The following is a 53,136-nucleotide window of genomic DNA, read 5'->3' as shown; positions in this document are numbered from 1 at the left end:
ACCCACCACCCCGGCGACCGCCATACCCAGGTTTCTGGCAACACGACTCAAAGACTGCGCACGAGCACGCTGCGCAACCTGGCAATACTCCATGATCAACCGCTGATGAAGGGTGCGAATCGCACCATCGAGTACACCGCTGAACAGCAGCAACCCAGCCAGCAAAGGCACGTCAGTCACCAGCCCCAACAAGACCAATACCCATGCCGAGACAAAAAACAACGCGGCAGTGAGCCGCGCCGTGGAGAAATGATCACTGAGCAGTCCGCCGACCATTGACCCGATCAGCAAACCAGCCCCGTATCCGGATAACAACCAGCCAACGGTTTCAATCGCAAGCCCCAGTTCCTGGCGCAAGTACAACGCCATGAACAGCTTGACCATGGTGCTCAAGCGATTGATGAACAACAACGCCGCCAGCACCCAGGCCATTACGCAGAAATAGCCGTCCAGCCGCAGCAGGTGAGTGAGCCTACCGGTCATTCCATTGATCCCTTGTGCTCCTGCTCGTGGAAAGTGCTGCTTGTGAAGTGTGCCCTGTACGTTAGACGTCAGCGATTTGGTTGTCGCGGGTAAAAGTACCGAGAACAGAAAAACAGAGACAAGCTACGAAATCAGGAAAAAAGACCTACAGAAAAACCTTACTCGACAATCTGGCGCTGAATAAAATCCAGTTCCGATTGATTCGGTTCTCCAGATAGGACGCTAACGAATGGACGGAATGCTCCTTGGCGGGGAGATGGGTTGTGAACAATGCCTTTAACCAGATCAGCTAAGTGAAGCAGGCTCGCCGCGCGCGGAGGGAAGAACCCTTCGAGGCCCCGATAAAACGAGTCGCCTGATAAATCAGCGGTATGGCCAGCAACGCCAGAGCCGCGCTAGCGATCCAGACACTATGCCCGCCAAAATAACCATAGAGCTGGCCTCCAAGCGTCGGCGAAAGCAGCACGCTCGTGCTCCAGCACATGGCAAAAAGACCAAAGTACTGCCCGCTCTTTCCCGCCTGTGCACGCTGCATGACCAGGACATTGAGGGTCGGCATGAAAAGAATTTCGCCAAGCGTCCAAATCACCGTCGACAGGCAGACAAACAACACTCCGGTCCCCAGAGGCAGCATTCCAAGTCCGCAAGCCAACAAAAGACTGCCAGCCAGCAGTTGCCGTCGAGCCCCCCATCGCTCCCCCCAGTGAGAAAACGGAATTTGCAGCGTCACCACGAGCATCGCATTGAGTGCGAATTGCCACCCGATGAACTCAGTACCCAACCGATAGTAATCAAGTAGATAGTTACCCAGCATGCTGTAGACCGGTTCAAAGGCCAGGCCCAGTAGCACGGAAGCCGCCAACAACCAAAGGAAAGGCTTGTCCCGATACGGTGTGCATAATCCCGAAGCTGTATCCGTGTCCTCCTCCATCAAAAAAGCTTCGCGATGAAATGTCGACCGTACAAACCAGACCAAGGCCAGCACCGTCATCGCCGCACTGACAAAAAACACCCAGCGAAAATCAGTCTGCGCCAGGACACCACCCGCCACCCCGGCTACCGCCATCCCCAGGTTGCTCGCGACGCGGCTCAACGACTGCGCGCGAACGCGTTGCTTAACTTCGCAATGCTCCATAAGCAAACGCTGATGAAGCGTACGAATCGCACCGTCGAGAGCACCACTGAGCAGCAGCAACCCGCCCAGCAAAGTCACATCAGTGACCAGCCCCAACAAGACCAGTATCCATGCAGAAACAAAAAACAACGCGGCCGTAAGCCGCGCCGTGGAGAAATGATCACTGAGCAGTCCGCCGACCATTGACCCTATCAGCAAGCCGGCCCCGTAACCGGATAACAACCAGCCAACCGTCTCAATCGAAAACCCCAGTTCCTGACGCAGGTACAGCGCCATGAACAGTTTGACCATGGCACTCAAGCGATTGATAAAGATCAACGTGGCAAGGACCCAGGCCATTGAACAGAAGTATCCAACCAGCCGAGTCATGTGGGTGAACCGACTAATCATGCCATTGGTCCAGATTAAGACTCACATGGCTGTGAATGCCTTTTGAAACGAAAGAAATGTCCGAGCGAATCTTATGATTTGCATCGTAAAAATACTGCGCTTGGAGCCGACCCTCAGCATCCAGACCAATCAGGGGGTTGTTGATCAGGAATTGTCGGGTTGAAGCACAAAGCGTTGGCGTTCGAATCAATATCCGCCAGTGGCCAAACGCGTTATCCGGAACAAAGGCCTGAGCCCCAAAGCGTTTTTTGTATTGGAATGTTCCCTTACTCAAAAATGGCTCACAGCCCTGAAAGTCGACAGAATCAATGAAGGGTTGATTGGATGCCCATTCCAGAATCGCGTGATAAACAAAGTTCTGCGCTCCATTTTCCCGGCAAACCGCGGCACCACCCTTTACCCCGATCAACCGTGCATTCAAGGTACGAACCGATTTATCAATCTGGGAAACACTGCCCGCGACCCACTCATCATTCAAATGAACCCGAAACAATACTCCTCGTTTGAACAAATCCAGATAAGCCGCATCCTCCGGCACACTCCGAGCAAATGAACCGTAGCGAGCACTCATTGTCGGGACATGCATGGAGCGGTAGAAGGCGAAAAAATCTTCATCTTCAAGCGATACGTCAAAATCAAACCCTTGCCTGACAGCCTGAATACGACGTTTGCTTTCTCGATGGGAGATCTGACTCAGAACATGCTCCCAACCAGCAGAAACGTCGACTTTCTGGTGAATCCGGCTTACGCCCACAATATCGCCCTGCTGCTGGCATAGATGAACAACCTCTTCGGGAGCCATCAACACGCACATAGTGGTTCGGTTCCTCTTTATGAATATCTCAAGTTGATTCCACTCCAGAGTCCCTTCCCGCTCTACAGAGGAAAACTCGAAAAAACATTGATCCACGAAAGGAGCGATGTAGAGCAGCCCTTCTGCTACTCCGACATAAACAAGACTTGCAGGTCTTCCAGCTCTGGAATGTCCCCTGTAAACACGGAAGTGGCAGAGCGCTTCGCCAGGCATGGAAGGTCTCGCACTCATGACTTAGAGCACCTGCTGAGGATCTCCATCATCTCTTCAGCGCTGCTGATGAATGACAATCCCTCGGCTGGAATCGCTTCGTAGTCCTCCCGACAGTAGGAGCCCGAAGCATGAATGGTGCAACCTTCCATACCCTCTAGTAACTGTCGATCAATCGCATTCATGCAACCTGTCATCGCCATAACCAATGACCACTCTTTCAGGTCCCGTGGATCGGCTGGCAATCTGACTGGCGTATCGGCGAGCAACTGAACGCATTCGCTGTAACGCTGCATGCACTCATAAAGCGAAACGATTATTCCTGAGCCGCCATTGGCCCTGACGTGCCCAGTCATTTCTTCTGCAGTAGGCGGCAAGTGAGTATAAAAAGTGGGCTCTAGAACCTCATCGAGACTCCAGGTCGCAGCAGGAAAATGCGCAGACACTGTCTGCACCCACAACCCGTTTGGAGCTTGGGTATAGCTGGGTGCAGAAGCACCCTCGAAGTTGCCGTCAAGTAAGTGCAGCACCATATCGCTGGTAGCTAGATGTTGAACCAGTAAAAACGAAGGTATGGAAATTGGGGTCCTTTGACGTTTCAATACCTCCACACCTGAGCAATATCCCAAAAGACCGTATGCGCTAGACACCGCATGCACATGTACGGTCCTGCGATCGGTGTCCCAGGCGTCGCCATATTCAAAGTCAAAAAACGCCCGGACCTGGTCAGAAAACCGGTAATTCTCAAGCCGCAGGGAATGCCACAACTTCGAATCACCTAATGGACGGCGATTGAAAAGAGCCTTGAACTGCTGTCCGACAACCTTCACCGCTTCCGGCGACTCGGTATCAAGCACAAATACAGGGTTGAGTGCACGCAACCGAGGGTCGTCATAAAGTTCGGTTCTACGCAATTTCCCGGTCGTCTGGGCAGGCGTCAGCGTGACAATCCGCAATTGCTCGGGATGTGCCAACTTGGTCTTCAATGCACGCAGAACTGCATCACGCAGTGCAATCGCCTTGTTACCGGAGGATGGCGAAAACAACAGGATGCTTTCACCGGTTTCCTGAATATGCCGGATGGCACGTGCAACGATTAGTGTCGAGGCAAAGGTCTTTGTTGTTTGAGTATTTGGGTTCTGCCTCAGGTCGAACAAACGCAACGGCACATCCCGGTAGCGGCCCATTTCAAAAAACTGCGCGGTGGCGACCGACAGGAAGGCCTGCATACGAGGATCCAGTTCAGGCAACCTCATTGAGGGTTCGAAAGCATCGTCGCTGCTGCTGACTTCGAAGCCGGGAGCACTGGCGACGATCAGATCGTAGTAGCGCTCGATAACCGAAATGGGATCCTCAGGTCTCCGGGTTGCCAGTGCATCTGTACCGTTTTTCATCACATCCATTTGTCCAGCGCTCCTGTTCGTGGATATTCGCTACTTGCGAATGTCTTTCGAACGCTAGACGTCAAGAACTCCCTTGTCTCTGGTCAAAACCTTGATAGCTGAAAAGCAGACCCAAGCTACAAACCTCAGAAAAAACGCTTACAGAAACTTCCCACACGCATCACCTCGGGCCGGACCAGAGATAAAAACAGGCCCTCCGTGAGTTTCGGGTGACATCTCTTCGCTGAGTGATGTTTACGCACCGCAAGGAATTTCACGCCCAGCCAACATCCGTCATCAGTGCCAGATTAATCTGGGGTTCGAGCTCATATTGTGTGCTGCGTTAAGGTAATGCCGAATAACTCAGACAAAGGCCACTGCCATGGATCTGTCTCAAAAACTGCTGCATCTGGAACAACGCTTACTGTCACGGGCAACCCGGCGCGACGCAGAAGAAATCTCCTGCCTTATCGCCGACGACTTTGTCGAGTTCGGCGCCAGCGGTGGCGTCTGGAACAAGGTCGAGCTGGTCGAACAGTTGCCTTTTCAGCCTTTCTCTCTGCGCACCATCAGTGACTTCACAGCCAAACAGCTCTCAGAAAATGCGGCCCTGGTGACTTATCAATGTCACACCGTCGCCATCGACCAGCGCTCCCCCGCCAACAGCTTGCGCAGTTCGATCTGGCGCAAGCAGGGCGAGCAATGGCAGATGGTGTTCCACCAGGGCACATTTCTCCCACTGCGGTGAGGCCAGCACAATCCCTGTGGGAGCGGGCTTGCTCGCGAAGAGGCCATCAGCTTCAACATCCATGTTGATTGGCCTATCGCTTTCGCGAGCAAGCCCGCTCCCACAGGGATTCGCTTAACTGGATGAAATCGGGGGCAATAAAAAACCCCGCAGCTTTCGCAACGGGGTTTTGGATATCGCCATCAGCGCTTAGTGATGCTCACGCGTCGCACGGAATTTCACGTCCGGCCAGCGCTCTTCCATCAGCGCCAGGTTGACCCGCGTCGGGGCCAGGTAGGTCAGGTGACCGCCGCCGTCGATGGCGAGGTTTTCCACAGCCTTGACGCTGAACTCTTCGAGCTTTTTCTTATCGCTGCAATCGATCCAGCGCGCGGAATACACGGTAATCGGCTCGTAGGAGCACTCGACCTTGTATTCCTCTTTCAAACGGCTGGCGACCACATCGAACTGCAGCACACCGACGGCGCCGAGGATGATGTCGTTGCTGCGCGTCGGGAAGAACACCTGAGTGGCGCCCTCTTCCGCCAGTTGCTGCAGGCCCTGACGCAGTTGCTTGGATTTCAGCGGGTCACGCAGGCGCACGCGACGGAACAGTTCCGGGGCGAAGTGCGGGATACCGGTGAAGCCCAGGACTTCGCCTTCGGTGAAGGTGTCGCCGATCTGGATCGTGCCGTGGTTGTGCAAACCGATGATGTCGCCGGCGAAGGCTTCTTCCAGTTGCTCACGCTCGGAGGAGAAGAAGGTCAGCGCATCGCCGATCCGTACGTCTTTGCCGGTGCGCACGTGGCGCATCTTCATGCCTTTTTCGTACTTGCCGGAGCAGATACGCATAAAGGCGATACGGTCGCGGTGTTTGGGGTCCATGTTCGCCTGGATCTTGAACACGAAGCCGGCGAATTTCTCTTCAACCGGTTCCACGGTGCGCTCGTTGGCGACACGGGCCAGCGGTTTCGGCGCCCAGTTGACCACGGCGTCGAGCACGTGATCGACACCGAAGTTGCCCAATGCAGTCCCGAAAAACACCGGGGTCAGCTGGCCGTCGAGGAATTCCTGTTGATTGAATTCGTGACAGGCGCCCTGTACCAGTTCCAGCTGATCGACGAAGCGATCGTATTCGTCACCGAGGTGCGCGCGGGCTTCATCGGAGTCGAGCTTCTCGATGATTTTCACATCGGTGCGCTCGTGGCCGTGGCCCGCGGTGTAGACGATGATGTAGTCGTCGGCGAGGTGATAGACGCCCTTGAAGTCGCGGTAGCAGCCGATCGGCCAGGTGATCGGCGCCGCTTTGATCTTCAGGACCGCTTCGATTTCGTCGAGCAGTTCGATCGGGTCGCGGATGTCACGGTCGAGTTTGTTGATGAAGCTGACAATCGGCGTGTCACGCAGACGGCAGACGTCCATCAGCGCGATGGTCCGAGGCTCAACACCCTTACCGCCATCGAGGACCATCAAGGCCGAGTCCACTGCCGTCAGGGTGCGGTAGGTGTCTTCGGAGAAGTCTTCGTGGCCCGGGGTGTCGAGCAGGTTGATCATGTGGTCGCGATACGGGAACTGCATGACCGACGTGGTAATGGAAATACCCCGTTGTTTTTCCATTTCCATCCAGTCGGAGGTGGCATGGCGGTCAGATTTGCGAGATTTCACCGTGCCAGCAATCGCAATCGCCTTGCCCATCAGCAAGAGCTTCTCGGTGATGGTGGTTTTACCGGCATCGGGGTGGGAAATAATGGCGAAAGTGCGGCGTTTCGCGACTTCGGCGGCCTGTTTGGTCATGGGAAATCGCCTGGCAGGTGATTCAAAAAAGGGCGGCGAGTATAGCGCAAACCGACCTCTACGGACCACCGTTCGCCCTGTCGCCAATGGCGAAGGATGGGCCAGAAGGGAGATCATGGGTGGCTAATTGCTGCTAAATATGGAACCTTTTAAAAGGTGCAGACGTCCACTCCCCTGTTACGGCACTCGTACCAGGGGCTGAAAAATCAGCAAGTTGGCCTGACGAGGCTGCGCTTATGGCTCGATCTCATGCGGTTTTATCAGCATGAAGAGCTGCTTCTCGCGAACGTTGATCATCCCGGCAGCCAGGAATGGCCTTGCCACTCGGGACTGCGTTCGCCGACAAAGAAAAAAGGAGTCCGCCTGTGGCTATTCGCTATGGCAAGGGGCTGATAGGAGGTGCGGTTGTCGTCGCCCTCCTGGCCCTGCTGGTCCACTGGATTGGCATCAACACGATCGAACATTACCGCGACGATTTGTTGTTTTACCTGCAAGCCCATTTGATTCTTGTCCTCGCTTCCATGCTGGCCGCCCTTGTTGTGGGCATACCCGCCGGTATCTTTCTCAGCCGCCCGAACATGGTGGGCCGCGCTGAACGCTTCATGCAGATCTTCAACATCGGCAACACCGTGCCGCCTCTTGCCGTACTGGCCATCGCCCTGGGTATCCTCGGCATCGGCAGCGGCCCTGCGATTTTCGCCCTGTTCCTCGCCTCGCTGTTGCCGATCGTGCGCAACACCTATGAAGGCCTGAAAAACGTCCAGGGTTCGCTCAAGGAAGCGGCCGTCGGCATCGGCATGACACCGACTCAGGTGTTGTGGCGGGTCGAACTGCCGAACGCCGTGCCGATCATCATCGGTGGCGTGCGCGTGGCGCTGGCGATCAACGTCGGTACCGCACCGCTGGCGTTCCTGATTGGCGCCAACAGTCTGGGCAGCCTGATTTTCCCTGGCATCGCCCTGAACAATCAGCCGCAACTGCTGCTCGGCGCGGCCTGCACCGCCCTGCTGGCCTTGCTGCTCGACGGCCTGGTGACACTTGCCAGCCGCCTCTGGCTCGAACGCGGCTTGCGCCCGTCTTAAGCCTCGGCAAAGGAATCTTTATGAAGACATTTAGCTTTTTACTAGGCTGCGCCCTGCTGTTCGCAGGATTTGCCCAAGCCGCTGAAAAACCGGTGATCCGCATCGGCGCCCGGGTGTTCACTGAACAAACCCTGCTGGCGGAAATCACCTCCCAGTACCTGCGCACCAAGGGTTACGACACTCAAGTAACCGGCGGTCTGGGCAGTAACCTGGCCCGCAGCGCCCACGAAAGTGGTCAGCTGGACCTGATGTGGGAATACACCGGCGTGTCGCTGGTGGCTTACAACCACATCACCGACAAGCTCGACAGCGCTCAGTCCTACGCCAAGGTGAAAGAACTCGACGCGAAAAAAGGCCTGATCTGGCTTACCCCGTCGAAATTCAGCAACACCTACGCCCTGGCCCTGCCAGAAAACACCGCCAAGGCTTACCCGCAGATCAACACCATCAGCGAGCTGAACACGGTGATGCAGGCTGAGGCGAAGACCAATCACCTCGTCGCCCTGGACACCGAGTTCGCCAACCGCTCCGACGGTCTGGGCGGCATGGTCGACCTCTATGGCATGAACCTGACCCGCAAAAACATCCGGCAGATGGATGCTGGTTTGGTCTACACCGCCCTGCGCAATGGTCAGGTGTTCGCCGGTCTGGTCTACACCACTGACGGTCGTTTGAACGCCTTCAAGCTGAAACTGCTGGAAGACGACAAGCATTACTTCCCGGACTACACCGCTGCGCCGGTGGTGCGTCAGGTCTACCTCGACGCCCATCCGAAACTCGCGGAAGAGCTCAAGCCGCTGGCCGAACTGTTCGACGACGCCACCATGCGTCAGCTCAATGCGCGGGTCGATGTCGATCACGAAAGTCCTTCATCCGTTGCTGCAGATTTCCTGCGCCAACATCCGCTCAACTAAGGAGGAAAAGACATGGAATTTCTGAACGCCTTTTCCCATCTCGACTGGCCGTTGGTCCTGCAACTGACCGGACAGCACATCACCTTGGTCGGCATTGCCGTGACCCTGGCGATTCTGGTCGGCGTGCCGCTGGGCATCCTGATGACACGCTTCCCGACCCTCGCCGGCCCGTTGCAAGCCAGCGCTACGGTGCTGCTGACGGTTCCGTCGATTGCCCTGTTCGGCTTGCTGCTGCCGTTCTACTCCAAATTCGGCCAGGGCCTAGGCCCGATGCCGGCGATCACCGCAGTGTTTTTGTACTCGCTGCTGCCGATCATGCGTAACACCTACCTCGCCCTGACCGGCGTCGACCCCGGCATTCGCGAAGCCGCCCGCGGCATCGGCATGACCTTCGGCCAACGCCTGCGCATGGTCGAACTGCCGATCGCCGTGCCAGTAATCCTCGCCGGTGTGCGCACCGCCGTGGTCATGAACATTGGTGTGATGACCATCGCTGCCACCATCGGCGCCGGTGGCCTGGGTGTACTTATTCTCGCTTCAATCAGCCGCAGCGACATGTCGATGCTGATCGTCGGCGCCGTGCTGGTCAGTCTCCTGGCCATCTTCGCCGACCTGCTTCTGCAATGGCTGCAACGCACGCTGACTCCAAAAGGACTGCTCAAATGATCGAACTTCAAAACCTCAGCAAGACCTTCCAAAGCAACGGCAAAGATGTGAAAGCCGTGGACTCGGTAAGCCTGACCGTCAATGAAGGCGAGATCTGTGTGTTCCTCGGGCCATCGGGCTGCGGCAAAAGCACCACGCTGAAAATGATCAACCGCCTGATCAAGCCGACCTCCGGCAAGATCCTGATCAACGGCGAAGACACCACCGACCTCGACGCCGTGACCCTGCGCCGCAACATCGGTTATGTGATCCAGCAGATCGGTCTGTTCCCGAACATGACCATCGAGGAAAACATCACCATCGTTCCGCGCCTGCTGGGCTGGGACAAACAGAAATGCCACGACCGCGCCCGCGAGTTGATGAGCATGATCAAGCTCGAACCCAAGCAGTATCTGAATCGCTATCCACGTGAGTTGTCCGGTGGCCAGCAGCAGCGGATCGGCGTGATCCGTGCGCTGGCGGCGGATGCACCGCTGTTGTTGATGGATGAGCCGTTCGGCGCGGTCGACCCGATCAACCGCGAGATGATCCAGAACGAGTTCTTCGAGATGCAGCGTGCGCTGAACAAGACCGTGATCATGGTCAGCCACGACATTGATGAAGCGATCAAGCTGGGCGACAAGATAGCCATCTTCCGCGCCGGCAAACTGTTGCAGATCGATCACCCGGATACGCTGCTGGCGCACCCGGCGGACGACTTTGTCAGCAACTTCGTCGGCCAGGACAGTACGCTCAAGCGTCTGTTGCTGGTGAAAGCCGAAGATGCGGCGGATAACGCGCCGTCGGTGAGCCCGGAAACGCCGGTGGCTGAAGCCCTGGAGTTGATGGACGAACTGGACCGTCGTTATGTGGTGGTCACTTGCGCCGACAATAAAGCACTGGGCTACGTGCGCCGTCGCGACCTGCACCGTCAGACGGGTACTTGCGCGCAATATTTGCGCGAGTTCAACGCCACCGCCGCGTTCGACGAACATTTGCGCATTCTGCTGTCGCGCATGTACGAGTTCAACCGCTCGTGGTTGCCGGTGATGGATGCGGAGCGGGTGTTCCTGGGTGAAGTGACTCAGGAATCGATTGCCGAGTACCTGAGCTCCGGCAAGTCCCGTGGGGGCAAGACCAGCATTGTTTCGCCGGCTGAGACTGCGGTCGCCTGATCTGACGCCTTCGCGAGCAAGCCCGCTCCCACATTGGATCTGTGCAACAACACAAATCCTCTGTGGGAGCGGGCTTGCTCGCGAAGGGCAGCACTACAAACCCCTCTGATACACCTCAAATATCCCTATAAAGGGAACATCACACTGTCATGCAGGTCGGTTACATCAGTAGCTGTCCGGGACCGCACGACGGATGCGTGTAAAAACGCGACATTTTTTGTTGATCTCAAGCCCCTCACGCCCTAAAGTTCGCGCCGAACGTCCATGCTGGAAACGATCCATCCGGCTCAAGTACTGACGACGAGACAGCAAGGCCAAGGGAAAGCACCGCTTCCCATGGCCTTTTTGCTTTCGGCGACATGCCTTGGGAAGTAGGCGAACCAAAGTGGGGATACGGAGGACGTTCATTTGCACCCATTGATTAATCTAGTTTGCCAGTAGGAGTTCCCAGCATGTCGATCAACGTCGAAGACTATTTCGCGCGCGATACCTTCAACAAAATGAAGGCCTTCGCCGACAAACAAGAAACCCCGTTCGTGGTGATCGACACCGCGATGATCAGCCAGGCCTATGACGACCTGCGCGCCGGTTTCGAATTCGCCAAGGTCTACTACGCAGTCAAGGCCAACCCGGCCGTCGAAATCATTGACCTGCTCAAAGAGAAAGGCTCGAACTTCGACATCGCTTCGATCTACGAGCTCGACAAAGTGATGAACCAGGGCGTCGGCCCGGATCGCATCAGCTACGGCAACACCATCAAGAAATCCAAAGACATTCGCTACTTCTACGAGAAGGGCGTGCGTCTGTATGCCACCGACTCCGAAGCCGACCTGCGCAACATCGCCAAGGCGGCACCGGGTTCGAAAGTCTACGTGCGCATCCTCACCGAAGGCTCGACCACTGCTGACTGGCCTTTGTCGCGCAAATTCGGCTGCCAGACCGACATGGCCATGGACCTGCTGATCCTCGCTCGCGACCTGGGCCTGGTGCCGTACGGCATCTCGTTCCACGTCGGCTCGCAACAGCGCGACATCAGCGTCTGGGACGCGGCGATCGCCAAGGTCAAAGTGATCTTCGAACGCCTGAAAGAAGAAGACGGCATTCACCTGAAGTTGATCAACATGGGCGGCGGCTTCCCGGCCAACTACATCACCCGCACCAACAGCCTGGAAACCTACGCTGAAGAAATCATCCGTTTCCTCAAGGAAGACTTCGGCGACGACCTGCCGGAAATCATCCTGGAACCGGGCCGCTCGTTGATCGCCAACGCCGGCATCCTGGTCAGCGAAGTAGTGCTGGTCGCGCGTAAATCCCGTACCGCCGTTGAGCGATGGGTGTACACGGATGTGGGCAAGTTCTCCGGCCTGATCGAAACCATGGACGAAGCCATCAAGTTCCCGATCTGGACCGAGAAGAAAGGCGAAATGGAAGAAGTGGTCATCGCCGGCCCGACCTGCGACAGCGCCGACATCATGTACGAGAACTACAAGTACGGCTTGCCGCTGAACCTGGCGATCGGTGATCGTTTGTACTGGTTGTCGACCGGTGCTTACACCACCAGCTACAGCGCCGTTGAGTTCAATGGCTTCCCGCCGCTGAAGTCATATTACGTATAAAAGTTAGCAGCACCTGAAAACCCGTGCCTTGGCACGGGTTTTTTATTTAAACATGAAAAAATCAACACTGCCCAATAAAAAGTTACACACAAGACATATACCAAACACTTTAATCACGATTAGCCTGCGAACTCACAACACACTTTAAAAGGAATTAAAAAGTGCAAACGAGCTCAACCAAGCTGATTACAAAAAACGACATCCAGAAAATCAAGAACTACATAGCGACGGCAAAAGCTCTGCCCCGCACGATTGAAGCCGTCGAAAACCAACTACAAGCCAAAAGCACCAACATTGTCGGCCTTGAACCTTATGACATTGTCGAACTCAATCACACAATCATTAACAACGCCAACTCGTGGAATGATATCGAATCGTCCATGAAACGAGTTGGTGGCAGCCTGGCAACATTTTCGGAAGACCTGGAAAGTTTCGGCCAGGAGATTATCGACGCCATCGTGAGCATGCCCGGTTATGTAAATTATGTCGGCACGATCAGCACGCTTACTGAAGAAGAAATCAATAGCCTGCCCCCCCTGGAAATCGGGAAGACGGAGAAAATACGATTTGGCTCTATTCGAGAGTCACTGGTATTTATTGCCAACTCCATTGACGAGAAGAAACTGAACAATCAGGACATTGTATTGCGTTTGCAGTACTTCAAGACTGAACTCAACGATAAAGTGGCCATTGGCATCGGCAGCAAGATGAAACTGGCCAATACAAGTGAAATCAATCGGCAGATTACCGATCTGAACCTGGCTATCGACAAAGCGCAGGCACTTCTTGATGAGAAGCTTCGAGAAGCCGAACCTGGTTTCTTCACACATGTGTTTGCTGTAATGAGCCCTTATCCGCAAGGAATTTATCAATTTGCGAAACTCCATACACTTAAATACATAATCCCTCTAATCAATCAACGAGATTTACTGGTCGAGCAGGTTAAACAAAAAGACATTCTCGCCGGCACTCTCCTGCTGCTAAGCACCGACCTGGAGAGCCTATTGCTATACGTAGAAGGCGCAATCCAAAGCACATCGCAACTTGAAACATTGTGGATTTCGATCTCCGAATACATCAACGCGTCGCAAAACAAAATAATGGGCATGAATGACTTTCTGACCCTCAGGAGTTTCGTATCGAGTTTACGAGTGGTTCTGAAAAACTGGAAAACCATTCAAAACAATGCCAACGCGCTTATTAGCGCATTCGAATAACCTTCATAAAACTAACGAAAAAGGATTTCTTTATGACACTCGCTACTTACATACTTCCCGACCTGACGAATATTCGCAACAGCCGCGAGGCGATCCGTTATCAAGCCCTCGTGGGCTCTGCCAACTTGTACATCAAAGCGTTGGGTGATGAACTGATCGGTCTCAATAGTGCCCTCAGCAAAGCAGATCAACTGGTCGCCAACGCCATCACTTCAGCAATCACGGCGCTGGAAAGCGATGACTTGCGCGAGACCCTGCATGCCCTGAGCGCTTTGAAAGAGCGCCAACCAGACACGCAAACTCAAAGCACAATCGAGAGCTATTCGAAAATTACCAGTCAACTGATGGAGCTTTGCACTGATAAAATCTCGCAACTGCACGCAAGCCTGGAAGACGGCGTATTCAATGTGCAGAGCGCGAGCATCAGCAACAACCGCTTCAGGCTCGCTGAACTTGCCGATGCAAGAGTTCAACTGGAACAGCAACACAGTACCGAACAAGTACCGCTTGCCGAGCTGATTGCTGATCTGGCCGTGCTCAACGAAGCGATCAAGGAGTTCGAGAAGCTGACATTCATCGACCGACTCAAGCCACTGCTGGAGCAATTGAAGTCGTTGATCGGCAATAAACCGGCAACCCCTCAGAGCGCCGCGCTGGAAGGCGGCGTGATAGTTGCCACCAAGTTTCTGGACGAGGCCAACGAGCTGATCAAATACCAGAGTCTGACCAAGGCTCGGGGCATCATTCAGACCCGCATCTCGCAGCGTGAGGAACGGGTATCGTCTCTGGCAAGACAGTTGCGCGATAATGACGACAGGACCCGCCAGTTGAATGACACCCAGAAAGTCATTCCCCATCAACAGACTTATGTCAGTGAAACCAACAAGCTGATCGATTCGCTGTATGCCTTTCTCGACACCGTCCTGTATGCGCCCCGCGATGAAATCCTGGCTCGCGGCGAACTCATGCTCAAGAACAGTCAAGCACTGCACAGTTACATGAGTAAGCTCCAGGGACGCTGGCTGCGCGGTTGATCGCCGTCCGTTGCCCTTTACTACAAGATAGGGGGCACGGTCTAAGCACCCAGTAACGCCATTCGCTGCCGGCAGGCTTGGGCCATGGAGCGAATGGCCGGATGTGGGGAAGCAAGCAGCGACTCGCTGCTGACACGAAGAAACGGCAAGTTACCTGCGGTCAATGCGTCCCCCAGCCACTTGAGTGCCTCTTCAAAACGCCCCTCATCCGCCAATACCGCCGCAAAACTGAACTGCCCGCGAAAATCCCCTCCCTCGGCCGAACGTCGATACCAGTCACGCGCCGCTGCCGAGTCCGCCGGGCACACCAAGCCTTCTTCCAGATAACGCCCGAGTAGATTCATCGATTTGGCGTGACCCGCTTCAGCGGCACGCTGATACAACGCCAGCGCCTGAATCTGATCCACCGCCACACCGCGCCCGGTCGCCAGCAGATTGGCGAGGTTGTACATCGCCCAGTCCAGACCGGCCTCGGCGGCGATTCGATAATGCCTCGCTGCAACCGCAGCATCCGCCACACATCCCCAACCATGCTCATGACACCGACCGAGCATGTTGTGCGCCATCAGATGACCTCGCCCGGCAGCGATGCCAAACCAGCGCAACGCCAGCGGTTGATCCTGCGCGATACCCCGGCCATCCAGAAGAATCTGCCCGAGCAAGGCTTGAGCATCGAGTACACCTTCGCGGGCGGCGATCAGAATCGCCTGCGCAGCGCGCGCCGGGCTTTCCTCGAGCATGGCTTTTAGACGATCACCGTCGAGGACTTCCTGGCGGCGCAGTTGATAACTCATACCTCGACCCAGCGACGCAACAGGTTGTGATACGTGCCGGTGAGGCGAATCAGCGAAGGGTGGTCGGGCATGTCCTGGGTCAGTTGCTGGATCGCCCCGTCCATCTCGAACAGCAAGGCACGCTGGCTGTCTTCGCGGACCAGGCTTTGGGTCCAGAAGAACGAAGCGTAGCGAGTGCCGCGGGTCACGGCGTTGACCTTGTGCAGGCTGGTGCCGGGGTACAGAACCATGTCGCCGGCGGGCAACTTCACCCGTTGGGTGCCGTAGGTGTCCTGGATTTCCAGTTCGCCGCCGTCGTAGTCGTCCGGTTCGCTGAAGAACAGGGTGGCCGACAAATCGGTGCGCACCCGCTCGATGCTGCCCTTGGGCTGGCGCACGGCGTTGTCGATGTGAAAGTCGAAACTGCCACCGCCCGTGTAACAGTTCAGTAACGGAGGGAAGACTTTGTGCGGCAACGCAGCTGACATGAACAGCGGATTTTTCCACAGCCGTTCCAGCATCGCCGCGCCAACTTCCTTGGCCAGCGGGTGACCTTCAGGCAGTTGCAAATTGTGCTTGGCCTTGGCCGACTGGTAGCCGGCGGTGATCTTGCCGTCGGCCCAATCTGCCTGTTCCAGAGCCTCGCGGATGCGCTGCACTTCTTCTTTCGCGAACACGCCGGGAATGTGCAGCAGCATGGGATGACACCTGAAGGCAAAGGGGGCCAATGGTATTGATTCTTATTGACTCTGTAAAACCCCTACGACGAACGAGACACCCGAAACCGTAAGGGCAAATTGTAAAGAATGTAAATTTGTCGCGAATAGTAACGTTTCGCAATTGATACAAATACCTGTTTACCCTATATTCCGCGACCTCAAATCCTTGGGGAGGGGAATTCTCATGTCACGCCAACAACCACAATTACCGGTCAGTTCACCGCGCTTGCTCGCATCTGCAATTGGCGTGGCGATCACTGCCAGCTCTGCGGGCCACATGGCTTTCGCGGCTGAAAAGATCGACGAAAAAGCACCGAGCAACGTGATTTCCCTGGGCGCTACCGCTATCAACGGCGAAGCCCAGGATGAGACTTCCTACAAGACTGATACCTCGGCCAACAAGAAATACACCGCGCCGCTGCGCGAAACGCCGAAAAGCGTCACCGTGATTCCACAACAAGTGATTCGCGACACGGGCGCCACCAGCCTGGTCGACGCGCTGCGCACCACACCGGGCATCACTTTCGGTGCCGGTGAGGGCGGCAACCCGGCCGGCGATCGTCCGATCATTCGCGGCTTCAACGCCGAAAGCGACGTGTTTATCGACGGCATGCGCGACCCGGCCTCCCAGAGCCGCGAGATCTTCGACATAGAATCGATCGAAGTCAGCAAGGGCCCGGGGTCAGCCTTCACCGGCGCCGGTTCCACAGGTGGCAGCCTGAACCTGGTGAGCAAGACCGCCAAACTGGGCAATTCCTACAACGGCGGCTTCACCTGGGGCTCGGACCAGACCAAGCGCACCACCCTCGACTTGAACCAGCAGATGACCGACACCTCGGCCTTTCGTCTGAACCTGATGAAGCACGAAGCCAACGTCGCCGGCCGTGATGCCGTGGATGTCAGCCGTTGGGGCGTGGCACCTTCCTTCGCGTTCGGCCTGGGTACCGACACCCGCCTGACCGTCGGCTACTACCACGTCGAAACCGACGACATGCCCGACTACGGCCTCCCGTTGACCTTGAGCCCCAACCGCAGCAAGTACAACGTCGATAAACCTGTGCATGTCGATCGTGACAACTTCTACGGCCTCACCAGTCGCGACTATCGCCAGACCAGCAACGACAGCGGCACCATCAAGATCGAACACGATCTGAATGATGACCTGACCGTGTCGAACAGCTTCCGCATGTCCCGTTCGACGCTCGATTACATCGTCACCAACCCGGACGACAGCAAGGGCAACGCGGCGCTTGGCAGCGTGTATCGCGGCGCGAAAAGCCGTAACTCGACGTCCAGCGGCTGGATCAACCAGACCGACCTGAGCGCTAAATTCAACACCGGCGCCATCGAGCACAGCCTGGTTACCGGCCTTGAGTTTTCCTATCAGGACACCCACAACCGCCCGTACATCCTGACTTCGACCGCCAGCGGCACCCGCTGCAACCGCGCCCTGTTCAACTCGGGCGACTGCACCAGCCTGCAGAACCCGACGCCAGGGGATCACTGGAACGGCTCGATCACCGACAGCGCCGCGTTCACCGACACCGACACCAAAACCGCTGCGGCCTACGTATTCGACACACTGAAGTTCAACGAGCAATGGTCCCTGAACCTGGGCCTGCGTTACGACAACTACCAGGTCAAATCCAGCGGCCACGCCAACGCCAGCAGCACCGCGCCAGCGAACGACTTCTCCCGTGAGAACACCAGCGACCTGGTCAACTACCAGATCGGCGTGGTCTACAACCCGTTGCCTAACGGCAGCATCTACGCGGCCTACTCCACCTCCAGCAACCCGTCTGGTGAAACCAGCGGCAACGGTGGCCTGGAACTGGCAGCGAACAACAGTGATCTGGACCCGGAAAAAAACCGCAACTACGAGATCGGTACCAAGTGGGACTTCTTCGGTGACGACTTGTCGCTGACCGCAGCACTGTTCCGCACCGAAAAAACCAACGCGCGCATGAACGATCCGGATGGCGCCACCACGCAAGTGCTGGACGGCGAGCAGCGGGTCAATGGTCTGGAACTGAGCTACAGCGGCAAGCTGACCCGTAACTGGAGGGTCTTCGGCGGCTACACCTACATGGAAAGCGAAGTGGTCAAAACCACCCTCGCCGTCGATGAAGGCAATCACATGCCAAGTACCCCACGGAACAACTTCACGTTCTGGTCGACCTACGACCTGGTGCCGGACAAGTTGACCGTCGGCGCCGGTGCCACGTTCGTCGACTCGCAGTTCGGCAACATCGCCAACTCGGTGGAGATCCCGTCCTACTGGCGCTACGACGCAATGGCCAGCTACGCCCTGACCAAGAACGTCGACTTGCAACTCAACGTGCAGAACCTGACCGACAAGCGTTACTTCGACCAGGTGTTCCAGACGCACTACGCCCACGTGGCGGCGGGTCGTACCGCCCTGTTGAGCGCCAACTTCCACTTCTGATCCTGTGGGAGCGAGCCTGCTCGCGATGACGCCGGCACATTCAACATTGATGTTGGCTGACACACCGTCATCGCGAGCAAGCTGTGCTCCTACAGTGAGAATGGAAACTGAAATCAGCGACAAGCCCCGTTCATCTCTATGAACGGGGCTTTTGTGCGTAATAAAGAATGTTTCTCGACAACCCACGGCATAATGCGCGCCGTGATCATTATTTTCGAACGAACAAGGCGAGTGACGTGTTGAAGAAAACCCTGTTCCAGTTGCACTGGTTTTTCGGCATCAGCGCCGGACTGGTCCTGGCCCTGATGGGCATCACCGGGGCGACGGTGTCGTTTCAGGATGAAATCCTGCGTGCGCTGAACCCTTCTGTGTTGCAGGTCGAGAAGCAGGTCGCCGGCGTCCTGCCGCCCGCCGAACTGGTGGAAAAAATCGAGGGTGCCTCGGGCAAGAAAGTCTCGATGCTCTGGGTCGAGACCGACAGCGGTAACGCCGCGCGGGTGATCTTTACCCCGCCACCGGGCGAACGACGTGGGCAGATGCGCTACTTCGACCCGTACACCGCCGAGTTCATGGGCGACGCCACTGGCCAGGATTTCTTCGGTCTGATGCTGCAACTGCACCGCTTCCTCGCCATGGGCGATACCGGTCGGCAAATCACCGGCGCGTGCACGCTGATCCTGCTGTTCTTCTGCCTGTCCGGCCTGTACCTGCGGTGGCCGCGTCAGTGGAAAAGCTGGCGTGCCTGGCTGACCCTCGACTGGAAGAAAAAAGGCCGCAGCTTCAACTGGGATCTGCACTCGGTGGCCGGCACCTGGTGCCTGGTGTTTTACCTCCTGGCAGCGCTCACCGGTTTGTCCTGGTCCTATGAGTGGTACAACAAGGGCCTGACCCGATTGCTTTCCGACTCACCGCAGAACGAGCGCGTTCGCGGCGGTCGCGGCCCTGCGCCAAGCGGCCCGGCCCCCACCGCCGATTACGCCGCGATGTGGAGCAGCATCTACAGCGCCGCCGGCCCGGCACTGAGTGCCTACAACATCCGCATGCCGCCCGTGGCCGGAAAACCGGCCACCGTGTTCTACCTGTTGAACAGCTCGCCCCACGACCGCGCACTGAACCAGATCACGCTGGACCCGGCGACCGGTATCGTCGCGCGGCATGATCGCTACAGCGACAAGAGCCTCAAGGCGCAACTGCTGACCAGCATTTACGCGCTGCACGTCGGCAGCTATTTCGGAATCATCGGGCGGATCATCCTGACGATCAGCGCGCTGACGATGCCGTTGTTTTTCGTCACTGGCTGGTTGTTGTACCTCGATCGTCGCAGCAAGAAAAAACAGATCAAGGATGCCCGCAAAGGGCTCGCACAACCGGACAATGACGCACCGGCATGGCTGATCGGCTTTGCCAGCCAGAGCGGCTTTGCCGAGCAACTGGCGTGGCAGACCGCCGGGCAATTGCAGGCTGCGGGCCTGCCGGTGAAGGTTCAGCCGCTGGCGGACGTCAGCGAGCAAGACTTGCGTGAGTCCAGCAATGCGTTGTTCGTCGTCAGCACCTTCGGCGACGGCGAAGCGCCGGACAGCGCCCGAGGGTTTGAGCGCAAAGTGCTGGGCCGTACGTTGAGCCTGGAAAGCCTGAACTACGCCGTGCTCGGCCTCGGTGATCGGCAGTATCAGCACTTCTGCGGATTCGCTCGACGCTTGCACACGTGGCTCGGCGAGCACGGCGGCAAGACCCTGTTCGCGCCGGTAGAGGTCGACAGCGGCGACCCTTACGCCTTGCGTCACTGGCAGCAGCAACTGGGCCTGCTGACCGGGCAGGCACCCGTGGACACCTGGCAAGCGCCAAGCTATGACAACTGGAACCTGACCCGCCGTGAGCTGCTCAATCCCGACAGCAGCGGTTCAGGCGTTTACCTGCTCGGCCTCACCGCCCCCAACACCAGCAGCTGGCTGGCCGGTGACCTGGTGGAAGTGTTGCCGCGCAATTGTCCATGGGCGATCGAACATTTCCTCGATGGCCTGGGCATTGACGGTCGGGCGATGGTTGCGCTCGATGGCCTGTCGCAACCACTGGAGCAAGCCCTCGCCAGTCGACAACTGCCGGAAAACAGAGCTCACCTGGTTGGCCTGCATGCCCAGGCGCTAGTGGATGCGCTGGTGCCCCTGGCCATGCGCGAATACTCCATCGCCTCAATCGCCGCCGATGGCATCCTCGAACTGATCGTGCGTCAGGAACTGCATCCTGACGGCAGCCTGGGCGTCGGCTCCGGCTGGCTGACCGAACACGCCCCGGTGGGCGGCACCATCAGCCTGCGCGTGCGGCGCAACAGCGGTTTCCATCTGCCGGTCGAACCGCTGCCGATGATCCTGCTGGGCAATGGCACCGGCCTGGCCGGGCTGCGCAGTTTGCTCAAGGCGCGGATCGCCGATGGCCAGCAACGTCATTGGCTGTTGTTCGGCGAACGCAATCGCGAGCATGACTACTTGTGTCGTGATGAGCTTGAGGAGTGGTTGATTTCGGGGGATCTGGAGCGGCTGGACCTGGCGTTCTCGCGGGATCAGGCCGAGAAGATCTACGTGCAGGATCGACTGCGCGAATCGGCGGGCGAGTTGAAAAAATGGCTGGCCGAGGGTGCGGTCATTTACATCTGCGGCAGCTTGCAAGGGATGGCTTCAGGCGTGGATCACGTGCTCAACGAAATACTCGGAATTGCAGAGGTCGACCGGTTGATCGAGCAAGGCCGTTATCGGCGGGACGTATACTGAATCCACAAAGCATTCGATGAACATCCTGACGTCACGTTAACAACATGGCGTCAGGATAGAAGCCTGCTCAAATAAAAACTCAAGGTGACTTTAATAGATCGCTGCCTGTTGATCGTTTACTTAGCCGCTTATTGAGCTCTTCGATCTTTTCAGCACTTAGGCATTGAACTTTCGAACAATTATTGTTCAGACGGCACATCTCGTTGCAATCAATGGGCGCCATATTTTCCGGGCCATCAACGATACATTGATCGCTAGTACCACTTTTATATGCACCATTACGATCATTATCCTTCCCCACAAAAACACAAAGCACTTCCGCTCGTCCTATAGGGATAATATCGCAATAATAAGCGCCGACCATACCCCAATTCCCATTACACAAACCGGCGTTGGTTTCATTGGCATCTTTGCAGGCCGTAAGAAAAAGCGTACAGAGGACCAGCGATACAACGGCCGTCCATATTGATCTTTGTTGTGCACGAATAAGTTTCATCAGCTGTTACCCGGTTGATTCTGGGTTCAGCCTATATAAAACCCGCCAAAAAACACCTGTAAAAAATGACAGGCAAATATACTGATTAGCTATATAACGGGGGATTTAAATTAAAGAAACCGATGGAACAATACCTCCCCCTACACCAGTTGCACTTTCTGCTCAAACACCCCAACCCCATCCAGATCCCGCAACACCACACTCATCTCCCCCGTCTGCCCATCAATATTCACCTCACCAAAAAACTGAAACCCGGCAAACGGCGAGGTGTTCTGTGCCGGTGGTGCTTTCTCGAACACCACCTCGGGACCAAAGGTCTTATCCAGCGAATCAGGCCCGAAACTCCCCGCATTCAAAGGCCCGGCGACAAACTCCCAGAACGGTTCGAAATCCTGAAACGCCGCACGGTCCGGGTGGTAATGGTGCGCGGCGCAGTAATGCACATCCGCCGTCAGCCAGACAAAATTGCGTACCTGCTGCGCCCGCAAGAAACCCAGCAGTTCGGCGATTTCCAGTTCACGGCCCTGAGCCGGTCCCGGGTCGCCGTTGGCCACCGCTTCCCAACGCGTCACGCCGGGGCTGACTTCACCGTCGGGTACGCCGAGGCCGATGGGCATGTCGGCGGCAATGACTTTCCACTGGGCCTTGGAGGCCTTCAACTCAAGTTTGAGCCAGTCCAGTTGTTCGCGGCCAAGGAAAGGTTTAGCGGCGCCCAGGTTGTCATCATTGGCCCCGCGATAGCTGCGCATGTCGAGCACGAACACATCAAGCAATGGCCCATAACCGAGCTTGCGATAAATCCGCCCGCCGCCATCGGCGCTCTGCAACCGCATCGGTGCGTATTCGAGCCAGGCCTGACGCGCGCGACCGACCAGGCTGTGGATATCTTTGCTCTTATAGCGATCATCCAGTTGCTTGCCCGGCGACCAGTTGTTGACCACTTCATGGTCGTCCCACTGCCAGATCTGCGGAACCTCGGCGTTGAAGCGGCGGATGTTTTCGTCCATCAGGTTGTAGCGGTAATTGCCGCGATAGTCGTCGAGGGTTTCGGCGACTTTGCTCTTGGCTTCAGAGGTGATGTTGCGCCACACGCGGCCGCTCTCTGTGGTGAGCTGCGCAGGTATCGGGCCGTCGGCGTAGATGGTGTCGCCGCTGTGGATAAAGAAGTCTGGCAGGCGCAAACGCATGGCTTCGTAGATGCGCATGCCGCCGATGTCCGGATTGATCCCGAAACCCTGACCGGCGGTGTCGCCGCTCCAGACGAAACGGATGTCGCGACGGGTTTGCGGCACGCTGCGCAGGTGGCCGAACCAGGGTTCGCTGGCGACGCCGCTCTGGGCGTCTTCGAAGTGCACGCGGTAGAAAATCGCCTGGTCGGCGGGCAGGCCAGTGAGTTCGACCCGGGCAGTGAAATCGGTATCGGACACGGCCAATGGCGAGACAAAACGACGGGGGTTACTGAACAGGCTGCGGGTGTCCCATTCCACCACCATGCGCGCCGGACGATCACATCGGCTCCAGATCATCGCCCGATCGCCCAGCACGTCGCCGGACTGCACGCCATCGGTGAGTTGCGGACGATCCTTGACCGAGGCAATCACCGCCGGTGCCAGGCCTGGCAACAACAGCCCGGCACCGACGGCTTGTATGACACGACGACGGCCGAGGTCGAATTCGCTCATGGTGTTCTCCCTGAAAAGGAAAACTTAAGCATGCACGTGTGACTCAGACATGACACAAAAATTAACCAACACCGCAAATCCCTTGTGGGAGCGTGGCTTGCCCGCGATGAAGGATAACGCGGTCATGCTGACTCGCCACCAAAACCCCTGCAACACCAAGAAATAGGAAATTTCAGCGCCGCTTTTAGGAAACGTCCTAACGCCAATACCCGAGCGCCCTGGATAAGTTCGAGGCTGCTCCGGACACACGCGAAAAAGGACGCCAATGCCACGCGACAAGGACATCCCGCAAGTCTGGGAACACAGCACTGGTGGCGGCGGCTCGGGCATTGGATACCGTTACCTGCGAGACATGACCCCGACTGAGTTAGCCGAGCGTGAGGCGAGGCAAAAGACTTACGACGACATGCTCGCCCGGCAACAGGCTTATGAAGATCGCATCTTCAAAGATGTCGAACAGAGCAAACAGTTCGCCACACGAGGCTGCGTATTCGCCAAAAGCTGCAACCTCCCCGACGGCGTCATTAATCACGACAACCCGGCCGGTTTTGTCCCCGTCGAGAAACTGGCTGACTACGGGTTGTGGGCCGTGCTTGGCACCGGCGCAGCAATCACCGCCGAAGGGATTCCCTTGAAACTGGTGGGAGGCTCAGCAACAGGCGGTGCCATTGCCCAACGTCTCGGCGGTTCGCTAGCACTGCGTCTACTAACAGGATCAGCCGTTGTGGCGACTGGTACCGCGGTCGGGACAGTTGCGCTATTAATGCCGAACACCAGCCTTTCACCCGACAGCGCCTTCTACAAAAACGAGCAATACGCGGCGCTGGATGCGGGGCGAACCCGTGTGCGCATCAACGTGAAGACATTGCCGGATGGCTCAGTCAACGCTTACGGCTTTTACACAGGCGGGAAAAAAGACTGGGAGTTTGTCCCGGTCATCAAGGCAAAAAAGGAAGGCGAGCAATTTGTCGCCGATATCGGCAATGGCATCGGCCTGACCTGGACGCCCGCGGCAGATCCTGACGACGCCCCCAAGGTCCCTGCCCTGGAAGGCGCCCCACCGCTGCCGACGATCTGGGTCTACCCACCCACCGAGCAGGCCAACAAGATACTGGTGAACCCGGAGCATCCGCCCGAGTATCAGGATGCGATTATCTGGTTTCCGGCGGATGCCGGGCTTGAGCCGATTTACATCGTGCTCAACGCTCGGTATGAGCCGGGTGGTGTTACGGGCGTGGGTGAGGATGTGGCAGGGATTTGGCTTGCTGGGGCTGGCACCGGGCTAGGCGCCCCCATTCCAACGCGGATTGCTGATGTGCTACGAGGACAAAAATTCAGAGACTTCGACACTTTCAGGGCCGCATTTTGGACTGCCGTTGGAAATGATCCCGAGCTATTCAACCAGTTCAAACCGAATAACAGAAGCAAGCTCTTGAATGGCAAAGCACCATTTGCCCAAAGGCCGGAACACAACGGAGAAAACGCTCGCTACGAAATACATCATATTGAGTACATCAAGAATGGAGGTGCAGTTTATGACGTGGACAATCTCTCAGTAATTACACCGAAGCGGCACGTCGAAATTCACCGGGAGGACAGGCAATGACCATAAAAAGTAGTGTTTCAGATTACACAGAAGAAGAATTCATTGGGATGCTTCAACGCATCCTGGGGAACGATGAAAGCGAAGAGGAAGAGAACAAGCTTGTGCATCACTTCAACACCATATGTGGGCATCCCGCAGGCTCTGATTTGATCTTCTACCCGGAAGACGAAGCTGATGATTCGGCAGAAGGCATCACACGCAAAATCAAGGAATGGCGTGCAGCTCAGGGCTTGCCGGGATTCAAAGAAAAATGAAGCATGACGACGTTATCGGACATGACACAGAAATCTGCCGGTGCAGCAGATCCCTTGTGGGAGCCGAGCTTGCTCGCGATAGCGGTTTAACATTCACCGAAAATGGTGACTGATACACCGCCATCGCGAGCAAGCTCGGCTCCTACAAGGGGTAGGTGTCAGGCGCTGACGGGCTCTATTGCCAGCTCAACGACTTCCGGTCGCTTGACCACCGCATAAACCACCGCCGTCAGCAAACTCCCGGCCACAATCGCCAGCAAATACAGCAGCGCATGGTTGATCGCATTCGGGATCGCCAGTACGAACAACCCGCCGTGCGGCGCCATCAGTTTGCAGCCGAAATACATCGACAACGCACCGGTCAGCGCACCACCGGCAATGCTCGCCGGGATCACCCGCAGCGGGTCTTTCGCGGCAAACGGAATCGCGCCTTCGGAGATGAAGCACAGCCCCAACACCAACGCCGCTTTACCGGCTTCGCGTTCGGTCTGGGCGAACTTGCGCCGCGCAATAATCGTGGCGATGCCCAGGCCAATCGGCGGCACCATGCCGGCCGCCATGGTCGCGGCCATCGGTGCATAACTTTGCGATGCCAGCAGCCCCACCGAGAACGCATACGCGGCTTTGTTGATCGGCCCGCCAAGGTCGACGCACATCATTCCGCCCAGCAATACACCGAGCAGAATCGCGTTGGTGGTGCCCATGCTGTCGAGGAAGTGCGTGAGCCCTTCGAGCATCCCGGCTACCGGTTTGCCGACCACGTAGATCATCACCAGACCGGTGAACAGACTCGCCAGCAACGGGATGATCAGGATCGGTTTGAGCGCCTCAAGACTTTGTGGCAAGCGCGCATAACGGTTGATCGCCTGCGCCGCGTAACCGGCGATGAAACCGGCAATGATCCCGCCGATAAAACCGGCGCCCAAAGTGCTTGCCAACAGACCGCCAATCATCCCCGGAGCCAGGCCCGGACGGTCGGCGATCGAGTAGGCGATGTAACCCGCCAGCAGCGGCACCATCAACTTGAACGCGGTCTCGCCGCCGATCTGCATCAGCGCCGCCGCAAGCGTGCCCGGTTCCTTGAACGCGGTGATGCCAAAGACGAACGACAAGGCGATCATCAGACCACCCGCCACCACCATCGGCAGCATGAACGACACGCCGGTCAGCAGGTGCTTGTAGACGCCGGTTTTCTCTTGCTTGGCCGGGCCTTTGGCACCGCTCGAAGCAGTTTCCTGCGTGCCTTCGGCCAACGCTTTGTTCAGCGTCGCCTCGGCTTGTTTGAGGGCGATGCCGGTGCCGCAACGGTAAATCTTCTTGCCGGCAAAACGCTCGGTGGCGACTTCGATATCGCAGGCCAGCAGCACCACGTCCGCATCGGCAATCGCCTCTGCACTCAACGGGTTGCGCGCACCGACCGAGCCCTGGGTTTCCACTTGCAGGTCGTAGCCCAGACGCTTGGCCGCTTGCTGCAAGGCTTCAGCGGCCATGAAGGTGTGAGCGACGCCGGTCGGACACGCGGTAATCGCGACCAGACGCGGAGCGTTTTTCACCAGGGCGGCAGGCTCGACCACAGCTTCGGGGGCGACGTAAACCTGAGCCTCTTCAGCACCGCGACGCAGCACCGCTTCAACATCTTGCAGGGCTTGCGCCGGGGTACTCTGGAACACCCGCTTGCCGACGAATCGCGACATATCCACCGGCGCGCTGCTCACCAGCAATACCCACTCGGCCGCCTCGATCGTGGCCGCCGATAATTGGCGTTCAGGGTGCGCGGCATCGTTGACTTCGACACTGGTGCTCCAGCCTTGACGCTGGGCCGCCGCGTCGAGCAAACGGGCGCACAGCACACTGGTGACCATGCCGTTCGGGCAGGCCGTAACAATGGCTAACTTCATGACAAACCCTCTTATTGTTCTGTCAGGGGGCGCACGCGCACGCCCTGTTCGAGCCGCGCCAACTGCGTGGCGTCGCCAATACCGAAATCGATCTGGGTGACCGCCATCGCGGCAATCGCCGTGGCGGTGCGCAAGGTCTGTTCAGGCGTGTCGGCGCTGAGTAGACCGTGGAGCATGCCGGCCAGTAACGAATCGCCTGCGCCCACGGTGCTGACGACACTGACCTTGGGCGGCGTGGCATGCATCGCCGAGCCGACACTGAACCAGTTCACGCCATCGGCGCCGTCGGAGATCACCACGTGCTCGATGCCTTGAGCATGCAAGCGGCTCGCGGCTTCAGCCTGTGCCGCGACCGAAACCATCTCGCAGCCCATCACGTCGGCCAGCTCTTCGGTGTTCGGTTTTATCAACCACGGACCGGCATTGAGCGCCGCCCGCAAGGCTTCGCCGCTGCTGTCCAGCGCCACGTTCAAACCGAGATTTTTCAAGCGCACAATCAACGCCTGCAACCACTGCGCACTGATGCCTTGAGGCAGGCTGCCGGCAACGACGACCGCGTCATGACCGGGCGCTATTTGATCAAGTCGATCAAGCAACGCCTGCTGCGCGGCTTCACTCACCAAGGGGCCGGGGCCGTTGATGTCGGTGATGCGCCCATCGCTTTCCGCCAGTTTGATATTGCTGCGCGTCTCCCCCGGTACACGGATGAACGCGTCGACAAAGCCGCGTTTGGCGAACAGGGTTTCGAACGCTTGAAGGTTGTCCTCCCCGAGGAAACCGCTGACCGTGAGCTGATGCCCAAGGTCCGCCAGCACTTGTGCCACGTTCACGCCTTTACCGGCGGCATGCGTGTGCATCTCGTCGCTACGGTTGACTTGGCCGGGGGTAAGCAGCGGCAACTGGACCGTGAGGTCCAGCGCCGGGTTGAGGGTCAGGGTCAGGATCTTGGCCATTACAGGGCCTCCACTAGTGCGCGCACTTCATTGGCGCTGCCCACGGCCAGGGCCTGTTGGGCAAGGATTTGGGTCTGGGCCAGGCTGAGTTCGCGAACCCGCGCCTTGACCTCGGCAATGCTGCGACCCGACACGCTGAGCTCGTCCACACCCAGACCGACCAGCACTGGCACCGCCAGCGGATCGGCCGCCAACTCGCCGCACACGCCGACCCACTTGCCGTGGGCATGCGCCGCGCGCACGGTGATGTCGATCAGTTGCAGCACCGCCGGGTGCAAACCGTCAGCCTGGGCCGACAAGGTTGGATGACCACGGTCGATGGCCAGGGTGTATTGGGTCAGGTCATTGGTGCCGACGCTGAAGAAGTCGACCTCTTTGGCCAGCACCGGCGCCAGCAATGCAGCCGACGGCACTTCAATCATGATCCCCAATTGCAGGTCGGCAACCGGAATTTCCAGACGCAGACGTTCGGTCATGTCCCGGGCCTGGCGCCATTCGTCGACGCTGCCGACCATGGGGAACATGATCCGCAGTGGACGGTTGTCCGCCGCACGGAGCAACGCGCGCAATTGCGCTTCCATGATGTGCGGACGTTGCAGAGTCAGGCGAATACCACGCACGCCGAGGAACGGGTTTTCTTCTTTGGCTATCGGCCAATAGGGCAGCGGTTTGTCACCGCCAACGTCGAGGGTGCGCACCACCAGCGGCCGACCGGCCAGGCCATCGAGGACGCGACGGTATTCGACTTCCTGGGTTGCCTCGTCCGGCGCTTGCGAGTGGGCCATGAAAATCAGTTCGGTGCGCAGCAGGCCAATGCCTTCGGCGCCCTGCTCCACCGCGCTGGTCACGCCCGCGCTTTCGCCGATGTTGGCGAACACTTCGACTGCATGCCCATCAGTGGTCAGTGCCGGTTGATGACGTTGTTCGGCGGCGGCTTTCAAACGCTGCTCGCGGGTGTCGCGCTCTTGGGTGGCACGCTGCAAGGTCGCCGCGTCGGCATCCACGTGCAGGCGACCGCGTTGGCCATCAATCAGCAACGGCGTACCCGGTGCCAGCAGCAACACGGCCGGGCCGGCGCCGACCAACGCCGGAATACCGAGGGCTCGGGCGACAATCGCACTGTGCGCGGTAGCACCACCACGGGCGGTGAGGATGCCGGCGACGCGCGCCGGATCAAGGCGGGCGACATCGGATGGACCGACTTCATCCATCACCAGAATGTACGGTTGCTCAGGTTCGCTCGGGGTTTCGACGCCACTCAGTTGCGCCAGCACTCGGCGGCCGATATCACGCAAGTCGGCGGCACGCTCGGCGAGCAAGGCGTCCTGCAGCGATTCCTGTTGTTTGGCCGCCGCTTCAATCACCGCCATCCACGCCGCTTCGGCGCTTTCGCCCTGTTTGAGACGGGTGTCGACTTCATCGGTCAATTCCGGGTCGTCGAGCATTTCCTGGTGGGTGATGAAAATCTCGCGAATGGCCTTGGACTTGCTGCGTTCGATCAGGCCTTCGATGTCGCGACGCACGTCCGCCAACGCCTGTTGGAGACGCTCGCGCTCAATCGCGGCAGACTCGCCGCGCAGCGGGTAATCAATGGTTTGCAGCACTTGAATGTGCGCCGGGCCGATGGCGATGCCCGGAGCGGCGGCGATGGCCTGAACCAGACTGCCGGAGGCTGGCGCGAGGATTACCTCGGCCACATCGGCGATCACTTCGCGCTGCTGGCTCACGGCTGGCAGCGGCTCGACTTCTTCACCGAGGCCTTCTTCGATGGCGGCCAGCAAGGCTGGCAAGGCATCGGCGGCGATGCTCGGTTCGGCGACAAATTCCAGCACCTGACCACGACGGGCACCGAGGCTGAGCAGTTTGCTCAAGCTCTTCACCGACACCGCGCTGTCCTGGCCATCGACGATGCGTACGCGGATTTCACCTTCAAAACTTTTCGCCAGTTGCGCGAGGATTTTCGCCGGACGCGCGTGCAAGCCGTGGGCGTTGGCCAGCGCGATGCGAGCGCTCGGCCAATCCGCCGGCAGCTCACCGCCAAGGACTTCGAGCACCTTACGGCTGCTGGTGGCGCGGCCCAATTCGTGGCCGCGACCTTCGATCAGCAACGCACAAAGGCGTTCGAGCAAGGCCTGATGGGCCTCACCGAGGCTGGCCAGGCAGAACAGTCCGCTGAGCGGCTGGCCGAGGTAACGCATGGGTTTGTCCGGCGTAACGAAGGCCAGGCCCGGACGCTTGACCGTTTGCTCGCTGTGCAACCACCACAGGCCATCGCCCAGGGGCAGCGCGTCGACTTGCTGCAACACGGCAGAGAAACCGTTGCTCACACAATCGGCCTGACGCAGCAAACGCGCACCGCGCCAGACCAGCTCTTCGAAGTCATCGGCCGACACACCGAGGCCGATCATCTGGGCATCCAGCGCCAGTTCTTGCGGCGCGCCTTGCAGCAGTTTCAACAAGGCTTCGGCGGAACTGGCGCGGCGCAGCGCCTGGCCCAGGTCGGTTTCGCCGAGGGCACGGGTCAGCAATTGCAGCAAGCGCAGGTGTTCGTCGGATTTGGCCGCAATACCGATCGCCAGGTAGACGATCTGACCGTCGCCCCAGTCCACGCCTTCGGGGAACTGCATCAGTCGCACGCCAGTGGAAAACACCAGATCGCGGGTTTCCGGCGTACCGTGGGGGATGGCAATACCTTGACCGAGAAAGGTCGAGCCCTGGGCTTCGCGCGCCTGCAATCCGGCGAGATAACCCTCGGCCACCAGGCCATCGGTGACCAGATGCTGCGCCAGCAGGTGCAACGCGGCGGACTTATCCACAGCCGATTGGCCCATGGATATCTGCTCTATGGTGAGCTCGAGCATGCTTTCTCCTTTTTGGCGTCTTGTGACGCCAGGTATTGTTTTGAATGATTCAGCTTAGGCCCTTAGTCATCACTTTTGGCGGTTTCGCGGCAGAACCGGCAAAGGAGCCTATAACGTAGAAAATACGCTTGCTGAAACGTTTAATCTAGAATGATTGGCACGTTACTCGATAATGTCTCATCCTTGAAGTCCAATTGTCGGATGCGTCGCGACGATGGTCGTCTGCCTTAATCGGGTAGGATTGGCGAAAATGTCGAGGCAAGCTCGAAAAAACAAGGAAAAACCGGGTTGAAACTCAGTGATATCGCCCAGTTGGCCGGTGTGTCCGTTACCACCGCCAGCTACGTCATCAATGGCAAGGCAGAACAACAACGTATCAGCAGTGCCACCGTCGAGCGCGTGCGCGCGGTCGTCGAACAACATGGCTTTACGCCCAACCCCCAAGCTGCCGGGCTGCGCAGTCGGCACACCCGCACCTTGGGTTTCATTCTGCCGGACCTGGAAAACCCCAGTTACGCGCGCATCGCCAAACTGCTGGAACAAGGCGCCCGAGCTCGCGGCTATCAGCTGCTGATCGCCAGTTCCGACGATGCGCCAGACAGCGAACGGCAATTGCTGAAACTGTTCCGGGCCCGGCGCTGCGATGCATTGATCGTTGCCAGTTGCCTGCCGTCCGGCGATGACAGCTACCGCCAATTGCAGGCCAAGGGCATTCCGATCATCGCGATCGACCGGGTCATGGAGCCTGAACATTTCTGTTCGGTGATCAGTGATGACCGCGAGGCCAGCCTGCAACTGACCCGCAGTCTACTGGACCCGCTGCCCAAACAGATCGCACTGATCGGCGCACGCCCCGAACTGAGCATCAGCCAGGAGCGGGCGGGCGGTTTCAAAGACGCGTTGGACGGGTTCAAAGGCGAGGTACTGATCGAACACGGCGAGTCGTTCAGCCGTGAATGTGGCAAACAGTTGATGGAAGAACTGCTACAGCGTCTGGGCCATTTGCCGGATGCGCTGCTGACCACGTCCTACGTGCTGCTTCAGGGCGTATTCGATGCCTTGCACGACTTCCCGCTCAAAACCCGCCCGCTGCGCCTCGGCACCTTCGGCGACACGCAGCTGCTGGATTTCCTGCCGCTGCCGGTCAACGCCATGGCCCAGCAGCATCAGCTCATCGCCGACAAAGCGCTGGAACTGGCCCTCGCCGCCATCGAGCAATCGGATTACCGACCCGGCGTGCAGGCCATCGCGCGGACCTTCAAGCAGCGTATTCGCCAGGACTGAACCGTGGAGCTGATCGACAGCCACACTCATCTGGATTTTCCGGACTTCGACGAGGATCGCACGGCGTTGTTGGCCGAGAGCCGCGCTCTTGGAGTGCGGCGGATGGTGGTGCTGGGGGTTTATCAGGGCAATTGGCAGCGGGTCTGGGATCTGGTGCAAAGCGATCCCGACCTGTATGCGGCGTTCGGCCTGCACCCGGTGTATCTGGATGATCATCGCCCTGAAGACTTACACGAACTGGGTGATTGGCTGACCCGGTTGGCGGGTCATCGGCAGTTGTGCGCGGTGGGCGAGATCGGTCTGGATTACTTTATCGAAACCCTGGACCGTGAACGCCAACAGGCACTGTTCGATGCGCAGCTGCAACTGGCGGCGGACTTCAATCTTCCGGCGCTGATTCATGTGCGACGCAGCCATGCGGCGGTGATTGCCACGCTCAAGCGGTTTCGCTTGAAACGTGCGGGGATCATTCACGCCTTCGCCGGCAGCAAAGAAGAAGCCCGCGAATACATCAAGCTCGGTTTCAAAATGGGCCTGGGCGGTGCCGCGACCTGGCCTCAGGCCCTGCGCATGCATCGTGTGCTGGCCGAATTGCCGCTTGAATCGGTGGTATTGGAAACCGATTCTCCGGACATGGCGCCCGCCATGTTCCCCGGCCAACGCAACAGCCCGGCGCATCTGCCGGCCATCTGCTCGGCACTGGCGGGGATCATGGCGATCAGCCCCGAACAATTGGCCGCCGCCAGCACGGCCAACGCTTGTGAGCTGTTCAACTGGTAATCAGTCGGCGTGGGCCTTGGCGGCTTCCAGCGTCAGCGTCATGTGGTATCGGTGCCGGGCAATCCGCATGACGGCGAAGTAGACGAAAATCGCCAACAGCGAAAAATTCAGCTGCTCCACGACGCTGAATATCCCGATCCATTCCGCCACCAACGCCACCAGCAACGCGGTGCAAACCATGAGCGATGTGCTGGCCCGCAACAATGCCAGTGAGTCGAGGGACTTGAAGCGCTTGATCTGTTTCGGATCGTTCAGTTGTAGCGCTTTCTGGCAGTGGGAACACGCGAACGCTTCGTTGATCGCAATGGCGTTGAGTTGCCAGGGCTTGAGCAGGAGTGTGCTCCCGCAATGAGCGCAATGACCCTGGATTCCAATCGTTACAGCTGACATTACCGAGCCTCCTCAGGGCGGGTCCAAGTGATTGATCTTCCTTCATTAAAGACCAAAAACCAGACGGTGGAGGAAAACAGGAAAAACGCCACAAACAAAGGGAAAAAATACTACAGACGGAGCATAAAAACCTGTGGGAGCGAGCCTGCTCGCGAATCGGTCTATCACTCAACATTGATGTCGACTGACAGACCGCTTTCGCGAGCAGGCTCGCTCCCACAGGTGTGCCGGGGTGGTTTCAAACCCGGAACGCGCTGATCAGCTGCTTGAGCTCCACCACCTGAGCCGACAATGCGCGACTGGCATCCTCGGTCTGGTGTGCACCTTCGGCGGTACGCTCACCGGCGCGGTTGATTTCCACAATATTCTGGTCGATGTCGTGGGCCACGGCGGTCTGCTGCTCTACTGCGGCGGCGATTTGCTGGTTCTGATCGACGATCATGCCGACGGCACCGAGGATGTTTTCCAGCGCTTGCTGAACCTTTTCCGACTGCCCCACCGTGCCGTTGGCCATTTGATGACTGGTCCCCATCGCCTTCACCGCAGCGCCAACACCGCTGTGCAGCTTGGCGATCATCTGCTCGATTTCCTCGGTCGATTGCTGGGTGCGCTTGGCCAGGGTCCGGACCTCGTCCGCCACTACCGCAAAACCACGACCCTGCTCACCGGCCCGAGCGGCTTCGATGGCCGCGTTGAGCGCCAAGAGGTTGGTCTGTTCAGCGATGCTCTTGATCACCTCCAGCACACGGCTGATGGACTGGCTGTCGCTGGCCAGTTGGTTGATCACCAGCACCGACTGGTCGATCTCACTGGCCAGTGCCGCGATGCTGCCCTGCTGGGATTCCACCAGCCCGCGACCGCTGATGGTCTCATCGTTGACGCTATGAGCGCTGCTGACCGCTGCCGCGGCACTGCGTGCCACCTCAAGGGATGTCGCGGACATCTGGTTCATGGCCGTGGCGACCTGCTCGATCTGCGTGCGCTGCCCCGCCACCGCCTGGTTGCTCTGGGCGGAAACGTTCTCCACCTGCCCGGCCTGGCGCTCGACCTCACTGACGGTCTGGCCGACCCGCTCGATCAGGTCGTGGATTTTCTTCACGGTGCCGTTGAACACCTCGCCCAACTCGCCCAGTTCATCGCGGCTGTTAGCGCTGAAGGTCACCGTCATGTCGCCGGCCGCGACCTTGTCCATCACCGCGCCAAGACGCTTGAGGGTGGTGCGGGTCGAGGCGTAGAAGCCGCCGTAAAGGTAAAAAATCAGCACAAACACCACCGACAACGCCATGGCCTGCAAGACCATGTGGGTGCGGTTCTGCTCCAGTCGCTGTTGCAACTGGGTGCCGAGAAACTTCAGGGTGGCTTCATTGAGTTGGTAGGTCTGGTCCATCAGGCCCGTGACCTGATCGTAAAAGCCCTGCCACGGCGCATCCAGCGTGTCGGCCATCACGACCTGCTCTTCGAACAGTTCACTGGCCTTTTTCAACGATGCCTTGCTGATATCGGCCTGAGCGGCCAGGGTTTCCCGTGCCGCTTTGCTGGAGCCCAGCGCGTCCTGTAACTTCAGGGCATATTCGGCCTGCAGTTTTTCGATCTGCGCCAGCAACTCATCAAAACGGGTACTCGATGCCGAGTTGAGAAAGCCCTGCCCCAGCGAAAAAGAACCCATCGCCCGGCCTTCGCCCAGAAGCTGGGTCACGGGCGGGGTGACATTGGTAATGAGTTCGCTCAGCTGGCGCATGTCGCTCTGGGGGTCGCGGCTGAGGCCGGCCTGACTGGCGATGATCTGGCTGAAAATTTGTGCGTTGCCGAGCAACTTGCCGATCATCGCGCTTTTGCTTTGCAGGGAGTTTTCCGTTTGCTGGGCCTTGAACGCGGCGATCATTTCATCGCGCTTGCCATCGAAAACCATGATTTGCTCGGGGTCAGCGGTCATCGCCGTCAGTCCTTGCAAACGGGTCAGCACATTTTTCCCCACGGTACTGATCTGCGACTCGACATTGCCGGCCTTGCCGGACTGACCAAGGGTGACGTTGATCTGCACCAGGTTGTTCAGGGTTTCCAGATCGCGTCGTAACGTCAGGCTGCTGCCCAGCAGGTCGAGGCTTTGCAGTTCGACCCGGGTGCCCTGGAATTCTCGATAAGAATCGCGCACCAGATAGAAGTTGGTCACCAACATCGGCACAAGGAACAGCACGCTGATCAGGCTGAACTTCATGCCAAAGCTCAGGCGGTTCATCAGCGCCACGGCGGGATAGAGCAAGCTCTTCACTGGAAGTCTCCCTTTGATTTCTTATTTTTATTGGCAGGCGCGGGTCGAGAGCAGATAGCCACTATTCAGCGCTGTCTCTGTATAGCCTAAATCGACGGGAGGTTTTGTAACTTAAGGTTAACGGCGAGACGCCCACTTGGGACGATTGATATCCCTGTGGTGAGGGGATTTATCCCCGTTCGGCTGCGCAGCAGTCGTAAAACCAGTCCTCGCGGTGATGCAGGCAAACCGCGTGCGCCGAATATGCGACTGCTTCGCAGCCGAACGGGGATAAATCCCTTCGCCACAATGGAGTCCACTTCAGAGCTAAGGAAGGACGGTCCACAGCGCAAAACCGGCGTACCAGAGCACTGCCGCGCGCAGCAGCAGTTCCCAGATCCGGTCGAGGCTGTTGATGCCATCAGGCCCGACCACCGGCGCCGGGATTTCACCGGCCACCAGCCCGACTTTCTCGATCAATTGGGCGGCGCTGATGTTCCAGTTCAGCAGTTCGTGCAGCATCACCCGGCCGACCGCGACAAAGTTGCCGACCAACGCAAAACTCGCTGCCAGCAGACGCACCGGCACCCAGTCGAACGCATGACGCAGTTTTGCGGCGCGCTCGACCACGGCCGGGGTCTGCCCGTGTTCTTCGGCCAAGGCCAGCAGTCGATAGCTCAGGGCTGCGACCGGCCCCAGCAGGAAGTACCAGAAAATCACCGCGAAAAAGCTCTGATAAGCCTCCCACAGCAGATGCCCTTCGACCCGTTCCAGCAATTGTTCGCCGCTATCGGCACAAATACCCAGGTCGCGGTTCGCCACATGAGCGGCCGCTTGCAGGTCTTCCCGGCGCCAGGCATCGCGAAACGGCCCGAGACCGGCCAGCAGATCACCGCGGCCCAGACTGTAAATCACCACCAGCAGATGCACCGGCAACGCCAGCAGACCGTAAGCCACCGGGTCCAGTACCAGGAGCAGCAAACCCAGCAGTGCCACCGGCAACAACACCAGGATCACCAGGATCAGCCACGGACTTTTCGCCAGACGCGGACTGACCTCAAGCTTGTTCAGCTCGCGAACCCATCCACCATCGCGCTGAATTCGATGACGCAGGGCCGAGAACTTCTCGATCCAGACCGCCAACAGCAACACCAGAAAACTCATTGTTGTTCCTCTTTTGCCAGGGCGGCGCGATAGCGTGCCCAGTCGAACGCAGGCCCAGGATCGGTTTTACGCCCGGGTGCAATGTCGCTATGCCCGCAAATGCGCTGTGCGGTAATGGCCGTGAACGCGCTTTGCAGCTGCCGGGTCAGGGTCGTCAACGCTTGATACTGAGCATCGGTGAACGGCAGATCATCCGTGCCTTCAAGTTCAATGCCCACGGAAAAATCGTTACAGGTTTCCCGCCCTTCGAAACTCGAGACGCCGGCATGCCAGGCACGCTCAAGACAAGAGACAAACTGAGTGACGGTGCCGTCACGTTCGATCAGAAAGTGCGCAGACACGCGCAGGTCGGCGATCCCTTCAAAATAGGGGTGCTCCGTGACATCCAGACGATTCTGGAAAAATTCCTGCACCTTGCCGGTGGCGAATTGCGCAGGCGGCAAACTGATGTTGTGGATCACCAGCAGGGAAATTTCGTCCGAGGGGCGCGCATTGAAGTTGGGCGAGGGGCAAATATCTACGCCCTGACACCAACCGCTCGCGGGGTCCAACTGCATACAGGTTCCTTCAACGACGACTGTGTAGGCGCCCAGTATGCCGCGATAGACCCTCGGGGCGCGATCACTTGCCGTGATTGAGGCGCCGCAGGGTGCCGATCACTGACTCCAGCGCCCGGTCGAACAGCAAAGTGTCGTCCAGCGCGCGCACCGCGCCACGACGGAATTCCAGTGCCAGACCGGTACGGCTGCGCTCCAGCACTTTCATCCCGGTGCGATTGACGAAAATGTACTTGCCGGTGGCTTCAATGATCGCCGCCAGCTTGCAGCGAAGGGTGTTTTCTTCGTCTTCCTGAAACTCGACCCAGCACCCCAAGCGCAGTTGATCGACCTGAAGCAGGCCGGCATCGTCTTCCGGCAAGCGCACTGACGCCGCATCGACCGGACCTTCGTCGGCGGTTCGCAGGACGACTTCCTGCCGCACTTCGACCATTACCGGCGTATCGACAGACTGTTCAAGTATTTGCCCTGGACGTTCGAACAGCTGAACGTGCAAGGCTTCCAGCTCACTGAAAAATTCGCTGGTGGCGAACGGATCGAAGGCCGAACTGCTCAGCCCGTCGCGCAACGACTTGAGCAATCCAGGCACCAGTGCCAGCAAGCGCAGGCTCGCATCGGTCTCATCATGACGTTGCACGCTCCAGATCAATTGCTCCATGGACTGCACATCGGCGTGCCACTCGGCCGACTGATCGCCGTGCTTGAGACAGGTCAGCAGCAGCACCTGGCTCCACGCTTCCTGGACAAACACCACCACCCGCTGCGGCAATACTTTGCCCAACAAGGCCTGGTTCAGCACCTGCTCGACGCACTGACGGGCCAGCTCAGTCCTGGCGCGGCCTTCTTCGGCGTCACGGGTACGTTGCTCCAGCAGCTCACTGCGACGGCGCTCATCGCTGGTGAAGGCGAGAAAATCCGCGAGCAATTCGGAAAAGACCGCCGGGTCATCGACAAAATCGTTCAGCAACCGTTGCACCACTTGCTCGATGCGCAGATACAGGCTGTCGCGTTCATGGTCATCGCACTCGCCCCAGCCCATGGCGGCGGTGGCGATTTCATTGAGCAGGCGTCGGGCCGGGTGACTGCTGCGGCTAAAGAAGCTCTTGTCGATCACCGCCACCTTCAGCATCGGGATCTGCAAACGGCCGATCAACGCCTTGAGCGAATCCGGCAGGTTACGGTCATCGAGGATACATTCGAAGAGCATGGCGATCAGGTTGATCACGTCTTCGTCAGCCACCCCGACCACGCGTGACTTGCCACTTTTGACGCTGACCCGGGTCAGCAGTTGTTCGAGCTGGTTTCGCAGATCGAAGTCGTCCTGGGCTTCCGGCGCCGGCACATATTGCTGCAAGTGCGAGAGCAGGCGCATGAGATCACGGGTGGAAATCGGCTGTGTCTGGGCACTGGCTTCAAGGGTCGGCGCGACACTGCCACGCACGTGAAGCAGCAACTCCTGCAACGCCGCGAAGACTTCCTGCACGCTGTCGTCGGTCGGCGGGCCACTGGCGCGAGTGTTGGCCTGTGCGGGTTCAGCTCCGACGCTGGCCGCTACACGATCCGTGGCCCGACGCGCAGGCGCGGGCTTAAGGTCAGGCAGAACACCGGTGGCGCTCAGCAACTGATTGGCTTCGGTGTAGAGCTGATTGGCATCCCTGAGCACATAGCGCTCGAACAGTTTGAGGATGATCAGCTTGACCTTGATCTCCACCCCCAGGTTGCGCCCGGCCTGCATAAAGTATTCGCAGAGCATCGCCGGCCCCATGGGATTGTGCTGATCGAGCAGTTCCCTGCCCAACAGTGCGCTGAGTCGGGCGGTCAGTTGGTCCAGGGCGAAGCCGTCGCGGTTCAGCACTTTGCTGACCATCGCCTCCACTGCCACGCTGCGCTCCACGTCGTCATCGGGCAGCGCCACCGAGGCGTCGAAGGCCAACGTCTGGGGCAAGGCAGATTGAGCGATGTCGTACTGGGTAAGGCTGACAAAAGCCGCGAAGAATTGCTCGAGAAAGCCGCGTTCGATGTTTTTGCGCTTGAGGCGCAAGTCGCGCATGGCTTCGAAGAAGAGATTTTGTTCGACGTCATTGCGGGCCCGGTCGGCCATTTCGAACAGCGTGTCGTCGGCGTTATCGAACAGTTCCTGCAAGCCATGCCTGAGCTGTTGAGCGGCCTTGTCGCGAACCTGAAGCAGAATCACAGGCAGGCGGGCGAGCGGCGAGAGAGTCGCCTGGTCGGTAGCGACCTTGTGCAAAGGCACTACATTCCCGTCGTTGTGCATTCAGGCCTCCTGAAAAGGTGAGTCTTCGAAGTCGTCAATCCAAATCCACGTCAAAGCCATGACGTCAAAAGCAAGGCGGATTATCTTGCAAAAGATGTCCCCTCTACCAGCAGACTCTGCGTTTCCCATTGAAATAGACGCTTATGACAAACGCTGACTGAGTGCCAATTGCTCAGGCGAATCGACCAAATGCAGGTCACAGAGCGATGGGAACGCCTCTGATGCCTTGGGTTGCCCAGCTTCATGGCCCTATAATCGGGCCACTTTGTTTGTGGAGTCCGTTATGCCGAATCTACGTCTCGCCGATTTGACCGCCGAAATCGAAGCCAACGTGCGCCGTGCGTTGCTCGAAGACATCGGCAGCGGCGACATCACCGCTCAGCTGATCCCGGCCGAACGCCTGGCCAAAGCCACGATCATCACCCGCGACGCTGCCGTCATCTGCGGCACAGCCTGGGTTGATGCAGTGTTTCGGCAACTGGACCCACGTGTTGCGGTGCACTGGGAGGTGCGCGATGGCGAGCGGGTGAAACCCAATCAGGTGCTGTTCCACCTCGAAGGCCCGGCGCGCTCGCTACTGACGGGCGAACGCAGTGCACTGAACTTTCTGCAGTTGCTGTCTGGCGTGGCCACGCGCGCGCAGTACCTGGCGGATTACGTTGCCGAGACTCAGGTGAAGTTGCTCGACACCCGTAAAACCTTGCCGGGGCTGCGCCTGGCGCAGAAGTACGCCGTGACCTGCGGCGGGTGCCATAACCACCGCATCGGCCTGTACGACGCCTTCCTGATCAAGGAAAACCATATTGCCGCCTGCGGTGGCATCCCGGAGGCCATCAAAGCCGCGCACAAGATTGCCCCGGGCAAACCGGTGGAGATCGAAGTGGAAAACCTGGACGAGCTGAAGGAAGCCCTGGCGGCCGGTGCCGACATCATCATGCTCGATGAATTGAGTCTGGATGACATGCGCGAAGCCGTGCGTCTGAACGCAGGCCAGGCGAAACTGGAGGCCAGCGGCGGTATCAACGAAAGCACGCTGCTACCGATCGCCGAGACCGGGGTGGATTACATCTCGATTGGTGCGATGACCAAGGATGTGAAGGCTGTCGATCTGTCGATGCGCCTGAGCCTTTGATTGAGAAAACGCCCGTTTCATAGGTGGGAGCGGGCTTGCTCGCGAAGAGGGCGTGTTAGTCGACGCAATTGTCGCCTGACTCACCGCTTTCGCGAGCAAGCCCGCTCCCACAGGTCAGACCACCAGATTATTCATCTCGCAGTACTCTTCCCACTCGACGCCCAACACCTCGGCAGCCTCCTTGTGCAGAACAAGGCGCGCAGCCTCGAACTCTTCAGGCATTGAGGTGTACTTGAGCGTCAGTTCCCACGGCTGCAAGCCCTGGGACTCTGCCTCATCCTCGAATGCCCACTGGATCTGGTCTTTCTGATCGTCGGCGGGCAGGTCCTTGATTTCTTCGGCTAGCTGGGGCGAATCCAGCAAATACTTCTTCAGCGCTTCTGCGTGTCTGGCTTCTTGGGTCAATTCTTTAACGGTCATGGCGTTCTCTTTGATCTGAGGAATGGAAGATGGATCTGGATCATCAAGGATCTCTCTGACGCAAAAAAACCGTTTGAAGCCCGGTTTGTCTGGCCTTCAGAACCATTCGGGATCATCTGAAAACAACGTGTCGCTCGTGCCCGAGACAGGAATCGAACCTGCGACCTTCGCGTTACGAGTGCGCTGCTCTACCAACTGAGCTACACGGGCAGTGGGCTAAACCTAGCACTGACTTTGGGGTCAGGCAACTTCATGGCTCGCATCATTTTTTCGCAGGCAAAAAAATGCCCCGCAGCTTTCACTGCGGGGCATTTTTTACAACGTTGAAGCGGTCAGGCGTGGGGAGTGATTAAACGCCCGAAGCCTTGGCTGCTGCTACGTCTTTGATGGACAGCTTGATACGGCCGCGGTTGTCCACGTCCAGTACCAGTACTTCCACTTCCTGGCCTTCTTTCAGGATGTCGGTCACTTTCTCTACGCGAGCGTCGCTCAGCATCGAGATGTGAACCAGACCGTCCTTGCCCGGCAGGATGTTGACGAATGCGCCGAAGTCGACGATGCGCTCAACCTTACCGACGTAGATCTTGCCGATTTCAGCTTCTGCGGTGATGCCCAGAACGCGCTGACGTGCAGCTTCAGCAGCTTCTTTGGTTTCGCCGAAGATCTTGATCGAGCCGTCGTCTTCGATGTCGATCGAAGCCTTGGTCTCTTCACAGATCGCACGAATGGTCGCGCCGCCTTTACCGATGACATCACGGATTTTGTCGGTGTCGATTTTCATCGCGATCATGGTCGGAGCGTTTTCCGACAGCTCGGTACGCGACTGGCCAATGATCTGGTTCATCTGACCGAGGATGTTCAGGCGCGCTTCCAGGGCTTGGCCCAGAGCGATTTCCATGATTTCTTCGGTGATGCCTTTGATCTTGATGTCCATCTGCAGCGCGGTCACACCTTTGGCGGTACCCGCTACTTTGAAGTCCATGTCGCCCAAGTGGTCTTCGTCACCCAGGATGTCGGTCAGGACGGCGAATTTCTCGCCTTCTTTAACCAGACCCATGGCGATACCGGCAACCGGTGCCTTCATCGGAACACCGGCATCCATCAGAGCCAGGGAAGCGCCGCAGACCGAAGCCATGGAGCTCGAACCGTTGGACTCGGTGATTTCCGACACAACACGGATGGTGTACGGGAACACGTCAGCAGCAGGCAGCATGGCCTGAACCGAACGACGAGCCAGACGGCCGTGACCGATTTCACGACGACCAGCGCCACCCATGCGACCACACTCACCTACCGAGAACGGAGGGAAGTTGTAGTGCAGCATGAACGGGTCTTTTTTCTCGCCTTCCAGGGTGTCCAGCAGCTGTGCGTCACGGGCGGTGCCCAGTGTTGCAACAACCAGAGCCTGGGTTTCGCCACGGGTGAACAGAGCCGAACCGTGGGTCTTCGGCAGAACGCCAACTTCGATGTTCAGCGGACGTACGGTCTTGGTGTCGCGGCCGTCGATACGTGGCTTGCCGTTAACGATGTTTTCGCGAACGGTGCGGTATTCGATTTCGCCGAAAGCAGCTTTGACTTCAGCGGAAGTCGGTTGACCTTCTTCGCCGGACAGCTTGGCAACCACCTGGTCTTTCAGTTCGCCCAGACGAGCGTAACGGTCGGCCTTGATGGTGATGGTGTAAGCCTGGGAGATCGCGTCGCCGAACTCGGCACGGATAGCGCCCAGCAGAGCAGTGGCTTCAGGCGCAGGAGCCCAGGTCCAGGTCGGCTTGGCAGCTTCAGCGGCCAGTTCTTTAACGGCGTTGATCACCACCTGGAACTCGTCGTGAGCAAACAGTACCGCGCCCAGCATCTGGTCTTCGGTCAGCTCTTTGGCTTCCGATTCAACCATCAACACGGCTTCCGAAGTACCGGCAACGACCATGTCCAGGCTCGACGCTTTCAGTTGTTCGTAAGTCGGGTTCAGCAGGTAGCCGGTGCTTTCGTGGAACGCAACGCGGGCAGCGCCGATCGGGCCATCGAAAGGGATGCCGGAGATGGCCAGCGCAGCCGAGGTACCGATCATCGCAGCGATGTCCGGATCGGTCTTCTTGCTGGTGGAAACAACGGTGCAGACAACCTGCACTTCGTTCATGAAACCTTCTGGGAACAGCGGACGGATCGGACGGTCGATCAGTCGGGAAGTCAGGGTTTCTTTCTCGGAAGGACGGCCTTCACGCTTGAAGAAACCGCCAGGGATCTTACCGGCAGCGTAAGTTTTTTCCTGGTAGTGAACAGACAGAGGGAAGAAGCCCTTGCCTGGATCGGCTTGCTTGGCGCCGACCACAGTCACCAATACGCTGACGTCGTCGTCAACGGTGACCAATACTGCGCCGGAGGCCTGACGGGCGATACGGCCAGTCTCGAGGGTAACGGTCGACTGACCGAACTGGAATTTTTTGATTACCGGGTTCACGGTGTCCTACCTTCTTTTGTGGCTCTTGGGGAACTTGTCTTCTTGCGAAATTCTTGGGCAACGCCGGGAATCGGCCCGACTGTCATTGTCCAGGTAAAGCAGGTATCCAGATAAAACTTGAGGCTGGGAGCCTGCCATGCGCCAGCGGGAAACCCACTGACGTACGACAGACAACCAACCTCTAGCGCAATCGCTTATTAGCGACGCAGACCCAGGCGACCGATCAGAGCCTGGTAACGGCCAAGATCCTTGCCTTTCAGGTAGTCCAGCAGCTTACGACGCTGGTTTACCATGCGAATCAGACCACGACGGGAGTGGTGATCTTTACCGTTGGCCTTGAAGTGACCTTGCAGCTTGTTGATGTTGTGGGTCAGCAGTGCAACTTGCACTTCTGGCGAACCAGTGTCACCAACAGCTTGCTGGTAGTCAGCTACGATTTGAGCTTTTTCTTGAACGTCGAGAGCCATGAGGCAATCCTTTTATCAGGAAACTGTTTCAAAAAAACAGTTTCAACAGGCCAGGGACAAATCCCTGTATCTAAAAATGAGTAGTGACCGTGCCTGTTAACAGCCACCCTCGTCCGGTCATTCTGACCGAATCAGTCGACGCGGCGCGATGCGCCCGTCTTCGCTCACTTCACCGATACCGATGAAGCGACCATTGTGATCCTGTACCCGTACCATGCCGAACTTCGGTGCATCCGGGGCTCGTACCGGTTGGCCGTTAAGCCAGTAGAACGAGCTGTGCTCCGAGAACTGCAACAGAGGCCAATCCAGCAGGCCGCTGTCCGAAGGCATCAAAAAGCGGTCGACCGCTTCGTTGCCGCCTTCGGCATGTACTGCTTCCAACTCTTCCAGCGTGACTGTCTGTGCCAGCGTGAAAGGCCCGGCCTGGGTACGTCGCAGCTCAGCAACGTATGCGCCACAACCGAGTTGCTCACCGATATCCTCCACCAGGGTGCGGATATAGGTACCTTTGGTGCAATCCACTGCAAGCCGCGCAGTATCACCTTCAAAGGCCAGTAATTCCAAGCGCGTAATAGTAACAGAACGCGGTTCGCGCTCCACTACTTCACCTGCCCGGGCCAGCTTGTACAACGGCTGGCCATCACGCTTGAGCGCCGAGTACATGGGCGGTATCTGGCTGATTTGCCCACGAAATTTTGGCAGTACCGCTTCGACATCGGCGCGACCAACGGTCACCGGGCGCTCCAGCAAAACTTCACCCTCGGCATCGGCCGTGGTGGTGGTCTTGCCCAGTTGCGCCAGGGTTTCGTAACCCTTGTCGGAATCGAGCAGGTATTGCGAAAACTTGGTGGCCTCACCGAAGCACAACGGCAACACGCCGGTGGCCAGCGGGTCGAGACTGCCGGTGTGCCCGGCCTTCTCGGCGTTCAGCAGCCAGCGAACCTTCTGCAACGCCGCATTGGAGGTGAACCCCAATGGCTTGTCGAGCAGGATGATGCCGCTGACGTTACGACGGATACGTTTGACCTGAGCCACCGATTACTCCTTGGTGTCTTCGGCTTCTGCCGCAACCGGATGCTGATTGTCTTCAGCTACCGCACGTTCGATCAATGCCGACAGATGAGCACCACGCACGACGCTTTCGTCGTAGTGGAAGTGCAACTGTGGAACGCTGCGCAACTTCATTTCGCGAGCCAACTGCATGCGCAGGAAACCGGCAGCGGAGTTGAGCACCTTGATGCTTTGCGCGATGTCTTCAGCGTTGTCTTGCCCCATCACGGTGATGAAGATCTTGGCGTGACCGACGTCACGGCTGACTTCAACAGCGGTAATGGTGACCAGGCCGACGCGCGGGTCTTTGACTTCACGACGGATCAGCTGTGCCAGCTCACGCTGCATCTGATCGCCGATACGTTGGGTACGGCTGTATTCTTTTGCCATGTCTTGTTACCTGTTACTGCCACACGGTGAAACCCATGGGGTCTGAAAGCGGCAAACGCCCGGCCTGACAAAAGCCAGACCGGGCGTTGCGTTTAGAGTCCTGACGCTGCGCTGCGCATCTGCATGCGGCGGCTCATCGTGGCCCTTGAAGTGCGCGAGTTAGAGGCTGCGAGCAACCTGAACCTTCTCGAAGACTTCGATCTTGTCACCGACTTTGACGTCGTTGTAGCTCTTCACGCCGATACCGCATTCCATGCCGGCACGTACTTCGGAAGCGTCATCCTTGAAGCGGCGCAGGGATTCCAGCTCGCCTTCGAAGATAACGATGTCTTCACGCAGTACACGGATTGGACGGTTACGGTGAACAACACCTTCGATAACCATGCAACCGGCGATCGCGCCAAACTTCGGCGAACGGAACACGTCACGCACTTCAGCGGTACCCAGGATGTTCTCGCGAACATCGCTGCCCAGCATACCGGTGAGGGCTTTCTTGACGTCTTCGATGATGTCGTAGATCACGTTGTAGTAACGCATATCCAGACCTTCCTGCTCGACGATCTTGCGAGCGCCAGCATCGGCACGCACGTTGAAGCCGAACAGTACAGCGTTGGAGGCCAGTGCCAGGTTGGCGTCGGACTCGGTGATACCACCGACACCGCCACCGACAACACGCACTTGCACTTCGTCGTTACCCAGGCCGTTCAAGGCACCGTTCAACGCTTCCAGCGAACCACGGACGTCGGATTTGAGGACGATGTTGAGCGTCTTCTTCTCTTCCTGACCCATGTTCTCGAAGATGTTTTCAAGCTTGCCGGCGTGAGCACGGGCCAGTTTGACTTCGCGGAACTTGCCTTGACGGAACAGAGCCACTTCACGGGCTTTCTTCTCGTCAGCAACTACGCTCATCTCGTCGCCAGCGTCCGGGGTACCGTCCAGGCCGAGAATCTCGACAGGGATGGAAGGACCGGCTTCCTTGATTGGCTTGCCGTTCTCGTCGAGCATGGCGCGAACGCGGCCATAGTTCGAACCGACCAGCACCATGTCGCCTTGGCGCAGGGTGCCGTCTTGAACCAGAACGGTAGCAACCGGGCCACGACCTTTGTCGAGACGCGATTCAACCACGACGCCACGGCCAGGAGCCGAAGGAGTCGCTTTCAGTTCCAGAACTTCAGCTTGCAGCAGAACAGCTTCAAGCAACTCGTCCACGCCAGTACCGACTTTCGCCGAAACCGATACGAACGGAGTGTCACCGCCCCACTCTTCCGAAGTCACGCCGTGAACCGACAGTTCGCTACGGATGCGATCGAGATCAGCGCCCGGCTTGTCGATTTTGTTCACTGCAACTACCAGAGGAACACCGGCAGCCTTGGCGTGCTGGACAGCTTCAACGGTCTGCGGCATCACGCCGTCGTCCGCTGCAACTACCAGGATCACGATGTCAGTCGCCTTGGCACCACGAGCACGCATTGCGGTAAACGCAGCGTGACCCGGGGTATCGAGGAACGTGACCATGCCGCGATCAGTTTCAACGTGGTACGCACCGATGTGCTGGGTGATACCGCCGGCTTCGCCAGCAGCTACCTTGGCACGACGGATATAGTCGAGCAGCGAGGTCTTACCGTGGTCAACGTGGCCCATTACGGTCACGACTGGAGCACGGGAGAACGCTTCACCTTCAAACTTCAGGGACTCGGCCAGGGAATCTTCCAGGGCGGTGTCGCTGACCAGGGTCACTTTGTGGCCCAGCTCTTCAGCAACCAGTTGGGCAGTTTCCTGATCCAGTACCTGGTTGATGGTCGCTGGAGTACCCAGTTTGAACATGAACTTGATGATTTCAGCAGCCTTGACCGACATCTGCTGGGCGAGATCGCCAACAGTGATGGTCTCGCCGATCTTCACTTCGCGCACTACAGGGCCGGTTGGGCTCTGGAAACCGTGAGCGTTGCGCTTCTTCAGCTTGGCCTTGCCGCGACCACCACGACGGAAGCCATCGCTTTCTTCGTCGGTAGTACGTGGGGCAACGCGTGGAGCAGGCGCTTTCTCTTTGACCGAAGCACGATGCGGAGCGTTTTTGCGCTCACCATCGCCACTGCCACGACGACTGTTATCGTCGGCACGTGGTTTGTCCGGACGGCGCTGCTCGTTCTGCTTGTTGCGAACATCGGCAGACGGCGCTGGTGCAGCAGCCACAACCGGCGCGCTTTCACGTACTGGCTCGGCAACTGCAGCAGGTGCTGCAACGGCGTCGTTAGTAGCGGATTGCGCAGCAGCTGGCTGGCGACGCGCTTCTTCTTCGGCGCGACGCTTGGCTTCTTCTTCAGCCTTCTGACGTGCAGCATTTTCTACTGCGCGACGTTCTTCCAGTTCGCGTTTGCGCTCGGCTTCGATTTCTTCCGGGCTGCGCTGTACGAAAACTTTCTTTTTACGTACTTCAACACTGATGCTTTTGCTGCCAGCAACACGCAGGGTGCTGGTGGTTTTACGCTGCAGTGTGATCTTGCGTGGTTCTTCCACTTTCGCCTTGTGGCTGCTTTTCAAGTGAGTCAGCAAAGATTGCTTCTCACTGTCAGTCACATGTTCTTCGGCGGCGGTGTGCGGCAGACCTGCCTCACGCATCTGCTGCAACAGGCGCTCTACCGGTGTTTTGACCTCATCGGCCAGTTGTTTCACCGTGACTTGCGTCATGCACTTCTCTCCTCAGGCCGCGCCTAATTACTCGAACCAGTGGGCTCGGGCGGCCATGATCAACTTGCCGGCACGATCATCGTCAATGCCGTCGATGTCGAGCAGGTCGTCAATAGACTGCTCGGCCAGGTCTTCGCGGGTAATTACGCCGCGCACCGCCAGTTCCATCGCCAAATCCTTGTCCATACCCTCAAGCGAGAGCAGGTCTTCGGCCGGATGGGCGTCTGCCAGCTTTTCCTCAGTAGCGATGGCTTTGGTCAACAAACGATCCTTGGCGCGAGCGCGAAGCTCGTTGACGGTTTCTTCGTCAAAGCCGTCGATGTTGAGCATTTCTTCCAACGGTACGTAGGCAATCTCTTCCAGGCTGGTAAAGCCTTCATCTACCAGCACCTGTGCCAGGTCTTCGTCGACTTCCAGCTCGTCGATGAAGTTGCGCAGGATGTCGCCGGTTTCTGCTTGCTGCTTAGCCTGGATGTCCGATTCGGTCATCACGTTCAGGGTCCAGCCAGTCAACTGGCTAGCCAGACGCACGTTCTGACCACCCCGACCAATGGCCTGAGCCAGATTGTCTGCGCCAACGGCGATGTCCATTGCATGGGCATCTTCGTCAACGATAATTGCCGCCACTTCAGCCGGCGACATTGCATTGATCACAAACTGAGCCGGGTTGTCGTCCCACAGGACGATGTCCACACGCTCACCGCCCAACTCACCCGACACTGCCTGGACGCGCGAACCGCGCATACCGATGCAAGCGCCTTGCGGGTCGATGCGTTTGTCCTTGGAGCGGACCGCGATCTTGGCGCGCGAACCCGGATCACGGGACGCAGCCATTACTTCGATCAGGCCTTCAGCGATTTCCGGCACTTCGATGCGGAACAACTCGATCAGCATTTCCGGCGCAGTACGCGACAGGATCAGCTGCGGGCCGCGGTTCTCGGTGCGGATTTCCTTGAGCAGCGCACGCAGACGCACGCCAACCCGGAAGGTTTCGCGAGAAATGATGTCTTCACGAGCCAGCAACGCTTCGGCGTTGTTGCCCAGGTCGACGATCACGTTGTCGCGGGTCACTTTCTTCACGGTGCCGGAGATGATTTCTCCCAGGCGCTCGCGATAGGCATCAACCACTTGAGCGCGCTCGGCTTCGCGAACTTTCTGCACGATGACTTGCTTGGCAGTCTGTGCAGCGATGCGGCCGAACTCGATGGATTCGATCTTTTCTTCGACTACATCACCAACCTGAGCACCAGGATGCGTTTCGGCAACCTTGCTCGGCCAGGTTTCGATGGCCGGATCGTCCAGGTCTGCTTCTTCGACAACAGTCCAGCGACGGAAAGTCTCGTAAGCACCGGTGTGGCGATTGATTTCCACACGCAGATCGACTTCGTCCTCAAAACGTTTTTTGGTAGCAGTGGCCAGAGCCAGCTCCAGCGCTTCAAAAATTACGTTTGCCGGTACGCCCTTTTCATTGGATACCGACTCAACAACCAGCAGTACTTCTTTGCTCATCGTACGCCTCGCCTTTCGCAAGCCATTGGATCCGCGGGATCCGCGTCTCAGTCAAAACTGGGAATAATGTTGGCCTTGTCGATCATATCGATCGGCAACAGGAACTCATGGTCTTCTACCTGCACCACGACGTCCTGCTCTTCTACACCGCGCAGAAGGCCCTGAAAGTTGCGTCGGCCTTCAAAAGGCGAGCGCAGCTTGATCTTCACTTGTTCACCGGCAAATTTTGCAAACTGCTCAATAGTGAACAGCGGGCGTTCCATGCCAGGCGAGGAAACTTCAAGGGTGTATTCAACGGCGATTGGATCTTCAACATCCAGAACACCACTGATCTGACGGCTGACAATGGCACAATCGTCCACCAGCACACCGCCCTCTTTATCGATATAAACGCGCAACATTGAGTGGCGACCTTGAGCCGAAAACTCAATACCCCAGCATTCATAGCCTAGGGCCACGACCACCGGGGCCAGCAAGGCCTGCAACTCTTCTAGCTTGCTCGACACCTGAACCCCCTCGTGCATGTATGTGCATGCTGTGCAAAATAAAAAAATGGGCGAAACGCCCATCCTTGAAACGCCGTCGAACAGCGGCGTTGAAAGTGTCCAGCTAACAAAAAGCCCCTTAAAAGGGGCTCCTTAAACTGGTTGCGGGGGCCGGATTTGAACCGACGACCTTCGGGTTATGAGCCCGACGAGCTACCAGACTGCTCCACCCCGCGACAAAGCTGGGGCGGAAGTATACGACCGATCCCTGACAGGGTCAATGTAACCTTCCACCTACAAGAAAGCCCGCAACAGCGGGCTCTCCTGATAATTGGTACCGAGAAGGGGACTCGAACCCCTACACCCTATGGGCACAACCACCTCAAGGTTGCGTGTCTACCAATTCCACCACCTCGGCAATACTACGTTTGAAACCCTTCTTACTTTTGCTCTTGAGCTGGAGGCACGTCAGTCGCTGGAGTAGCCGACTTTTGCTCTTGAAGCACCGGTACATCATCAGAAGCCGGTTGTTGCTTTGGAACTTCCAACACTGCCGGGTTTGGCAAACCTACTTGAGTCAGCTGATGAGCCTTCTCTTTAGCAAAGTAACCTAACCCCAAGCTGGTTATGAAGAAACCGGCGGCAAGTATAGCAGTAAACTTACTAAGAAAGGTAGAGGAACCTTGGCTTCCGAACACAGTATTTGAAGCACCTGCTCCGAAAGACGCGCCAGCATCCGCACCTTTACCCTGCTGCAGCAATACCAGAGCAACTACGCCCAACGCACCCAGCAGATGAAAAACGACTACGACTGTTTCCAGCATTTTTTCAGTTTCCCGCGGCGCGACAAATCGCACCGAACTCATCTGCATTCAGGGAAGCCCCACCAATGAGCCCCCCATCGATATCCGGCATGCCGAACAGTTCGACCGCATTGGCCGCCTTCACGCTGCCGCCGTATAGAAGCCGCACACCTTGTGCGACCTCAGAATTCTCTGCCGCCAACTGAGCGCGAATGGCTGCATGCACATCCTGCGCCTGTTGCGGCGAAGCAGTCAGCCCGGTACCAATGGCCCAGACCGGCTCGTAAGCGATTACTGCCTTTGCAAAAGCACCAACACCGAGCTCCTCAATGATACTGCCTAGCTGACGCCCGACAACCTCAAGAGTTTTTCCAGCTTCGCGCTCTTCAAGGGTTTCCCCTACGCACAACACCGGAATCAAGCCACATGCCTGTGCCGCTGCGAACTTGCGAATCAGCATTCCGTCCTGCTCGCCCATCATCTGGCGGCGCTCGGAGTGCCCGACAAGCACCAGGGAACAACCTGCATCCACCAACTGACTCGGCGAAATCTCACCGGTCAATGCACCTTGCATGGACTCCACCGCAGAATTCTGCGCGCCGACCGAAATCGACTTTCCTTCCAGGCCATCAATCACTTGATTGATATGCAAGCAAGGCGGGAATACCGCTACATCAACATCGCTCGGCAAGGCCAGATGACGAAGGCCATTGATCAGCTCAGCGACGCTGGCGCGGGTACCGTGCATCTTCCAGTTACCAGCTACCATAGGGCGACGCATGCTGTACCTCGTCGGTCAAAGTGGGCGCAGATGTTACCCAACACAATCATGGCTGGCAAGCCGAAATCAGGCAGAAACTTCAGTAACCAGTTTTGCCAGCTCTTCGGCGTAGCCGCGAACCTGTGTTTCGTCCTCGCCTTCGACCATGACCCGCACCAGCGGCTCCGTCCCGGACTTGCGCAACAGCACGCGCCCACGACCAGCCATGGCCTGGGTAACGCGCTCGCTGGCCTCTTTGACCGCAGGATGATCGAGGGGGCTCGCGCCGCCGCCGAATCGCACATTGATCAGCACCTGTGGGCACTTGCGCAGCGCCTGACGCGATTGCGCCAACCCCTCGGAGCGGGCCTTCAACGCCATCAAAACCTGCAATGCAGCAATGATCGCGTCACCGGTGGTGGTGTGGTTAAAGCAGACAATGTGGCCCGAATTTTCACCACCCACCAGCCAATCGCGCTCCAGCAACTCGGAGATTACATACCGGTCGCCAACATTAGCCCGCACAAAAGGAATTGCCAGATCCGCCAGGGCGAGCTCCAACCCCAGGTTACTCATCAGCGTACCGACCACCCCCCCCTGCAACTTGCCTTGCACATGCAGGTCGCGAGCAATGATAAACAGCAACTCATCACCGTCGACGACAGCACCGGTATGATCGACCATCTGAACCCGATCACCATCACCGTCAAAGGCGATACCCAAATCAGCATGCTCGGCCAATACGGCAGCTTGCAGCGGCTCCATATGGGTCGAACCGCAATTTTCATTGATGTTCAGGCCGTTAGGATGAGCAGAAAGTACAACGACATCGGCCCCCAGCTCACGGAATACACTAGGCGCCACCTTGTAGGTCGCGCCATGAGCGCAGTCGATCACGATCTTCATGCCCGCGAAGCTAGTGCCGGTCGGGACGCTGCTTTTGCAGAATTCGATATAACGGCCTGAAGCATCGTTGATGCGCGATACCTTGCCGATCTTGCTCGACTCAACCACGGTCATCGGGGTGTCGAGCAACTCTTCGATCATATGTTCGACTTCATCAGGAAGCTTGGTGCCCTTCCCGGAGAAAAACTTGATGCCATTGTCATCGTGAGGGTTGTGCGAGGCACTGATCACGATGCCCGCTTCGGCCTGGAAGGTACGCGTCAGGTAGGCAATGGCCGGTGTCGGCATCGGCCCCAGAAGCA

43 protein-coding genes and 3 tRNA genes (1 of these 46 cut by a window edge) are annotated in these 53,136 nt (G+C 58.0%); 15 read left to right on the top strand and 31 right to left on the bottom strand.

Annotated features, from left to right (window positions below; all coding sequences use genetic code 11):
* The 4 genes from KGB03_RS04740 to KGB03_RS04725 form a co-directional block, all read right to left on the bottom strand.
* Window positions 1-483, bottom strand: a 483-nt coding sequence (locus KGB03_RS04740) for an MFS transporter (protein ID WP_223526465.1), incomplete at its 3' end; no start/stop codon positions are given.
* A 289-nt stretch (window positions 484-772) separates the two neighbouring features.
* Window positions 773-2,008: an MFS transporter gene (locus KGB03_RS04735; protein WP_111450439.1), complete on the bottom strand. Its 1,236-nt coding sequence runs from the start codon at window positions 2,006-2,008 to the stop codon at window positions 773-775.
* Window positions 2,001-3,053 (bottom strand): hypothetical protein, encoded by a 1,053-nt coding sequence (locus KGB03_RS04730; protein WP_223526464.1) that lies wholly within the window; start codon window positions 3,051-3,053, stop codon window positions 2,001-2,003. Before KGB03_RS04730 ends, KGB03_RS04735 begins: the two co-directional genes overlap by 8 nt.
* Window positions 3,050-4,435, bottom strand: a complete 1,386-nt coding sequence (locus KGB03_RS04725; RefSeq protein WP_223526463.1) for a DUF6002 family protein — start codon at window positions 4,433-4,435, stop codon at window positions 3,050-3,052. Before KGB03_RS04725 ends, KGB03_RS04730 begins: the two co-directional genes overlap by 4 nt.
* 361 nt (window positions 4,436-4,796) lie before the next feature.
* On the opposite strand from KGB03_RS04725, the gene KGB03_RS04720 reads away from it, so the two are divergent.
* Window positions 4,797-5,162, top strand: coding sequence for a DUF4440 domain-containing protein (locus KGB03_RS04720; RefSeq protein ID WP_111450441.1), 366 nt, complete (start codon window positions 4,797-4,799; stop codon window positions 5,160-5,162).
* Between the two features lie 189 nt (window positions 5,163-5,351).
* On the opposite strand, the gene KGB03_RS04715 is transcribed toward KGB03_RS04720, so the two are convergent.
* Entirely contained in the window at window positions 5,352-6,935 is a 1,584-nt protein-coding gene (locus tag KGB03_RS04715; RefSeq protein WP_056742891.1) for a peptide chain release factor 3, read from the bottom strand.
* Between the two features lie 365 nt (window positions 6,936-7,300).
* Between KGB03_RS04715 and KGB03_RS04710 the strand changes: the two genes are divergently transcribed.
* From KGB03_RS04710 to KGB03_RS04680, 7 genes are all read left to right on the top strand, one after another.
* The gene (locus KGB03_RS04710; RefSeq protein WP_218538044.1) at window positions 7,301-8,017 is read left to right on the top strand and encodes an ABC transporter permease; all 717 of its coding nucleotides are present in this window, start codon (window positions 7,301-7,303) and stop codon (window positions 8,015-8,017) included.
* Window positions 8,018-8,037: 20 nt separating this feature from the next.
* Entirely contained in the window at window positions 8,038-8,931 is an 894-nt protein-coding gene (locus tag KGB03_RS04705) for a glycine betaine ABC transporter substrate-binding protein (protein ID WP_223526462.1), read from the top strand.
* A 12-nt stretch (window positions 8,932-8,943) separates the two neighbouring features.
* Window positions 8,944-9,597 (top strand): ABC transporter permease, encoded by a 654-nt coding sequence (locus KGB03_RS04700; protein WP_008148960.1) that lies wholly within the window; start codon window positions 8,944-8,946, stop codon window positions 9,595-9,597.
* Window positions 9,594-10,751: a betaine/proline/choline family ABC transporter ATP-binding protein gene (locus KGB03_RS04695; protein WP_008148962.1), complete on the top strand. Its 1,158-nt coding sequence runs from the start codon at window positions 9,594-9,596 to the stop codon at window positions 10,749-10,751. Before KGB03_RS04700 ends, KGB03_RS04695 begins: the two co-directional genes overlap by 4 nt.
* Before the next feature lie 452 nt (window positions 10,752-11,203).
* Window positions 11,204-12,367, top strand: coding sequence for a type III PLP-dependent enzyme (locus tag KGB03_RS04690; RefSeq protein WP_218538046.1), 1,164 nt, complete (start codon window positions 11,204-11,206; stop codon window positions 12,365-12,367).
* A gap of 161 nt (window positions 12,368-12,528) precedes the next feature.
* The gene (locus tag KGB03_RS04685; RefSeq protein ID WP_074873714.1) at window positions 12,529-13,584 is read left to right on the top strand and encodes an alpha-xenorhabdolysin family binary toxin subunit A; all 1,056 of its coding nucleotides are present in this window, start codon (window positions 12,529-12,531) and stop codon (window positions 13,582-13,584) included.
* A gap of 32 nt (window positions 13,585-13,616) precedes the next feature.
* Complete coding sequence (locus KGB03_RS04680; RefSeq protein ID WP_218538048.1) at window positions 13,617-14,618, top strand: alpha-xenorhabdolysin family binary toxin subunit B; 1,002 nt, start codon at window positions 13,617-13,619, stop codon at window positions 14,616-14,618.
* A 41-nt stretch (window positions 14,619-14,659) separates the two neighbouring features.
* On the opposite strand, the gene KGB03_RS04675 is transcribed toward KGB03_RS04680, so the two are convergent.
* Both KGB03_RS04675 and KGB03_RS04670 read right to left on the bottom strand, forming a co-directional pair.
* Complete coding sequence (locus KGB03_RS04675) at window positions 14,660-15,412, bottom strand: tetratricopeptide repeat protein (RefSeq protein WP_218538049.1); 753 nt, start codon at window positions 15,410-15,412, stop codon at window positions 14,660-14,662.
* On the bottom strand, window positions 15,409-16,089 hold the full coding sequence (locus tag KGB03_RS04670) for a Fe2+-dependent dioxygenase (RefSeq protein ID WP_223526461.1): 681 nt from the start codon (window positions 16,087-16,089) through the stop codon (window positions 15,409-15,411). The genes KGB03_RS04675 and KGB03_RS04670 overlap by 4 nt, the downstream gene beginning before the upstream one ends.
* Window positions 16,090-16,294: 205 nt before the next feature.
* Here KGB03_RS04670 and KGB03_RS04665 point away from each other — a divergent pair, with 205 nt between their 5' ends.
* A complete protein-coding gene (locus KGB03_RS04665; protein ID WP_223526460.1) occupies window positions 16,295-18,556 on the top strand; it encodes a TonB-dependent receptor in 2,262 nt (753 codons plus the stop codon).
* Between the two features lie 236 nt (window positions 18,557-18,792).
* Complete coding sequence (locus KGB03_RS04660; protein ID WP_223526459.1) at window positions 18,793-21,321, top strand: PepSY domain-containing protein; 2,529 nt, start codon at window positions 18,793-18,795, stop codon at window positions 21,319-21,321.
* A gap of 79 nt (window positions 21,322-21,400) precedes the next feature.
* On the opposite strand, the gene KGB03_RS04655 is transcribed toward KGB03_RS04660, so the two are convergent.
* Window positions 21,401-21,817, bottom strand: a complete 417-nt coding sequence (locus tag KGB03_RS04655; RefSeq protein ID WP_218538053.1) for a hypothetical protein — start codon at window positions 21,815-21,817, stop codon at window positions 21,401-21,403.
* Window positions 21,818-21,957: 140 nt separating this feature from the next.
* Entirely contained in the window at window positions 21,958-23,499 is a 1,542-nt protein-coding gene (locus KGB03_RS04650; RefSeq protein WP_223526458.1) for an alkaline phosphatase D family protein, read from the bottom strand.
* A 265-nt stretch (window positions 23,500-23,764) separates the two neighbouring features.
* Here KGB03_RS04650 and KGB03_RS04645 point away from each other — a divergent pair, with 265 nt between their 5' ends.
* Both KGB03_RS04645 and KGB03_RS04640 read left to right on the top strand, forming a co-directional pair.
* Complete coding sequence (locus KGB03_RS04645) at window positions 23,765-25,105, top strand: S-type pyocin domain-containing protein (RefSeq protein WP_223526457.1); 1,341 nt, start codon at window positions 23,765-23,767, stop codon at window positions 25,103-25,105.
* On the top strand, window positions 25,102-25,359 hold the full coding sequence (locus KGB03_RS04640; protein ID WP_218538055.1) for a bacteriocin immunity protein: 258 nt from the start codon (window positions 25,102-25,104) through the stop codon (window positions 25,357-25,359). The genes KGB03_RS04645 and KGB03_RS04640 overlap by 4 nt, the downstream gene beginning before the upstream one ends.
* A 158-nt stretch (window positions 25,360-25,517) precedes the next feature.
* On the opposite strand, the gene KGB03_RS04635 is transcribed toward KGB03_RS04640, so the two are convergent.
* The 3 genes from KGB03_RS04635 to ptsP are packed head-to-tail and all read right to left on the bottom strand — an operon-like array spanning window position 25,518 to window position 31,071.
* Window positions 25,518-27,257 (bottom strand): PTS fructose-like transporter subunit IIB, encoded by a 1,740-nt coding sequence (locus KGB03_RS04635; protein WP_223526456.1) that lies wholly within the window; start codon window positions 27,255-27,257, stop codon window positions 25,518-25,520.
* Window positions 27,258-27,268: 11 nt separating this feature from the next.
* Window positions 27,269-28,210, bottom strand: a complete 942-nt coding sequence (pfkB, locus tag KGB03_RS04630; RefSeq protein WP_111450452.1) for a 1-phosphofructokinase — start codon at window positions 28,208-28,210, stop codon at window positions 27,269-27,271.
* On the bottom strand, window positions 28,210-31,071 hold the full coding sequence (gene ptsP, locus KGB03_RS04625) for a phosphoenolpyruvate--protein phosphotransferase (RefSeq protein WP_223526455.1): 2,862 nt from the start codon (window positions 31,069-31,071) through the stop codon (window positions 28,210-28,212). Before ptsP ends, pfkB begins: the two co-directional genes overlap by 1 nt.
* Before the next feature lie 288 nt (window positions 31,072-31,359).
* Between ptsP and cra the strand changes: the two genes are divergently transcribed.
* Together cra and KGB03_RS04615 are read left to right on the top strand one after the other, a co-directional pair.
* Complete coding sequence (cra, locus tag KGB03_RS04620; protein WP_218538058.1) at window positions 31,360-32,355, top strand: catabolite repressor/activator; 996 nt, start codon at window positions 31,360-31,362, stop codon at window positions 32,353-32,355.
* 3 nt (window positions 32,356-32,358) lie between these two features.
* Window positions 32,359-33,135, top strand: coding sequence for a TatD family hydrolase (locus KGB03_RS04615; RefSeq protein ID WP_223526454.1), 777 nt, complete (start codon window positions 32,359-32,361; stop codon window positions 33,133-33,135).
* Here the strand turns inward: KGB03_RS04615 and KGB03_RS04610 are convergent, their stop codons facing one another.
* The 5 genes from KGB03_RS04610 to KGB03_RS04590 all read right to left on the bottom strand — a co-directional run bounded on the left by KGB03_RS04610 (window position 33,136) and on the right by KGB03_RS04590 (window position 39,769).
* Window positions 33,136-33,525 carry a hypothetical protein gene (locus KGB03_RS04610; protein WP_218538059.1) on the bottom strand — a complete coding sequence of 130 codons (390 nt, stop codon included), beginning with the start codon at window positions 33,523-33,525 and terminating at the stop codon, window positions 33,136-33,138.
* A 238-nt stretch (window positions 33,526-33,763) separates the two neighbouring features.
* Window positions 33,764-35,794 carry a methyl-accepting chemotaxis protein gene (locus KGB03_RS04605; RefSeq protein ID WP_223526453.1) on the bottom strand — a complete coding sequence of 677 codons (2,031 nt, stop codon included), beginning with the start codon at window positions 35,792-35,794 and terminating at the stop codon, window positions 33,764-33,766.
* Window positions 35,795-36,100: 306 nt separating this feature from the next.
* Window positions 36,101-36,937 carry a regulatory signaling modulator protein AmpE gene (gene ampE / locus KGB03_RS04600; protein WP_218538061.1) on the bottom strand — a complete coding sequence of 279 codons (837 nt, stop codon included), beginning with the start codon at window positions 36,935-36,937 and terminating at the stop codon, window positions 36,101-36,103.
* Window positions 36,934-37,494, bottom strand: a complete 561-nt coding sequence (gene ampD, locus KGB03_RS04595) for a 1,6-anhydro-N-acetylmuramyl-L-alanine amidase AmpD (RefSeq protein ID WP_008149001.1) — start codon at window positions 37,492-37,494, stop codon at window positions 36,934-36,936. The genes ampE and ampD overlap by 4 nt, the downstream gene beginning before the upstream one ends.
* Before the next feature lie 64 nt (window positions 37,495-37,558).
* Window positions 37,559-39,769, bottom strand: a complete 2,211-nt coding sequence (locus KGB03_RS04590) for a DUF1631 domain-containing protein (RefSeq protein ID WP_223526452.1) — start codon at window positions 39,767-39,769, stop codon at window positions 37,559-37,561.
* Between the two features lie 283 nt (window positions 39,770-40,052).
* On the opposite strand from KGB03_RS04590, the gene nadC reads away from it, so the two are divergent.
* Window positions 40,053-40,901 carry a carboxylating nicotinate-nucleotide diphosphorylase gene (gene nadC, locus KGB03_RS04585; RefSeq protein ID WP_218538063.1) on the top strand — a complete coding sequence of 283 codons (849 nt, stop codon included), beginning with the start codon at window positions 40,053-40,055 and terminating at the stop codon, window positions 40,899-40,901.
* A gap of 114 nt (window positions 40,902-41,015) precedes the next feature.
* Here nadC and KGB03_RS04580 read toward each other — a convergent pair whose 3' ends face one another.
* The 14 genes from KGB03_RS04580 to glmM all read right to left on the bottom strand — a co-directional run.
* On the bottom strand, window positions 41,016-41,321 hold the full coding sequence (locus tag KGB03_RS04580; protein ID WP_223526451.1) for a DUF6388 family protein: 306 nt from the start codon (window positions 41,319-41,321) through the stop codon (window positions 41,016-41,018).
* 137 nt (window positions 41,322-41,458) lie between these two features.
* Window positions 41,459-41,531: transfer RNA gene (locus KGB03_RS04575), tRNA-Thr, on the bottom strand.
* 139 nt (window positions 41,532-41,670) lie between these two features.
* Window positions 41,671-43,776 (bottom strand): polyribonucleotide nucleotidyltransferase, encoded by a 2,106-nt coding sequence (gene pnp, locus KGB03_RS04570; protein ID WP_111450462.1) that lies wholly within the window; start codon window positions 43,774-43,776, stop codon window positions 41,671-41,673.
* A 197-nt stretch (window positions 43,777-43,973) separates the two neighbouring features.
* On the bottom strand, window positions 43,974-44,243 hold the full coding sequence (gene rpsO / locus KGB03_RS04565) for a 30S ribosomal protein S15 (RefSeq protein ID WP_003176135.1): 270 nt from the start codon (window positions 44,241-44,243) through the stop codon (window positions 43,974-43,976).
* 117 nt (window positions 44,244-44,360) lie between these two features.
* The gene (truB, locus tag KGB03_RS04560; RefSeq protein WP_074873678.1) at window positions 44,361-45,278 is read right to left on the bottom strand and encodes a tRNA pseudouridine(55) synthase TruB; all 918 of its coding nucleotides are present in this window, start codon (window positions 45,276-45,278) and stop codon (window positions 44,361-44,363) included.
* A gap of 3 nt (window positions 45,279-45,281) precedes the next feature.
* Window positions 45,282-45,683 carry a 30S ribosome-binding factor RbfA gene (gene rbfA, locus KGB03_RS04555; RefSeq protein WP_008149016.1) on the bottom strand — a complete coding sequence of 134 codons (402 nt, stop codon included), beginning with the start codon at window positions 45,681-45,683 and terminating at the stop codon, window positions 45,282-45,284.
* Window positions 45,684-45,842: 159 nt separating this feature from the next.
* Window positions 45,843-48,371 (bottom strand): translation initiation factor IF-2, encoded by a 2,529-nt coding sequence (gene infB / locus KGB03_RS04550; protein WP_223526450.1) that lies wholly within the window; start codon window positions 48,369-48,371, stop codon window positions 45,843-45,845.
* A gap of 27 nt (window positions 48,372-48,398) precedes the next feature.
* Window positions 48,399-49,880: a transcription termination factor NusA gene (nusA, locus tag KGB03_RS04545; protein ID WP_008024459.1), complete on the bottom strand. Its 1,482-nt coding sequence runs from the start codon at window positions 49,878-49,880 to the stop codon at window positions 48,399-48,401.
* A gap of 47 nt (window positions 49,881-49,927) precedes the next feature.
* Window positions 49,928-50,386 carry a ribosome maturation factor RimP gene (gene rimP, locus KGB03_RS04540; RefSeq protein ID WP_010463487.1) on the bottom strand — a complete coding sequence of 153 codons (459 nt, stop codon included), beginning with the start codon at window positions 50,384-50,386 and terminating at the stop codon, window positions 49,928-49,930.
* A 138-nt stretch (window positions 50,387-50,524) separates the two neighbouring features.
* Window positions 50,525-50,601: transfer RNA gene (locus KGB03_RS04535), tRNA-Met, on the bottom strand.
* 96 nt (window positions 50,602-50,697) lie between these two features.
* Window positions 50,698-50,783 (bottom strand) — tRNA-Leu (locus tag KGB03_RS04530).
* Window positions 50,784-50,805: 22 nt separating this feature from the next.
* A complete protein-coding gene (gene secG, locus KGB03_RS04525; protein WP_017336473.1) occupies window positions 50,806-51,189 on the bottom strand; it encodes a preprotein translocase subunit SecG in 384 nt (127 codons plus the stop codon).
* A 4-nt stretch (window positions 51,190-51,193) separates the two neighbouring features.
* Window positions 51,194-51,949: a triose-phosphate isomerase gene (gene tpiA, locus KGB03_RS04520; protein WP_223526449.1), complete on the bottom strand. Its 756-nt coding sequence runs from the start codon at window positions 51,947-51,949 to the stop codon at window positions 51,194-51,196.
* A 66-nt stretch (window positions 51,950-52,015) separates the two neighbouring features.
* A protein-coding gene (gene glmM / locus KGB03_RS04515; protein WP_111450463.1) for a phosphoglucosamine mutase crosses the window boundary here: on the bottom strand, window positions 52,016-53,136 show its 3' portion. The gene runs 217 nt beyond the window's last position; the window shows 1,121 of its 1,338 coding nt (coding positions 218-1,338); the start codon falls outside the window, past its right edge; it ends in the stop codon at window positions 52,016-52,018.

The organism is Pseudomonas sp. BF-B-26, assembly GCF_019956495.1.
Classification (GTDB): Bacteria; Pseudomonadota; Gammaproteobacteria; order Pseudomonadales; family Pseudomonadaceae; genus Aquipseudomonas.
The sequence above is the reverse complement of the archived record's forward strand: the minus strand, read 5'-3'. Positions and strand labels throughout refer to the sequence as shown.

Coding starts and splice junctions, on each gene's coding strand:
- KGB03_RS04735 (WP_111450439.1), bottom strand. CDS start 2,008: ATGATTAGTCGGTTCACCCACATGACTCGGCTGGTTGGATACTTCTGT.
- KGB03_RS04730 (WP_223526464.1), bottom strand. CDS start 3,053: ATGAGTGCGAGACCTTCCATGCCTGGCGAAGCGCTCTGCCACTTCCGT.
- KGB03_RS04725 (WP_223526463.1), bottom strand. CDS start 4,435: ATGGATGTGATGAAAAACGGTACAGATGCACTGGCAACCCGGAGACCT.
- KGB03_RS04720 (WP_111450441.1), top strand. CDS start 4,797: ATGGATCTGTCTCAAAAACTGCTGCATCTGGAACAACGCTTACTGTCA.
- KGB03_RS04715 (WP_056742891.1), bottom strand. CDS start 6,935: ATGACCAAACAGGCCGCCGAAGTCGCGAAACGCCGCACTTTCGCCATT.
- KGB03_RS04705 (WP_223526462.1), top strand. CDS start 8,038: ATGAAGACATTTAGCTTTTTACTAGGCTGCGCCCTGCTGTTCGCAGGA.
- KGB03_RS04700 (WP_008148960.1), top strand. CDS start 8,944: ATGGAATTTCTGAACGCCTTTTCCCATCTCGACTGGCCGTTGGTCCTG.
- KGB03_RS04695 (WP_008148962.1), top strand. CDS start 9,594: ATGATCGAACTTCAAAACCTCAGCAAGACCTTCCAAAGCAACGGCAAA.
- KGB03_RS04690 (WP_218538046.1), top strand. CDS start 11,204: ATGTCGATCAACGTCGAAGACTATTTCGCGCGCGATACCTTCAACAAA.
- KGB03_RS04680 (WP_218538048.1), top strand. CDS start 13,617: ATGACACTCGCTACTTACATACTTCCCGACCTGACGAATATTCGCAAC.
- KGB03_RS04675 (WP_218538049.1), bottom strand. CDS start 15,412: ATGAGTTATCAACTGCGCCGCCAGGAAGTCCTCGACGGTGATCGTCTA.
- KGB03_RS04670 (WP_223526461.1), bottom strand. CDS start 16,089: ATGCTGCTGCACATTCCCGGCGTGTTCGCGAAAGAAGAAGTGCAGCGC.
- KGB03_RS04665 (WP_223526460.1), top strand. CDS start 16,295: ATGTCACGCCAACAACCACAATTACCGGTCAGTTCACCGCGCTTGCTC.
- KGB03_RS04655 (WP_218538053.1), bottom strand. CDS start 21,817: ATGAAACTTATTCGTGCACAACAAAGATCAATATGGACGGCCGTTGTA.
- KGB03_RS04650 (WP_223526458.1), bottom strand. CDS start 23,499: ATGAGCGAATTCGACCTCGGCCGTCGTCGTGTCATACAAGCCGTCGGT.
- KGB03_RS04645 (WP_223526457.1), top strand. CDS start 23,765: ATGCCACGCGACAAGGACATCCCGCAAGTCTGGGAACACAGCACTGGT.
- KGB03_RS04640 (WP_218538055.1), top strand. CDS start 25,102: ATGACCATAAAAAGTAGTGTTTCAGATTACACAGAAGAAGAATTCATT.
- KGB03_RS04635 (WP_223526456.1), bottom strand. CDS start 27,257: ATGAAGTTAGCCATTGTTACGGCCTGCCCGAACGGCATGGTCACCAGT.
- pfkB (WP_111450452.1), bottom strand. CDS start 28,210: ATGGCCAAGATCCTGACCCTGACCCTCAACCCGGCGCTGGACCTCACG.
- ptsP (WP_223526455.1), bottom strand. CDS start 31,071: ATGCTCGAGCTCACCATAGAGCAGATATCCATGGGCCAATCGGCTGTG.
- KGB03_RS04610 (WP_218538059.1), bottom strand. CDS start 33,525: ATGTCAGCTGTAACGATTGGAATCCAGGGTCATTGCGCTCATTGCGGG.
- ampE (WP_218538061.1), bottom strand. CDS start 36,937: ATGAGTTTTCTGGTGTTGCTGTTGGCGGTCTGGATCGAGAAGTTCTCG.
- ampD (WP_008149001.1), bottom strand. CDS start 37,494: ATGCAGTTGGACCCCGCGAGCGGTTGGTGTCAGGGCGTAGATATTTGC.
- KGB03_RS04590 (WP_223526452.1), bottom strand. CDS start 39,769: ATGCACAACGACGGGAATGTAGTGCCTTTGCACAAGGTCGCTACCGAC.
- nadC (WP_218538063.1), top strand. CDS start 40,053: ATGCCGAATCTACGTCTCGCCGATTTGACCGCCGAAATCGAAGCCAAC.
- KGB03_RS04580 (WP_223526451.1), bottom strand. CDS start 41,321: ATGACCGTTAAAGAATTGACCCAAGAAGCCAGACACGCAGAAGCGCTG.
- rpsO (WP_003176135.1), bottom strand. CDS start 44,243: ATGGCTCTCGACGTTCAAGAAAAAGCTCAAATCGTAGCTGACTACCAG.
- rbfA (WP_008149016.1), bottom strand. CDS start 45,683: ATGGCAAAAGAATACAGCCGTACCCAACGTATCGGCGATCAGATGCAG.
- infB (WP_223526450.1), bottom strand. CDS start 48,371: ATGACGCAAGTCACGGTGAAACAACTGGCCGATGAGGTCAAAACACCG.
- nusA (WP_008024459.1), bottom strand. CDS start 49,880: ATGAGCAAAGAAGTACTGCTGGTTGTTGAGTCGGTATCCAATGAAAAG.
- secG (WP_017336473.1), bottom strand. CDS start 51,189: ATGCTGGAAACAGTCGTAGTCGTTTTTCATCTGCTGGGTGCGTTGGGC.
- tpiA (WP_223526449.1), bottom strand. CDS start 51,949: ATGCGTCGCCCTATGGTAGCTGGTAACTGGAAGATGCACGGTACCCGC.